General features: G+C 64.7%; 48 protein-coding genes, 1 tRNA gene and 10 pseudogenes (1 of these 59 running past the window's edge). 33 read left to right on the top strand and 26 right to left on the bottom strand.

The genetic code is table 11. The features are described from left to right. Nucleotides 1–73: 73 nt before the first annotated feature. From G6N41_RS01070 to G6N41_RS01035, 8 genes and pseudogenes are all read right to left on the bottom strand, one after another. On the bottom strand, nucleotides 74–772 hold the full coding sequence (locus G6N41_RS01070; RefSeq protein WP_269469326.1) for an aspartate/glutamate racemase family protein: 699 nt from the start codon (nucleotides 770–772) through the stop codon (nucleotides 74–76). Nucleotides 773–854: 82 nt separating this feature from the next. Beyond that, nucleotides 855–2396 (bottom strand): sensor histidine kinase, encoded by a 1542-nt coding sequence (locus G6N41_RS01065; protein WP_198966334.1) that lies wholly within the window; start codon nucleotides 2394–2396, stop codon nucleotides 855–857. 7 nt (nucleotides 2397–2403) lie between these two features. Next, a complete protein-coding gene (locus G6N41_RS01060) occupies nucleotides 2404–3168 on the bottom strand; it encodes a response regulator transcription factor (protein WP_407663765.1) in 765 nt (254 codons plus the stop codon). A gap of 269 nt (nucleotides 3169–3437) precedes the next feature. Further along, entirely contained in the window at nucleotides 3438–3722 is a 285-nt protein-coding gene (locus G6N41_RS01055) for a WXG100 family type VII secretion target (RefSeq protein ID WP_011740938.1), read from the bottom strand. Nucleotides 3723–3760: 38 nt separating this feature from the next. Further along, nucleotides 3761–4057, bottom strand: a complete 297-nt coding sequence (gene esxM, locus G6N41_RS01050) for a type VII secretion system effector EsxM (RefSeq protein ID WP_139589385.1) — start codon at nucleotides 4055–4057, stop codon at nucleotides 3761–3763. Nucleotides 4058–4204: 147 nt separating this feature from the next. Continuing rightward, nucleotides 4205–5376 (bottom strand): annotated as a pseudogene (locus tag G6N41_RS01045) (PPE family protein). Nucleotides 5377–5466: 90 nt separating this feature from the next. Next, a pseudogene (locus G6N41_RS01040) lies at nucleotides 5467–6340 on the bottom strand (IS5 family transposase). Between the two features lie 46 nt (nucleotides 6341–6386). Continuing rightward, nucleotides 6387–7211, bottom strand: coding sequence for a PPE family protein, SVP subgroup (locus tag G6N41_RS01035; RefSeq protein WP_198966332.1), 825 nt, complete (start codon nucleotides 7209–7211; stop codon nucleotides 6387–6389). 359 nt (nucleotides 7212–7570) lie between these two features. Here G6N41_RS01035 and G6N41_RS01030 point away from each other — a divergent pair. Both G6N41_RS01030 and G6N41_RS01025 read left to right on the top strand, forming a co-directional pair. Next, a tRNA-Leu gene (locus G6N41_RS01030) sits at nucleotides 7571–7644 on the top strand. A gap of 373 nt (nucleotides 7645–8017) precedes the next feature. Then, on the top strand, nucleotides 8018–9550 hold the full coding sequence (locus G6N41_RS01025) for an adenylate/guanylate cyclase domain-containing protein (protein WP_198966331.1): 1533 nt from the start codon (nucleotides 8018–8020) through the stop codon (nucleotides 9548–9550). A gap of 138 nt (nucleotides 9551–9688) precedes the next feature. Here the strand turns inward: G6N41_RS01025 and G6N41_RS01020 are convergent, their stop codons facing one another. After that, nucleotides 9689–10339 (bottom strand): hypothetical protein, encoded by a 651-nt coding sequence (locus G6N41_RS01020; protein WP_231608764.1) that lies wholly within the window; start codon nucleotides 10337–10339, stop codon nucleotides 9689–9691. A 219-nt stretch (nucleotides 10340–10558) separates the two neighbouring features. Then, nucleotides 10559–11062 carry a hypothetical protein gene (locus G6N41_RS01015; RefSeq protein ID WP_231608763.1) on the bottom strand — a complete coding sequence of 168 codons (504 nt, stop codon included), beginning with the start codon at nucleotides 11060–11062 and terminating at the stop codon, nucleotides 10559–10561. A gap of 325 nt (nucleotides 11063–11387) precedes the next feature. Between G6N41_RS01015 and G6N41_RS29860 the strand changes: the two genes are divergently transcribed. Then, nucleotides 11388–11660 carry a hypothetical protein gene (locus tag G6N41_RS29860; protein WP_407663764.1) on the top strand — a complete coding sequence of 91 codons (273 nt, stop codon included), beginning with the start codon at nucleotides 11388–11390 and terminating at the stop codon, nucleotides 11658–11660. 153 nt (nucleotides 11661–11813) lie between these two features. On the opposite strand, the pseudogene G6N41_RS01010 reads toward G6N41_RS29860, so the two are convergent. Next, a pseudogene (locus G6N41_RS01010) lies at nucleotides 11814–12065 on the bottom strand (IS1380 family transposase); the annotation flags it as partial. A 249-nt stretch (nucleotides 12066–12314) separates the two neighbouring features. Next, entirely contained in the window at nucleotides 12315–12722 is a 408-nt protein-coding gene (locus G6N41_RS27695; protein WP_231395655.1) for a hypothetical protein, read from the bottom strand. Between the two features lie 619 nt (nucleotides 12723–13341). Between G6N41_RS27695 and G6N41_RS01000 the strand changes: the two genes are divergently transcribed. From G6N41_RS01000 to G6N41_RS00975, 10 genes and pseudogenes are all read left to right on the top strand, one after another. Then, complete coding sequence (locus tag G6N41_RS01000) at nucleotides 13342–14247, top strand: DUF3419 family protein (RefSeq protein ID WP_231608762.1); 906 nt, start codon at nucleotides 13342–13344, stop codon at nucleotides 14245–14247. 48 nt (nucleotides 14248–14295) lie between these two features. Beyond that, nucleotides 14296–14994, top strand: coding sequence for a TenA family transcriptional regulator (locus G6N41_RS00995; protein ID WP_086085663.1), 699 nt, complete (start codon nucleotides 14296–14298; stop codon nucleotides 14992–14994). Between the two features lie 61 nt (nucleotides 14995–15055). Further along, nucleotides 15056–15625: a GNAT family N-acetyltransferase gene (locus G6N41_RS27690; protein WP_231608761.1), complete on the top strand. Its 570-nt coding sequence runs from the start codon at nucleotides 15056–15058 to the stop codon at nucleotides 15623–15625. Next, complete coding sequence (locus tag G6N41_RS27685) at nucleotides 15589–15966, top strand: hypothetical protein (protein ID WP_231608760.1); 378 nt, start codon at nucleotides 15589–15591, stop codon at nucleotides 15964–15966. Before G6N41_RS27690 ends, G6N41_RS27685 begins: the two co-directional genes overlap by 37 nt. A gap of 33 nt (nucleotides 15967–15999) precedes the next feature. After that, nucleotides 16000–16404: a cytochrome P450 gene (locus G6N41_RS27680; protein ID WP_231608759.1), complete on the top strand. Its 405-nt coding sequence runs from the start codon at nucleotides 16000–16002 to the stop codon at nucleotides 16402–16404. A gap of 51 nt (nucleotides 16405–16455) precedes the next feature. Then, nucleotides 16456–17115, top strand: a complete 660-nt coding sequence (locus tag G6N41_RS27675; RefSeq protein WP_231608758.1) for a cytochrome P450 — start codon at nucleotides 16456–16458, stop codon at nucleotides 17113–17115. A gap of 50 nt (nucleotides 17116–17165) precedes the next feature. Further along, nucleotides 17166–17369 (top strand): hypothetical protein, encoded by a 204-nt coding sequence (locus G6N41_RS29390; protein WP_321573803.1) that lies wholly within the window; start codon nucleotides 17166–17168, stop codon nucleotides 17367–17369. Between the two features lie 286 nt (nucleotides 17370–17655). After that, a pseudogene (locus tag G6N41_RS27670) lies at nucleotides 17656–17814 on the top strand (siderophore-interacting protein); the annotation flags it as partial. A 111-nt stretch (nucleotides 17815–17925) separates the two neighbouring features. Continuing rightward, nucleotides 17926–20754: an MMPL/RND family transporter gene (locus G6N41_RS00980; RefSeq protein WP_198966330.1), complete on the top strand. Its 2829-nt coding sequence runs from the start codon at nucleotides 17926–17928 to the stop codon at nucleotides 20752–20754. A gap of 413 nt (nucleotides 20755–21167) precedes the next feature. Next, a complete protein-coding gene (locus tag G6N41_RS00975) occupies nucleotides 21168–22046 on the top strand; it encodes an alpha/beta fold hydrolase (protein WP_198966329.1) in 879 nt (292 codons plus the stop codon). A gap of 1 nt (nucleotide 22047) precedes the next feature. Here the strand turns inward: G6N41_RS00975 and G6N41_RS00970 are convergent, their stop codons facing one another. The 4 genes from G6N41_RS00970 to G6N41_RS27655 form a co-directional block, all read right to left on the bottom strand. Beyond that, entirely contained in the window at nucleotides 22048–23604 is a 1557-nt protein-coding gene (locus G6N41_RS00970) for a GMC family oxidoreductase (protein ID WP_198966328.1), read from the bottom strand. Nucleotides 23605–24193: 589 nt separating this feature from the next. After that, nucleotides 24194–24937, bottom strand: a complete 744-nt coding sequence (locus G6N41_RS27665; RefSeq protein ID WP_231608757.1) for a hypothetical protein — start codon at nucleotides 24935–24937, stop codon at nucleotides 24194–24196. Then, entirely contained in the window at nucleotides 24913–25194 is a 282-nt protein-coding gene (locus G6N41_RS27660) for a hypothetical protein (protein ID WP_198965176.1), read from the bottom strand. The genes G6N41_RS27665 and G6N41_RS27660 overlap by 25 nt, the downstream gene beginning before the upstream one ends. Next, entirely contained in the window at nucleotides 25170–25481 is a 312-nt protein-coding gene (locus G6N41_RS27655) for a hypothetical protein (protein WP_231608756.1), read from the bottom strand. Before G6N41_RS27655 ends, G6N41_RS27660 begins: the two co-directional genes overlap by 25 nt. 16 nt (nucleotides 25482–25497) lie before the next feature. On the opposite strand from G6N41_RS27655, the gene G6N41_RS00955 reads away from it, so the two are divergent. After that, a complete protein-coding gene (locus tag G6N41_RS00955) occupies nucleotides 25498–26388 on the top strand; it encodes an AraC-like ligand-binding domain-containing protein (protein WP_265338851.1) in 891 nt (296 codons plus the stop codon). A gap of 60 nt (nucleotides 26389–26448) precedes the next feature. Continuing rightward, complete coding sequence (locus G6N41_RS00950) at nucleotides 26449–27192, top strand: class I SAM-dependent methyltransferase (RefSeq protein ID WP_198966327.1); 744 nt, start codon at nucleotides 26449–26451, stop codon at nucleotides 27190–27192. 96 nt (nucleotides 27193–27288) lie between these two features. Here G6N41_RS00950 and G6N41_RS00945 read toward each other — a convergent pair whose 3' ends face one another. From G6N41_RS00945 to G6N41_RS00920, 6 genes and pseudogenes are all read right to left on the bottom strand, one after another. Next, nucleotides 27289–28005, bottom strand: coding sequence for a C39 family peptidase (locus G6N41_RS00945; protein ID WP_198966326.1), 717 nt, complete (start codon nucleotides 28003–28005; stop codon nucleotides 27289–27291). Between the two features lie 165 nt (nucleotides 28006–28170). Next, nucleotides 28171–29001 (bottom strand): IclR family transcriptional regulator, encoded by an 831-nt coding sequence (locus tag G6N41_RS00940; protein WP_231608755.1) that lies wholly within the window; start codon nucleotides 28999–29001, stop codon nucleotides 28171–28173. Between the two features lie 11 nt (nucleotides 29002–29012). Continuing rightward, a complete protein-coding gene (locus tag G6N41_RS00935; protein WP_198966325.1) occupies nucleotides 29013–30161 on the bottom strand; it encodes an aromatic ring-hydroxylating oxygenase subunit alpha in 1149 nt (382 codons plus the stop codon). Continuing rightward, nucleotides 30158–31300, bottom strand: a pseudogene (gene solA, locus G6N41_RS00930) (N-methyl-L-tryptophan oxidase). Before solA ends, G6N41_RS00935 begins: the two are co-directional and overlap by 4 nt. 6 nt (nucleotides 31301–31306) lie before the next feature. Next, a complete protein-coding gene (locus G6N41_RS00925; RefSeq protein ID WP_198966324.1) occupies nucleotides 31307–33751 on the bottom strand; it encodes a GcvT family protein in 2445 nt (814 codons plus the stop codon). A 196-nt stretch (nucleotides 33752–33947) separates the two neighbouring features. Next, nucleotides 33948–34715 (bottom strand): Coq4 family protein, encoded by a 768-nt coding sequence (locus tag G6N41_RS00920; RefSeq protein ID WP_198966323.1) that lies wholly within the window; start codon nucleotides 34713–34715, stop codon nucleotides 33948–33950. Between the two features lie 64 nt (nucleotides 34716–34779). On the opposite strand from G6N41_RS00920, the gene G6N41_RS00915 reads away from it, so the two are divergent. The 3 genes from G6N41_RS00915 (at nucleotide 34780) to G6N41_RS00905 (ending at nucleotide 37941) form a co-directional block, all read left to right on the top strand. Further along, nucleotides 34780–35436, top strand: coding sequence for a TetR/AcrR family transcriptional regulator (locus G6N41_RS00915; RefSeq protein ID WP_231608754.1), 657 nt, complete (start codon nucleotides 34780–34782; stop codon nucleotides 35434–35436). Between the two features lie 76 nt (nucleotides 35437–35512). Beyond that, nucleotides 35513–36295, top strand: a complete 783-nt coding sequence (locus G6N41_RS00910; RefSeq protein ID WP_198966322.1) for a hypothetical protein — start codon at nucleotides 35513–35515, stop codon at nucleotides 36293–36295. A 44-nt stretch (nucleotides 36296–36339) separates the two neighbouring features. Next, the gene (locus G6N41_RS00905) at nucleotides 36340–37941 is read left to right on the top strand and encodes an esterase-like activity of phytase family protein (RefSeq protein ID WP_198966321.1); all 1602 of its coding nucleotides are present in this window, start codon (nucleotides 36340–36342) and stop codon (nucleotides 37939–37941) included. A 19-nt stretch (nucleotides 37942–37960) separates the two neighbouring features. Here G6N41_RS00905 and G6N41_RS00900 read toward each other — a convergent pair whose 3' ends face one another. Then, nucleotides 37961–38473, bottom strand: a complete 513-nt coding sequence (locus G6N41_RS00900) for a nitroreductase family deazaflavin-dependent oxidoreductase (RefSeq protein ID WP_231608752.1) — start codon at nucleotides 38471–38473, stop codon at nucleotides 37961–37963. Nucleotides 38474–38626: 153 nt separating this feature from the next. On the opposite strand from G6N41_RS00900, the pseudogene G6N41_RS00895 reads away from it, so the two are divergent. The 9 genes and pseudogenes from G6N41_RS00895 to G6N41_RS27645 form a co-directional block, all read left to right on the top strand. Further along, nucleotides 38627–39400: pseudogene (locus G6N41_RS00895) on the top strand (DUF427 domain-containing protein). 394 nt (nucleotides 39401–39794) lie between these two features. Further along, on the top strand, nucleotides 39795–40994 hold the full coding sequence (locus tag G6N41_RS00890) for a YncE family protein (protein ID WP_198966320.1): 1200 nt from the start codon (nucleotides 39795–39797) through the stop codon (nucleotides 40992–40994). 121 nt (nucleotides 40995–41115) lie between these two features. Beyond that, complete coding sequence (locus tag G6N41_RS00885; protein ID WP_198966319.1) at nucleotides 41116–42747, top strand: fatty acid--CoA ligase; 1632 nt, start codon at nucleotides 41116–41118, stop codon at nucleotides 42745–42747. Nucleotides 42748–42854: 107 nt separating this feature from the next. After that, nucleotides 42855–43913 (top strand): NAD(P)H-dependent amine dehydrogenase family protein, encoded by a 1059-nt coding sequence (locus G6N41_RS00880; protein ID WP_198966318.1) that lies wholly within the window; start codon nucleotides 42855–42857, stop codon nucleotides 43911–43913. Nucleotides 43914–44024: 111 nt separating this feature from the next. Then, a pseudogene (locus tag G6N41_RS00875) lies at nucleotides 44025–45582 on the top strand (arylsulfatase). After that, nucleotides 45583–46479, top strand: a complete 897-nt coding sequence (locus G6N41_RS00870) for an HAD family hydrolase (protein ID WP_198966317.1) — start codon at nucleotides 45583–45585, stop codon at nucleotides 46477–46479. Beyond that, a complete protein-coding gene (locus G6N41_RS00865) occupies nucleotides 46472–47353 on the top strand; it encodes a formylglycine-generating enzyme family protein (protein ID WP_198966316.1) in 882 nt (293 codons plus the stop codon). Before G6N41_RS00870 ends, G6N41_RS00865 begins: the two co-directional genes overlap by 8 nt. 708 nt (nucleotides 47354–48061) lie before the next feature. Further along, complete coding sequence (locus G6N41_RS27650; protein WP_321573800.1) at nucleotides 48062–48433, top strand: PE family protein; 372 nt, start codon at nucleotides 48062–48064, stop codon at nucleotides 48431–48433. Further along, a pseudogene (locus tag G6N41_RS27645) lies at nucleotides 48384–48593 on the top strand (PGRS repeat-containing protein); the annotation flags it as partial. The gene G6N41_RS27650 and the pseudogene G6N41_RS27645, both read left to right, overlap by 50 nt. Before the next feature lie 20 nt (nucleotides 48594–48613). Here G6N41_RS27645 and G6N41_RS00855 read toward each other — a convergent pair. Then, nucleotides 48614–49487: pseudogene (locus tag G6N41_RS00855) on the bottom strand (IS5 family transposase). Between the two features lie 97 nt (nucleotides 49488–49584). On the opposite strand from G6N41_RS00855, the gene G6N41_RS27640 reads away from it, so the two are divergent. The 5 genes and pseudogenes from G6N41_RS27640 to G6N41_RS00830 all read left to right on the top strand — a co-directional run bounded on the left by G6N41_RS27640 (nucleotide 49585) and on the right by G6N41_RS00830 (nucleotide 55623). Continuing rightward, complete coding sequence (locus G6N41_RS27640) at nucleotides 49585–50487, top strand: SUMF1/EgtB/PvdO family nonheme iron enzyme (protein ID WP_231608751.1); 903 nt, start codon at nucleotides 49585–49587, stop codon at nucleotides 50485–50487. 560 nt (nucleotides 50488–51047) lie between these two features. Further along, nucleotides 51048–53208, top strand: a pseudogene (locus G6N41_RS29385) (PE family protein). A gap of 149 nt (nucleotides 53209–53357) precedes the next feature. After that, nucleotides 53358–53831, top strand: coding sequence for an SRPBCC family protein (locus G6N41_RS00840; RefSeq protein WP_198966315.1), 474 nt, complete (start codon nucleotides 53358–53360; stop codon nucleotides 53829–53831). A 32-nt stretch (nucleotides 53832–53863) separates the two neighbouring features. Next, complete coding sequence (locus G6N41_RS00835; protein ID WP_198966314.1) at nucleotides 53864–54736, top strand: class II glutamine amidotransferase; 873 nt, start codon at nucleotides 53864–53866, stop codon at nucleotides 54734–54736. A gap of 23 nt (nucleotides 54737–54759) precedes the next feature. After that, on the top strand, nucleotides 54760–55623 hold the full coding sequence (locus G6N41_RS00830) for a patatin-like phospholipase family protein (protein ID WP_198966313.1): 864 nt from the start codon (nucleotides 54760–54762) through the stop codon (nucleotides 55621–55623). Here the strand turns inward: G6N41_RS00830 and G6N41_RS00825 are convergent, their stop codons facing one another. After that, nucleotides 55624–56688 (bottom strand): patatin-like phospholipase family protein, encoded by a 1065-nt coding sequence (locus tag G6N41_RS00825; RefSeq protein WP_198966312.1) that lies wholly within the window; start codon nucleotides 56686–56688, stop codon nucleotides 55624–55626. Between the two features lie 102 nt (nucleotides 56689–56790). Next, a complete protein-coding gene (locus G6N41_RS00820) occupies nucleotides 56791–57258 on the bottom strand; it encodes a lipoprotein LpqV (RefSeq protein WP_198966311.1) in 468 nt (155 codons plus the stop codon). Between the two features lie 124 nt (nucleotides 57259–57382). On the opposite strand from G6N41_RS00820, the gene G6N41_RS00815 reads away from it, so the two are divergent. Next, on the top strand, nucleotides 57383–57671 hold the 5' portion of the coding sequence (locus G6N41_RS00815; protein WP_011738590.1) for a cysteine dioxygenase. The gene runs 287 nt beyond the window's last position; the window shows 289 of its 576 coding nt (coding positions 1–289); it begins with the start codon at nucleotides 57383–57385; its stop codon lies beyond the right edge, outside the window.

Below are 57671 nucleotides of genomic sequence, written 5' to 3'. Positions count from 1 at the left end.
TGTGTTGCCTCAAGCGGTGACTCCTGTGGCAGAAGTGGCGTACGCCTGCAGGCGGTAGCCACGCCGGCTCCGGTTATTTCTTTGGCGGGCTTGCGTATTCACCGTGCTTGGCCGTACGCAAACCCAATGTCACGAGTGACTGCACCAGCACCGTGGCGGCGCTGACCCCGTCCACCACGGGAACGCCGATCTCCTCGGAGATCGAGTGGCACATGTCGGCCATTCCCGCGCAGCCCAGCACGATGCTGTCGGAGCGATCCACCTTGATGGCGGTGCGACACGCGTCGGTGACGATCGCGCGCGCCCGTGAGTCCGTCTCGAGGTCGAGCACCGGGATTTCGCAGGCGTGGACGCCCAGGCAGAACCGGTCCATGCCGTAGCGCTCGGCGAGCTCCGCGGCGCGTCCCGTGGTGCGAGCCAGGGTGGTGACCACCGAGAATCCCCGGCCGAGATGGCTGGCGGTATGCATGGCCGCTTCGGCGATCCCAATCACAGGCCCCCGAGCCAGCTCCCGAGCGGCCTCGACGCCGGGGTCGCCGAAGCAGGCGATCACGTAGCCCTCAGCTCCCGAATGCTCACCTTGCTCGATGGCCTGCAGTAGGCCGGGGACGCTCATGGCCTCGTCGTAGTGACTTTCAATCGACGGCGGACCAATCGGGGAGGTCACCGCCGTGATTTCGGTGCCGGGGCCGGCCACCGCCCGCGCGCAGCGGCCGATCGCGGTGGTCATTGATTCGGTGGTGTTCGGGTTGATCACCCAGATACGGAGCACAGCCAATCTTGCACCAAGGCACCGGATAGGGGTGATGCGCATCCCGGACCTATCGGGGCGAGCCGCCCTAGCTGTGTGTTCATTAGTCGCTCGGCTGCCTCGGCCGGCCGGGGGCGGATGCATTGAGCGGCGCGTCGATCAGCGGCAGCCTGATCCGGAATACGGTTTGGCCAGCGGCGGATTCGGCGGTCACCGAGCCGTCATGAGCTTTCACGATCGAATTGACGATGGCCAGGCCCAATCCGTGGCCCGGCGCGCTGGATCGCGACTTGCTGGAACGGACAAACCGCTCGAACAAATGAGGCAAGACCTCGGGGTCGATGTCGGGGCCGTCGTTGCTGACCGTTAGCTCGGTGTAGGGACCGTTGGGGTCGTCGGGGTAGTTGGTGATCCCGGTCTTCACCGTGACGCCGGGCGGCGTGTGCACCCAGGCATTGGTGAGCAGGTTGCTGACCAGCTGGTGCAGACGGGCGTGGTCACCGTTGACCCACACCGGTTCGTCGGGCAAGTCCTTGATCCAACGGTGGGTGGGCGCTGCCACGGCGGCGTCGTTCACGGCGTTCATCACCAGGTCGGTCAAGTCGAGGTGTTCGGTCTCCAGGTCCTCGCCTTCACCCAGGCGTGACAGCAGCAACAATTCGTCAACCAGGGAGGCCATCCGCCGCGCTTCTGACTCGATGCGGGCGAGCGCGTATTCGGTAGTCGGCGGTAGGTCCGAGCTGTCCTGGCGGGTGAGTTCGGCATACCCCTGAATGGCCGCAAGCGGGGTGCGCAGCTCATGGCTGGCGTCGGTGATGAATTGCCGCATCCGCAGATCGGAAGCCACCCGATGTTGCAGCGCGCTGTCGACGTTGTCCAGCAACCGGTTTAGCGTGTGCCCCACGATGCCGACTTCGTTGTCGGGGTCGGTGTCCTCGGGGCGAACCCGCACGCTGATCTGCTGGTCGTCGCCGGCGAGTGGCATCGCGGCGACGGTCGCGGCGGTTGCGGCGACCCGCCGCAGCGGGCGCAGGGTAATACCGACCACCCACACGGTCAGGGCCGCCGTGATCACCAGTGCGGTCGCGACAAGCACGCTGGTCGTGATTTGTTTTCGGGTGATGATGCGGTCCGCGATGCTCAGCGAAACCCCGACGATCAGGCGGTCGGATCCGGCGGCGCGGCTGTCGACTTGATAGGAACCCAGGCTGCCCAGCGTTTCGACACGTGACGGTTCGTCGGTCCAGTGTTGGGTCTCGATGGCGTGGATGACATCCGGTGGTGCCGGGCGGGGCGCGTCTTCGGAAAAGACCGCCGAGCCGATGACGACACCATCGCGCATCACCGCGATGAGGTTCCCGGGCGTCTGGCCGGTGAACTCGAGCAGAGCTTGGGATACCGGGGGAGTGCCGGTGTGGATCGAGGTGTGTTCGCCGTTGCGGTAGCGGGCATAGGCGTGGCTGAACGCATGCATGGACTCGACGACTTCGGCGTCGTTCATCGCGGTCACGTAGCCGCGCAGGCTGAGCACCGAGACCCCGCCCACCGCGACCAGCACGATCGTCACCACGGCCAGCACGCCAAGCAGCAGCTGGCAGCGCAACGAACGAGGAAGCCAGCGAGGCGTGTTCCGGTGGCCCGTCATTTCGGGCTCATTCCGCTGTTCGTAGCATGTATCCAATCCCGCGGACCGTGTGAATCATCGGCTCTCGGTCCGCGTCGATTTTCTTTCTCAAGTACGAGATGTAGAGGTCGACGATGCTGGTGCGCCCGGCGAAGTCGTAGTTCCAGACCCGGTCGAGGATCTCGGTGCGGCTCAGCGCGCGGCGCGGGTTGCGCATCAGGAATCGAAGTAGCTCGAACTCGGTCGAGGAAAGCGAGATCGGGGTGCCGCCGCGATTGACTTCCCGGCTGGCCGCGTCGAGCTTGAGGTCACCAACCTTCAGGGACTCGTCGGCGGGCGGCGCCAGATGACTGGAGCGGCGCAACAGTCCGCGCAGCCGCGCCACCAGCTCTTCGAGGCTGAACGGCTTGGTCATGTAGTCGTCGGCGCCGGCCGTCAGTCCGGTGACACGGTCCATCACCGAATCGCGTGCGGTGAGGAACAGCGTGGGTGTGTATGCGTCGGAGTCGCGCACCCGCTGCAGGATCTGCAGGCCGTCGACGTCGGGCAGCATGATGTCGAGGACCAACACGTCAGGACTGATCTTGTCGAACTTGGATATGGCCTCGCGCCCGTTGTGGGCGATCTCGACGTCCCAGCCTTCGTAGTGCAGGGCCATTTTGACCAGATTGGTCAGCGCAGGTTCGTCGTCGACAAGGAGCACCCGAATGGGTGATCCGTCGGCACGGTGGATTCGGGGCAGCTGCCCCAAAATCGCCTGCCGTGGACGTTGAGTGCGCGTGGATCCGGTCATTGCTTTCAATGGTCCTACACACCTCCCGGCGCATATGCAGTCGTCAGGGACCTCATATCAACCTCAAATGTAACCGTGAAGTGCGGCCCCGGCTATGACCGCTTGTTGCTAGGGGCTGTGGGCCGACCGCGCACGATTGAGTTGTTTTGGTCCGCAAGCGATTAGGGGGCAGAGGTCGCCGCCCCGCTATTGGTGCACAGCACGGACCGGCGCAAAGCGCAGTGGCCGCGCACCTTGCGGTGCGTGGCCACTGTTGTCCTGCTCTTGTATCAGGCCCAGCTGGAGCCGACGGCGCTGTCGGTCTGCGCCATGTTGTTGCCGGCGGCCTGAACCTTCTGGCCGTGCGAGTTGGCCTGCTCGTAGATCACCTGGAAGTTGCGACCCAACTGGGTGATGAACTCCTGGCAAGCCACCGAACCGGCGCCGCCCCAGAAGTCACCGGCGGCCAGCACATCGCGAACGATGGCCTGGTGCTCGGCCTCCAAGGAGGCGGCCTGGGCGCGGATGAGCGCGCCGTGGGCGTCGACATCGCCGAACTGGTAATTGATGGTCATTGGTTTTGTCCTCCTGAATCGAAGCTGTCGGGCCGGTACTAGCTGCTGAGGATCTGCTGGGAGGCCTGCTCTTGCTGCTCGTAGTTGTTCGCGTCGCGAACCAGCCCGTCACGCACCCCGTGCAGCATGTTGACGATGTTGCGGAAAGCGGTGTTCATCTGGCCCATGGTGTCCAGCGAGGTTGCCGAAGCCATACCGCTCCAGCCCGCGCCGGCGATGTTCTGCGAGGACGCCCACATCCGGCGGGCCTCGTCCTCGACGGTCTGAGCGTGCATTTCGAAACGGCCCGCCATGTCCCGCATCGCGTGCGGGTCGGTCATAAAGCGTGTGGCCATGATTCCTGTATCCTTATGTTGAAGTCCGCATTTGTATGATTTCTAGCACCTGGACTGCTTCGGTGGTAGCCGAATCGCGGATAGATTACGACCCGCCGGTTAATTGCTGGCCTCAAACGAGTGACATGTTCCCCCTTTTTTCCGGCGTCACACGACGACCTGTTTGGGCATGACGATCGGCTTGAAGCCGTAACGCGGTCCCGAATGCGCACCGGCGCCCTTGGCGGCTGCGGCCATGCCCGGCCCCCGGCCACTCCGGAAACCGGGGCAGCTTCCTCGGGAACCGTCCAGCCGCTTCCGCCCAGCGCACCAGTGGTCGCAGCTGTCTCCGGAAGGGCGCTCGACCAGCTGGTGGGTACGGCCAGCTTGCCGACCAGGGTCGCCTCGCCCAAAGCCGCGCCAACGCCGGTGGGCGTCACCGTGTTCGCCAGCCCTGCGGTGGCGGCAGCCGCACCTTCGGCGGCCTCGATGGCGCCTTCGGCAGCAACTACCGGTGCACCGGTATCGAGAGCGTTTGCCAGGAAAATCGCGGTAGGAATAGTGGCCGTGGTGTACCAAGCCGCGGTGTTAACCCCGCCGTTGATGACGTTCGCAACAAACCCAATGCCGAGGAAGTCCTCGATGTCCTGAATGATTCCGCCCAGTCCCGTCGCGTCGATAGCCGAAGTTATCGGCGAGGCGAGTCCCATGATGGTGTTGGGCAGGTTGCTCAGCAGGCTGGTGATGCCGTCGGTTGCCGCGGCGGATGCGGCGGCCTGACTAACCGCCGCCGACTGTGCGGCGAGCCCGCTCGGGTTGGTGGTCTGCTGCGGTGTGCTCAGCGGCTGCAGGGATCCCGAGGTCGAGGAAGCGGCCGCGTAGCCGTACATCGCCCCGGCGTCCTGTGCCCACATCTCGGCGTAGAGCGCCTCGGTTGCCATGATCGCCGGGGTGTTGATGCCCAGGAAGTTCGTCGCAACCAGTGCCGCCAGCAGCGATCGGTTGGCGGCGACCACCGGCGGCGGCACCGTCCTCGCGAACGCTGCCTCGTAGGCGGCCGCCGATGCCGCGGCTTGCGCCCCGGCGTGCATCGCCGCTTCCGAGGTGTAGGTCAGCCACGCCAGATACGGCTGAGCGGCGGCGATCATCGCCATCGACGCCGGGCCCATCCAAGACTCGGTGGTCAATCGGGTGATCACCGATTCGTAGGAGGCGGCGGTTGTGCCCAACTCGACGGCTAGGCCATTCAATGCGGCGGAGGCGGCCATCATGGGGCCTGCCCCGGCACCGGCGTACATGCGTGCGGAGTTGATTTCAGGAGGTAAGGCGCCAAAATCCATTGTTGTATCCCTCTTTTAGCTTTTAGTGAAAGTTGTGGTGTTTTATGGATATGGGAGACGTGTTGCCCAATGGCGCCTAGGTCCTGTCTGCTAATTGCGGACGCGGTGGTAGGTGATGATGGCGGCCAGGGTGGCACCGCTGAGGTAGGTCAGGGCGTATTTGTCGTAGCAGGTGGCGACCGCGCGCCAGTGTTTGAGCCGGTTGAAGCTTCGCTCGACGGTGTTGCGGTGCTTGTAGATTCGGCCTGAGAACCCCGGAGGCCGTCCTCTGTTGCGGCCTTTGGCTTTGCGGCGGGTGATCTGGTCGCTGCGCTCGGGGATGGTATGGGCGATCTTGAGCCGGCGCAGCTGTGCCCGCGTCGAGTCATGGGAGTACGCCTTGTCCGCCAGCAGGCGATACGGGGCGTATGAGTTGCTGCACCGGGCGGCCAGCAGTGGCCAAAGCATCGGATTATCACCGGCTTGACCGGCCGACAGTGCCAGGGTGACCGGACTGCACAGCTGGTCGGTCAAGGCGTGGATCTTGGTAGTCAGCCCGCCGCGGGAACGCCCAATGGCGTGGTCATCGGGCTCATCGAGATATTTCTTGTAATTCGACAGATCCCCCTGTGCGGCGCCCGGAGCGCGCTCCGGCTGCGTGTCGGTGGGCGCGCACACTGGTCGAATCGACCGACAACAGTGCGCCCAGGTCGGCGTCCTCGGCGTCGAGGTCAGAGGCGATCGCCGCGAAGATCCGCGCGTAGATGCCATCGACCGACCAGCGTAGATGCCTCTCGGCCACCGATTGCCAGGGACCGAAGTGCTCGGGCAGGTCACACCACGGAGATCACGTACGGTAACGCCAGATAATGCCCTCCAGAGTACGTCGATGATCGTTCCACGGCCGGCCACGCCGCCGCCCCGCAGGCAACACCGCCACGATCAGCGACCACAAATCATCAGAAATCGCATGCGTCCGCATCACCCAAACAGCATCAGCCAAAACACCATTCACATTAAGCAGACACGCCCTAGACCGCGGCCGGCTTTGGCATGACGATTGGCTTGATGCCGTAGCGTGGCGCACCAAATCCGGCGCTGTTGCGTGCGGCCGAACCCAACCCGGCCGGCACGCCCATGAACGTTCCCGGGGCGGCCGTCGGCGCGGCGGCTGTCCAGCCGGCGCCGGCCAGCGGGGTCGTGCTCGATACCAAGGTGGCCGATCCGGCCCAGGTCGGGGGCACCGAGAGCATGCCGACCGCGGATGCCCCGCCAATGCCAGCGGCGATGGGCGCACCCAGGGCGGCCTCGGCTCCTCCGAGCTCACTGAGCGCACCCAGCCCGGCTTCTGCTCCCAGGCTGACGTCGGCTTCGGCGGCTTCCTCGGCGGGAAGCAGACCGCCACCCGCCAGACCGATCAGAGTGGATGAGGCCGAGGCCCAGTTCCCAACGCCGATGTTGGTGAGGTTGCCGATGTTGCTCGACCAGGAGTCGGGAATAATCGAGCCGGCGTTTTGGATGAAGCCGCTGATTCCCGAGGTAATGCCGTCTAGAGGTGAAGCGGCCGCTGCGGAGTTGAGGTTTTCGGTTGCGCCGTATGTCCCGGCGCTGGCCCCCAGGGTGTTCACGAACATGTCGTGCATGGCCTGTGCATCCGCGCTGACCTGCTGGTAGTAGGTGCCATACGCGGTGAAGAGTGCGGCCTGCAGTGCCGATACTTCATCGAGGGCGGCCGGAGCTATCACGGTGGTCGGAGCTGCCGCGGCGGCATTTTGCGCCGACATAGAGCTACCGATGGTCCCCAGCTGCGCGGCCGCGGCCGTCAACTCTTGGGGCACTGTTTTAAGGAATGACATCCAATGCTCCTTGCTTATGAGCTCCCCGCCCCTGGCCACCCGAGCTGAATCTGTGGGTAGGCATAAGGGCCCCTGTGTGTTGGCGTAACGCTAGCCACCCACGTGTCCACATTCGCGATTGAATGACGTAGGGTGATAACTCGTTTACGGCTTTTTAACGAAGGCGCCGACAGTTTTTACAAGCTCTTGTCGGCCGACATAGTTGTGTCATCTGGCCTCAGACGGGTGACACAGTAGTCTGGCGCGCGGCGCGCGGATGTTACGCGCATCACGGCCGGGGCGCACGTCGGTGTTGGGGGCGATTTCCACAGGGGAGGGGCGTCTCGAGCCCGGCGGGTACGCGATAGATTCGCCAGCGGGCCCCCATAGCCCAATTGGCAGAGGCAGCGGACTTAAAATCCGTCAAGTGTCGGTTCGAGTCCGACTGGGGGCACGGCCTGGATAGCCAGTGGCGGCGATTTATGCGAATGACACCGCGTCGATCAAGATTGCGGGCAGGCGGACGGTAAACGCGACGGCGGTCCACGCGGGCGAGCCAGCGGCCAAGCCGACACAGAGCGCCCCAGGTACCGGCGGGGTGATTGACTTGTGGAGAACAATGATGGGATACCGACGTAACTCGCAACGCGATTGCGCGTCGAGGTGGATGCCTGGGAGATAGGTCCGCAGTTGCCGACGGAAGCGGTCGCAGTGCGAGACCGGGTTGGCTTGACTAGCTGCCGCCGTCCCTGCCCTTTCCCGGAGGCGATGGCTCCGATCGGGCAAATATCCGCAGTTCGGGTGGGCGTTGCGTCTACTGTCCCGCTATGGAACGCGTTTGGCAGTGGGCCTGGGATCGGTGCGGGGCACGATACTCGTGGGCGATTTGTGTAGTCACGTTCGCCGTGGTGCTGCCGGTTTATCTTTTGCTGTCTTTTTGGGTCGTCGCCTTCGAGAACTCGGGTCACTACATTGAGGCGGCCGCGGTTACCGTTGCCTTCGTATCGCTCGGATTGTGGGTGATCTTTCTTCCCAGCGTCGTGCGGCGCCGCCTCCCCCAGAAGTGGGCCGCCGATCATGACGTCGATCGGCTCAGCGCTTTGGAAGCGACCTATGGGTACGGCCGGGGCGTCGTGGCCCGAGGGCTGGGCAGCAATGTTGTCTTGGGAGCATTCAACCTGGTCGCTGTTGGCGCCGTCGCCGGAGCAAGTGGGTCGCGGCTGGTTCAGTACGGGATCGTGCGCGCCGCCACCGGGATTGGAATCCAGCTGATCGCTATTCACAGCTTCGTAGAGGCGGCGCCGCGCCCCGCCCGGGTGGCGATCATCGGCGATACGGCGATCGGCGACTCGCTGCCTCGTTCTCGCCCCACTTTCGCGGCGTGGTCGAACCTGTCCGTGTTTGGATTCGCGTTCAATTTCGCCATTGTGGGCGCCATGTTGGCGGGTCTGATCAGCCAGGCGCATACGGTGCCGCTCGTTTCTCTGGTGATCGGTGCCGGTATGGCGGTTGTCTTTGGAGTGCCGGTCATCGTTGCTCCGTCGTTCTCACCGTCGATGCAACCGATTAGGGACCTTGCCGCCGGGACCGAACGTGTCGCGGCCGGTGACTACACCCGGCGCTTCCCGGTGGTTCAAGACGATGACCTCGGCGCGCTGGCCGCGTCGTTCAACCACATGCAGGCCGGTTTGGTTGAGCGGCAACGACTTCAGACAGCGTTCGGGACGTATGTCGATCCCGGTCTGGCGGCGCGGCTACTGGAGCAAGGCGACGATGTCTTCACCGGGGAGCGCCGCCAGGTCACCGTGATGTTCGTCGATGTGCGTGACTTCACCCCGTTCACCGAAGCCCACACCGCCGAGGACACCGTCTCGCGCCTCAACGAGTTGTTCGAGATCGTGGTGCCCACCGTCGTGGACGCTGGGGGGCACGTCAACAAGTTCCTCGGTGACGGGGCGCTGGCCGTCTTTGGCGCCCCCAACGACCTTGCAGACCACGCCGATGCCGCTGTCGCCGCCGCTGTTCTGATTCACCGCCGTGTCGTTGAGCGATTCGGCGAGGAGTTTCGCATCGGCATCGGAATCAATACCGGGGTTGTGATCGCCGGAACCATCGGCGGCGGCGGCAAACTCGAATTCACCCTCATCGGTGACACCGTCAACGTCGCAGCTCGGGTCGAGCAACTGACCAAGGCCACCGGTGACGCGATCCTTCTCACCCAGCAGTGCGTCGATGCGCAGGGGTTACGCCCCGCTGGACTCATCGACCGTGGACTGCATGTGCTGAAAGGAAAACCGGCCGCCATCCAGGTGTTCGGCCTTCACCAAGAGAGCGACATGCGGGCCGACCTCACCCACTAAGCAGCGGGCATACCAGGGTCTGCCGCCTCACCATCGCGGTCGGCCAATTCCGTTACTGCAGAACGCAGTATCGGCCACGACGAAACGGAAAGCGGATGTGTGCACAAGTCTCCGTAACTCGCACAATCGCACCAACGCTTACGCGCAGGAGCGGCTTGATGTTGCTGCCGGGGCCGACTGACTGCCGATGCCGCGGGGGGTGAGTAGTTCGTCCAGCCCGTACTGGCTCACCAGATCGATGTGCTCCGGCGCGGCTTCGGGCGATGAGCGCCGCTCGGACCGGGGGGCCTGTCCGAGGTAGAGCTCCGTGGCGGCCTTGGCTTGAAACATTCCGATGACGGCCTCGTTGTGTCGGTCCGTGCCGAACTGTGTCAACGCGGTGGTGAGCTTGGCGTCGACGTAATCCACCGTGTACTCGATCTGGTGTAGCGCTCTCGTCTCCTCGCGGGCATTTTCGCGCTGCGCCTGGGACTTGCGACGATCGGCCAGGAACCGCATGGTGGTGGCGCCGATCGCGGCCGACAGCATCGGGATGAACACCACTATGGACGCCACGCCGAGCGAGCCCTTGAAGGTCAGCGCGGCGACGATGCTCGATGCCAACAACACCGAGAGCAGCGCGAGCAGCAGCGTGGTGGGAGATGCTGCGGCCACCCGATCTCCGGCTCGGCGTACGACTGGGCTGAGCTTGGCCGACACCGTCGCCGCCTGCTGGGCCAGGGTGTGGCCCCACTGCTGTTTCGGGTGCGATGTCGCCGGTGTTGCCGCTGGCGCATCGGCCGCGGGCACCGACTCGGGGCGCGCTTCGTCAGCGGGTGGCGGGGTCTCGGAGGGTTGGGCTATGGGGCCATTGTGGCCTGAGTGGTCTGTGATTCGGGGGAGGTGATCCGGCCCGTCCAGATCTTCTTCCAGCCCCGTCCTGTTGAGCGAACACCACCAGCGCGAAGCTACGGCAGGCTGTCGCAGTGTGAACGCGACGCCAAGTCGGGCAGGGGTGGGTTCGCGCTTTCAGTGTCCGGCCAGAACGTTCTTCACCACCGCGATGGCGGTCGCGAGAATGAGCACCACCAGTCCGTAGACGGTTGCCCGGAGGTGGCCCGCGCCGCCCCGGCGCGCTACCGCGTAGCCGCTGACCGCAATGAACCCGGACAGGCCGAACTCGGCGGCGTGGTACTCCAGATGAGCTGGCAACACGAGGATGGTGACCGACGCCAAGGCGGCGACCACGGCGGCGCCGACCAATTGTGCGCCGGCCGCCTCGATGTCGCGAGCCTGGACTTTGCCGGCCCCGATGAGGCGCGCCGAGATTTTGAAGGCGAAGAAGTGGGCCGCAGCCAGCCCGATGGTGATGCCCCAGATGAGACCGATCAGGTGGTGGCGGGCGGCCTCGGGCAGCGCCAACAGCGCGGCAAGCAGGCAGACGGCCACATACAGGGCCATCGTGTAGCTCTCCTTGCGGAGTTCGGCGGCGTCCTCGCCGCTTTTCGCCCTCGCGGAAGCACCTTCGGCCATGCTGCTCATCGTGGCACAACGGCCGACGGTGGTCTTTGCCGAACAGCCCGGCCCGATGCCCTTCGATCCGCGGGGGCGATACCCGAGGCGGGTAGCGCCAAGCACTCTCTTTCGACGATGACGACACCGCGCATTCCTTTACCGAATCGAATGGTGCGGGACAGGAGCGGTTAAATCGCGAACGGCCTAGCGGGAATATCGGAGATTCCTACCAAACGTGCCATTTGAGGAGTACATCTTTTTACTACGCGATGTCTACCTGACGCGCGATTTGGTGCCGTGCTTGGAGTGGCTGGCGGTGTGCGAAGTGTTGTCTAACGCGGGCGTGGTTCAGTGTCGAGTGCTGGCAATTACATGTGCAAGGGGGCTTCTCTTCGCGCCAGCAGTAAACGCCGAACCGGGCGTTGCGCCGATCCCGCGACAACCAAGCTCATCGTGTGACCCGAACTACTCCGGTGCCTGCGTCCCGATCGCCAGTGATGTCGACTGCGCTGGCGGTAGCGGAAATGGTCCGGCCTATGTGGAGGGCCCGGTAATTGTCATCGGACGCGACATCTACGGCCTTGATCGAGACGGCAATGGAATTGGGTGCGAATAAAGCCCATGAACTGGCGGGCCAAGAGTCTGCGTCAGGCAGTTTGGGGAATACTTACTACCCTCGATTCTTCGTGCCGGTGGGGTTCGGTGGTGTTGGATCATGAAAATCGCTGAGTGATAGCGATTTTGGGTTTGGGGTGTGTTTGACTGTCCCGTGGAGCCGGGGTTGGGCGGGCTTTCCCAGGGCCGGTGGGCAGTCCGCTCCGTCGGCTACCGCCGCGGCCAGATCGGTGAACACCGCACCCGGGGCATACACTCACGGCCCCTTGTAGGTGTCGGCCAATGCCGCGGTGACCTGCTCAGACAACCCGGTCTGATCGGCGAGCTCGCGCAACAGCCCCATCCCGGAGTGCGACACCACACCATGGCCGTCCGCCGATACTTTCACCCGCGAGGCGTCTACCAGTCGAGATGGTTGAACCGTAGAGAAGTCCAATCATTCTTTACAGGACAGGCACTTTCGCGTTTCAACACCCAGATACATCGGCATCCCGCTAAGAATCGAGGCTAGTGCCTGAAGAGCCGTATTGGCCATGCCTGATCTCATTTCGGCCCCCGGCTGGGCCCCATTGAAGCATTGGCAACATCGGCAATGTAACCGCAATTAGGGCTGGTTGCTGACACTCCTAATACGTTGGTATGACGAAACATTCGGTTAGGTCGATACTTCGACACAGTTCTTCGAAGCGGGGTCATCCCCACGCGGGCGGCTAGTACCGTTGCGCCTGGCCTCGACGAACAATATGCGGCTGTAGGCGAAGTTGCTTGCGATGCCAATGATAAGACTCGGTGCGATTGTCACCAGGATATTCGATGTGCCCGCTATTAGGTGGCCGATGACTAGCCAGGATGCCGTGAGCATGGAATTCACCACCGCGGCCATCCAGAAGCCCCGTCGGGGGTTTGCTGGCCAGCGGAATAATCGTTCGAGCGTCAGTGCCAGCACGAGAGTCGCAGACAGGCTGAGTGCCGCTTGGGTCAAGCCGGCGTGCAGGGCGACGATCACGCCGGAGCGATAGTGGGTGACGGCAGCCCAACATCCGTAGCTCATGGCCGCCCACATTGCGAGCAATGCTGGCCGTGTATTGGACCGTAGCCACCGAAAGTCGGTGCTGTTGCGTATTGGTCTCATCGGAAGCATCCGCGGTAACTTATGGCAATGGGAAATCTAAGTGAATCCGATGGCTAGGGGACACCTCTTGTCCCCCAATCGGGGGACAAGAGATCTTCGTGACGGGACAGCGGACGTACGGATAGCGCTCCTGCAACGACGCAGCATGCAATCATAGATAAGGGTTATTGACCGTTAAAATTTCTTTATGATTCTAAATTTGCACAGCTCAAACTCGTTGTGGTAGACGATATGTTCGAACTCCACCCTCGGAGTCGAGGTGGTTTGGAGCCGACATGGGTATTACGTGCTAGCAAGAATTGAGATTGAGGAATCCATTATTTCTGAGATTTAGGAATTCATCATTTCTGAGGTGGCGGCGCCGCGGCTGGAATTGTTGGCGCAGGCGCACCATTTGTCGGTGGCATTTGCTCAGGTCCGTGAGGACGCGTTGCAGGACGTGTGGCTTGCGTCGCGGCAATACCGGACGCGGGGTAGGCCGTTGCGCGTCGCGTTGACGGCCTCCGGTGGGTGTACCGCCGCTGCCTTGGCGGCGACTGCGGGTGTGGGTTTGCTGCATCTGATCGACGCCAATCCGGCGCAACTGGCGTTGACGCGGCTCAAGTTGCACCTGCTGGAGACGGTCGGTAGCCCAGAGCGGATGTGTTTGCTGGGACACGAGTGGATGCCTGCGTCGGAACGTCACGCCGCATTGGAGCCGGTCTTTGCGGCATTGAACATCGCACCGGACGCGGTGGGCCCGGTACCGGAGGTTGCTACCTGGGGCCCGGATTTCTGCGGTCGCTACGAGTGGCTGTTCGCCGCGTTGCGTCATGAGCTTGCGGACTGGCAATACGAATTGAATGGTGTTCTAGGACTGCGGAATCCGGCAGAGCAGTCGCGAAGGGTTGCTCGTGGCACGGCTCTCGGTGCGGCGTTGGATCGCGCCTTCGATGCGGCCTTCGACCTGGACATCCTGGTGAATTTGTTCGGTGAGGGGGCGACGGCCAACCGTGTCGAACCGTTCGCCCGGCACTTCGCCCGCCGGACCCGACACGTGCTCGCGACCCAACCCGCGGCCGACAATCCCTACCTGTGGCAACTATTGGCCGGGCGATACCCCGGCGTCACGGTGCCTTGGCTTGCCCACAAGGCGCCAGTAGTCGACTTACCGGAGATCACATTCACGCAAAACACAATGGACGCGGCCCTCGGAGTCCTGCCGCGCGGCGGGTTCGACATCGTTCACCTGTCGAACATCCTTGATTGGCTCACTCCCGAGGAGGCTCTTATCACGCTGGCGCGTGCTTACCACGCCCTGCGGCCGGACGGCATTGTCGTTGTGCGCCAGCTGAACTCAACGTTGGATGTGCGCGGCTGCGGCCCGGATTTCCGATGGGATCCGGCTGCGGACGAACTACATAGCCGGGACCGCAGCTTCTTCTATCGGGCCTTGCACGTCGGTGTCAAGCCCTGATCGCTACCGAATCAACTTCTCTTCATCCACCACCCCGATTGGAGCACGATGTCTACTACCGTATGCCTCACCAAGGCCGCGCGTGTCACGAAAAGGGCCGAGCAGATTCTTGACGGCATCGGGATCATGGCTAACCCGTACCTCACCACACTGACCGACGGCAGCATGCCGCTGGAGCGCTTCCGCGCCAGCCAGGAGCAGTTCGGCTTCGCCGTCACCTACTTCGCCCGGCCGATGGCCTCACTGATTTCCCGGATGGATCTACCCGGCCAGCGGCTCGGCATCTTGAGCAACATCGTCGAGGAGCATGGCGACTTCAAACCTCATTTCTTCCACCACGCGACCTTCCGGCAGTTCCTAGCCAGCATCGGCAGCGATGCCGAGCGACTGGACGCCCTGGCGCCAGCCCCCCAGGTGGATGCCTTCAACAGCGTTCTGACCTCCGTCTGCACGATGGAGGACATGGCGGTGGGGATCAGTTGTCTGGGCATCATCGAGCATGCTTTCGCCGGCATCTCGGCAACGATCGGTTCCGCGGTGGTGGAGCGGGGTTGGGTCGCCCAAGACGATCTGGTGCACTACGCGTTGCATGCCGAGATCGACGAGCAACACGCTGAGGACTTCTTCGTCCTCGTCGAGGACACCTGCGACGACTCCCGCACCAGCTGTGCGGTAGACCGCGGCCTGCGACTCGGCGGATACGTGTTTAACCGCCTGTACACCGACCTGTATCAGCTCGGCGGCTGAGCCAGGAGTGACAACCGTCCACATGCTTCAGGGCCCGCCGCCTTCCGGCCTGGCGCGAGCCTTGGAGACTTTCGAGAAGCAGTTCACCTACCCGCTGGGGCCCGGCCGTAGCTTCCGCATCTCCCATGGCGCCGACTACACGCGGTTCTACCGGGCGATGGGCGAAGTGGCCAGGGTGTTCGTGGCCGAGCGCGACGGCCAGGTGATGGGCACAGTGGCGGCTGCAGTGCGACCACTGCGGACCCCCGAGGGGCGCGAGCAGCACAGCGCCTACATCGGGGACTTGAAGATCCTGCCGGCCGAGCAGGGCGGACGGACCATTTTGAGGCTCGGCATCGCCTTTCTGAAAGAAGCAAGAAAGCACAGCCACGCCGAGAGCAGAGGGTTCGGCGTGGTGATGGATGGCACCGCCAAAACGCCGTCGGAGTATTCCGAGAGGCTGGGATTTCCCAACGGTACCGAGGTCGGCCACATCAGCGTGCTGCGCATCCCCACCTGCCAAGGCTCCGATGCCACCGCGGCACACACCGCCTACCTGGTGCCCCCAGCGGCGGCCGCGCAGGCCTACCGCGCTGGACGCAGGGCCACTACGCGGTGCCCGCGGGCGACGCGACGTTACGCTCCGAGCTAACCCCAACCACACTCCTGCTGCCCGACGACTCGGCGTGCGGGCTGCTGGAAGACACCCGCCAGGCCAAACGCTTGCTCACTGAGGACGGTGAGCTGCGCAGCGCGCATCTGTCCGACTTCGCCTACCGCAACCCGGCGTGCGGAGCCGCACTGCTGCAGTCCGCGCTGCCGTTGGCCGCTAAGCATGGCAACCCGGCGCTGTTTGTCGCCGTCCCGGCTTCCGATATCGACGCGTTCCTGGCGCATCTGGACATCCCGCAAACGGTGGTGGCCCCGGCGACGATCTGCGGCACGAGGCTCGCCGCCGCGCCGCGATGGACCGTCAACACCGCAGAGATCTGACATCTCTATCACCTGTCAAGAGAGGACATTGCAATGGCGGAAGCCACAACTGACCCGATTCAGCTGCCGCCGGGGCCGAATGCGTCGAAGCTGACTCAGACATTGGTATACGTTTTCGCCAAGGCGCGCGCCCGGACGCGGTTGACCAACCGGTATGGCTCCGGGTACTCCCTCAATCTACCAAAATACGGCCCCACGCTAGTCATCAGCGATCCGGCGATGTTGAAGGAACTTTTCACTTCCGGCAACGATTTAGTCACTCGGCCAACGACTCTCGGCAAGCTGCTGGGGCCGGGCTCGATACTCAGCATGATCGGCGTCGAGCATCGTCAGCGTCGAAAGCTGATGGTGCCACCATTTAACGGTAGGCGCATCGACGCGTACGTCAAGATCGTCGAAGAGGAGTTCCTACGTGAGGCTCAAACCTGGCCTGAATAAACAGAATTCGAATCCCTGCAAGAGTTGGTAAATATTACCGGCAGCATAGTCTTGCGCACGATCCTGGGTGCGCACGGGGCGATCTTCGAAGAGCTCCAGTACTTGGGGCCACGGACAATTGTGCTCGCCGCTAACATGATTGCCTTACCAGAGTGGTTGCGGCGTGATCTTGGCCCCTGGAGTCCATGGGGCAAGATTCAAGCGGCTCGAAGCCGATTTGACGAACTGGTCGCCCAGCTGATCGCTGAAGCACGGGCAGATCCGAACTTTGAGACACGGACCGACATGCTGGCGATGATGCTGCAGGCGCGCTATGACGACGGCTCACCCATCACCGACGCTCACATCAGCGATGAAATGCTGACGATGATCGTGGCCGGACACGAAACGACGGCCACCACGCTGGCATGGGCCATCGAGCGTTTACGTCGCAGCCCCAGTTTCGTGGCGCAACTCGTCGATGAGATCGACAACGGCGGAACCGCGCTGATGCAGGCTACGGTCTGGGAGGTGCAACGTACCCGGCCGGTATTGGATTTCATCGCTCGGCGAGTCGAAACGCAGCTACGACTGGGCCCACGGGTGCTTCCGAAGGGTCATATGATCGTTGGCGATGTTTGGGCTGATCAAGACGCGTCGAGCAGTTTCAAGGACCCAGAACGGTTTGACCCGACCCGTTTCGCCGATGGACCACCAGAGAGCTATGCGTGATACCTTTCGGCGGCGGCATACATCGGTGTATCGGCGCCGCCTTTGCGAACATGGAGATGACAACCGTCCTGCGAACCCTCCTGCGCAAGTTCGAACTTGTTCCGACCGATGCTCCCGCCGAGCCGATCCGTTCTCGCGGTATCACCAACGCGCCGGGCCATGGCGGGCGCATCGTGGTACGCAGCCGTCCGGCTGGTGCCCGCGCCGCATATGCGTCTGAGGATGGGCATTCTGCTGTAGCACAATCAGTTTGAACTCCGACCGGGAATTTTCACGCATGACCGACAACTCGATCGCATGGGTGGAGGGGGCGTTGGTAGCGGGTGACCAGCGTGCGCAGCCGCACGAGCCGCGCCAACTGCGGATTGCGACGGCCGACGAACTCATCGCGGCGATCGCGACTTCGCTTATCAGGGGGGCGCCTGCGATTGGCGTCACGGCGGCTTTTGGAGTGGCGTTGGCCGCGTCGTTGGCTGCCTCGGGTGACAACACCGACGAGCAGATCCGACGTCAGGCCGCGCGCATCGCGTCGGCGCGGCCAACCTGCGCCCGTATATCCGCAAAGAACGGGGCGTGGACGCGAAGTAAACGTCGTCGATCTCTGGGTACTGGCGGAGCGCACACACCGACAACACGTTGCGGCGGTGGAAGAAGGACCTCGCCACTGAGGAGGCGGGCTCAGATCGATGCCTCTGTTAGTGGCAGTAAACGCGCGGTCCGTCGTTGTATTTCGCTGTCGAAGCAACAATGGTCGACCGCGCCGCAATCACGTTCTAATAGCGCCTACAACTACTACCGGGTGAAGTCCGCATGACTGTCAATTGCGCGAACGACTCCGACACTCGCGTGTACGCCGAAAGGCCGCTGATCGCGAGGACGATTTATGCGTTCGCGGTGCCAATCGTCTTGGGCTGGCTGGCTATTTGCGTCGCACTCACCGTGTTCGTGCCATCGCTGGAAAAGGTCGAACAACAGCGTGCAGTTTCACTGAGTCCTCAGGATGCGCCGTCCTTCCAGGCGGTCAAGCGCATCGGCCAGGTGTTCCACGAAGGAAATTCCGACAGTTCAGCGATGATCGTGTTGGAGGGCGATCAACCGCTCGACGACGCGGTTCATAAGTATTACGCCGCTTTGTTGCGCAAGTTGAATGCCGATAAAAAGCACGTAGAGCACGTGCAAGACATCTGGGGCGATCCTCTCACGGCGGCGGGCGCGCAAAGCGACGACGGCAAAGCCGTGACTGTCCAATTGAGTTTGGGGGGCAATCGAGGTGAGTCGCTGGCCAATGAATCCGTCGAAGCCGTCCGCAAGATCGTTGCGGAGACGCCCGCTCCGCCCGGGATAAAAACGTACGTCACGGGGCCGTCGGCGCTCATGGTGGATATGCAGCGCAGCGGTGACAAGTCCATGCTGAAAATCACGCTGACGACTGTCACGGTCATTTTTTTCATGTTGCTACTCATCTATCGTTCGGTCAGCACCGTTATTGCCTTGCTGTCCATGGTCGGCGTTGCATTGACAGCGTCGAGGGGAATTGTCGCCCTGATCGGGCATAGCGGGGGTATCGGACTCACCACATTTGCGGTCACGTTGCTCACGTCGTTAACAATCGCGGCCGGCACGGACTACGGCATTTTCGTCTTTGGCCGGTACCACGAAGCGCGCCTGGTCGGTGAAGACGAAGAGACCGCCTTTTACACCATGTACCGCGGCACTACCCACGTCATTTTGGGCACTGGCTTGACTATCGCCGCCGCGACCCTCTGCCTCCTGTTCGCCCGGCTGCCTTCCTTCCAGACTCTGGCCATCCCCTGCGCGGTGGGGACGTTGGTTACTGTGGCGGTCGCGCTGACGCTGACGCCGGCCGTGCTGGTTATCGGCAGCCGCTACGGTCTGTTCAACCCCAAACGGCGGCTCGACGTCCGGCGCTGGAGACGCGTCGGCACGGTGTTAGTGCGATGGCCTGTGCCCGTCCTCACCGCAACACTGGCTATTGCCCTCGTCGGACTGCTGGCTCTGCCCGGACTTCGAATCAACTACAACGACCGGATCTATCTACCCACCGGCATCCCTGCGAACCAGGGGTACGCGGCGGCAGATCGCCATTTCGCCCCGGCCCGGATGAAGCCCGAGATCTTGATGATCGAGTCGGATCACGACATGCGAAATCCGGCCGACTTCTTGATTTTGGACAAACTGGCCAAGGGAATCTTCCGCGTTCCCGGAATCTCGCGGGTCCAGGCGATAACCAGGCCCGACGGAACTACGCTGGCGCACACGACTATACCGTATTTGATCAGCATGCAGAACGCCATTCAAGTGCCGACGCTCAAATTTCAGCGTGACCGGATGAAGGACATGCTCTCGCAAGCCGAAGAAATGGACCAAATGGCCGTCGCGATGCGTCGTATGTACGACGCCATGGCGAAGCTTTCCGACAATACCTACCGAATGGCTAATGACTTCGTCGAGATGGATCAAATCGCCAGCGAGGTGCGCGACCACATCACCGACTTCGATGACTTCTGGTGGCCGATCCGCAGCTATTTCTACTGGGAAAAGCACTGTTACGATATTCCGATCTGCTGGTCGTTCCGATCGGTTTTCGACGCGCTGGATGGTGTGGACGAGATAGACGAGAAAATCGGCGCGCTCGTGAGTGACGTCCAGACCCTGGACGCGCTGCTACCCCAGATGCTCGCGACATTCCCGCCGATGATCGAGACCATCGAAAGCATGCGCACCATGATGCTGACCATGCACAGCACCATGGTGGGCATTTTCGACCAGATGGATGAGATGAGCGAAAATGCGAACGCCATGGGCAAGGCGTTCGACACCGCCAAGAACGATGACTCTTTCTATTTGCCACCGGAGATTTTCCAAAACAAGCGTTTTCAGTGCGCCATGGACTCGTTTCTGTGGGCGGACGTACACGCGGCCCGCTTCATCATTTTGCACCGAGGCGACCCCCAGACGCCCGACGGCATGGCAAGTGTTAACGCCGTCCGGACGGCGGCGGAAGAGTCGCTCAAGGGGACCCCATTGGAGGACGCCAAGATATATCTGACTGGCGCGGCAGCTGTGGTCAAAGATATCGACGAGGGCGCCGGCTGGGACCTTCTGATTGTGGGAATTTCGGCCATGTGCCTGATTTTTATCATCGTGCTGATCCTCACCCGCGCCCTTATTGCTGCCGCTGTGATCGTGGGGACGGTAGTGCTGTCGCTGGGCGCTTCCTTTGGGCTATCCGTGCTGCTATGGCAGCATATTCTCGGCGTTCCCTTGCACTACATGGTGCTGACGATGTCTGTTATCGCCCTCTTGGCGGTGGGATCTGACTACAACCTGCTGTTGGTGGCCCGGTTCAAACAGGAATTGGGCGCCGGACTGAATACCGGAATCATCCGCTCGATGGGCGGTACCGGAAAGGTCGTGACGAACGCGGGCCTGGTATTTGCCGTCACCATGGCATCGATGGTCGTCAGCGACTTGCGAGTTATCGGCCAGGTGGGAACTACGATTGCCCTGGGCCTGCTGTTCGATACCTTGATTGTCCGGTCGTTCATGACGCCCGCAGTAGCCGCGCAGTTGGGCCGCTGGTTCTGGTGGCCGATGCGAACAGGCGCCATACGCTAGATGGCTAGATCCGGCGAAGCCGGATTTTTGAGTGAAGTTGTGTGGCGTGGGTCAGGTTCGCTGGTGTTCGATTTGGAGGGTGCGTCATTCCATCTGCGTAGGTCCGGGGTGGTCCATCAGCGGACCGCTGTTGGGGCGGACAGAAGGAGTTTCTTGTGACCAAGACCATGCAGGCGCCAGCCGGGGACAAGACTGCGGTGCGGCGGTTGGCCGAGACGTTCACAGCCGAGACGCTGGACTCGTCGATCAACCTGACTTAGGTCATTTTTCCGGTTCGCGTTTGTCGCGGGGCTTGGAACTGCTGTTTTCCGATCGTTGAGGCTAGAGCAAGCTCAGTGCGGCCGTGTGCAAGCATCCGCCGTCGTTTTCGGCCACCATGGTGTGGTGGAGCCATCGGTACGCGGGGCGGCGCCATGACTCGGGCGCAGGCCGCGCGCCTGCTCGAACAGCACCGGGCATCGGGGCGCCGATTCACCGCGGCCGGCATCGAGTCCTTCGTCTTGGATAGCGGCGCCCGAGACGCACCGCCGGTGATCTGCGTGCACGGCGTGCCAGCGTCGTCATTCCTCTACCGCAAGGTCGTGGCGGCCATGGCCCAGCGTGGTCTGCGGGGGATTGCGATCGATCTGCCCGGTCTCGGCCTTGCCGAACGCCCCGGCGACGCCGACTACACCTGGAGCGGTCTGGAACGTTGGCTGGGCGCGGCGATCGATGCGCTGGGTATCGGCCGCTTTCACCTGGTCGTCCACGACATCGGTGGACCGATCGGATTCGACGTCGCCAACGCGGCACCCGACCGTGTGCTGTCGATGACGCTGCTCAACACCATCATCGCGGTGGAGCGCTTTCACCGCCCCTGGCCGATGGAGCCGTTCGCTCATCGAGCGGTCGGCGAAATGTGGCTTGGCTTGTTGCGCGTTCCGGGCGCGTTCGAGTCGATAATGCGTCTGGTGGGCGTGAGCAGTCGGGTCCCGAGCGCCGAGATCGCTTGTTGGAAGCCGCTTTTGTTCGGGGATGACGGAGGCCGGGCATTCCTCGAGATCATGCGCGGCTTCGAACTGACACCAGAAAAACAGCACAACTACATCGCGGCGGTCCAGGACACGCGCTATCCGGTGCAAATCGTATGGGGTGTTCGAGACACGATGCTGAGTTGGCGCCGCTACGGCGCCGAGGCCCGGCAGCTGGCCGGGACGCAGCGGGTGACCACGCTACCGGCCAAGCACTTTCTTCAAGAGGATTTTCCAGAGGAGATCGCGGCCGCGGTTCAGCGGCTCGCCCAGTCGAGCTGAATCACAGGCCATGGTCTGCTTTGACGATCTCCGCGGCACGCTCACCGATCACGACGCAAGGAGCCATGGTGTTGCCGGTGGTGATCCGCGGCATGATCGAACTATCGGCAACCCGAAGATTTTCCATTCCATGGACTTTCAACTTGGCGTCAACCACCGACATGTCGTCTCGCCCCATCTTGGCGGTGCCGGACTGATGCCAATAGGTCGAAGCGCCATCGCGAACGAAACGTTCGAGCTCGGCACCCGCGAGACCGCCCGGCATCACCTCGCGCTTCGCGAAGGGGCGAAGTGGTGCCGAATTGCCGATCTCGCGGCAGAGTTGCACCCCGGCCGCGGCGGCCTTCATATCGTCAGGGTGGGCGAGCATCTCGGCCTCGATCAGCACAGGGGCGCCGGGGTGCGCCCCGGTGAGCCGCACCCGACCGCGACTTTGTGGTCTGACCACGCCCACACACATGGTCCAGCCGTGTGCCGGCAGCCCGTAGCGTGCTGCGTTCTCCGGGCTGGACAACGGAAACTCCGCCACACAGATCTGTAGGTCCGGGGTGGCCAGCTTCGGGTGGCTCTTCCAGAAGACCGTGACCTCCGCCCCGTTGTTGCGCGGTGCCAGCGCCTCATGCGATTCCCACACACAGTCAATCCGAGGGTGATCCTGATAGTTGTGTCCCACTCCGCGAAGATGCGTGACGACCGGAATGCCGAAGCCGCGCGGATCATTTGCATCCCCGATGCCAGACTGCATCAGCACTTTGGGGGTGTTGACCGCGCCGAGTGAGACGACCACCTCTTGGGTGGCGGAGACGGTGCGGATCGCGTTGGCATGCGAGAACTCCACGCCGGTGACACGACTCCCGCTGAACGTCAGCCGCCGGACCGTCGCACCGGTAAGGACGGTGAGGTTGCGTTGTTGCAGATAGGGGTGCACATAGCTGCGGAACACCGACTCGCGGAGTCCATTTCGCAGTTGCAGGTCCAATAGCGATGCGCCGCCAGGTCCCTCCATCATGATGCCGTTGTTGCTGTCATAAACGGGAATCCCGATTGCGCCCGCACCATCGACGACAGCCGTGGCAATCGGATTGGGGTCGGGCGCGGTTTGGACGAACACCGGGCCCCCGACTCCCCGCCGATCGCCGTCGCAGCGGCCGTGCCAGTCCTCGATGCGGCGGTAGACGTCCAGGACCGATTCATAGCCCCAGCTCGGGTCGCCGGCTTCCGCGGCGAAATGGGCCCAGTCGTTGCGGTGACCGCGCGCCCAAGCCATCACGTTGATGCTCGATCCTCCGCCGAGCACCTTGCCCATGGAGAGCGGTATGGATCGTCCGTTCAGGTGGGCGCTCGGAGCCGAGGCAAAGCCCCAATCGCGTGCGCTGCCCAGGTTGAGTGGCCATTGGGCAGGATCCATCACCTCCGCAACGTCGTCGGTGCCGCCGGCCTCCAGCAACAACACGGCGACGTTGCTGTTCTCGGATAGTCGCCGCGCCACCACCGACCCTGCCGAACCGGATCCGCAGACCACGAAGTCATACCGCGCCGCGATGGGATCGGAGCACATGTGTTTTCTCGATTCTGCATTGGGGCGGTTCGGTATTCGGTGGTCTTTTGGTTTGCGGTCGCGGGGATCAGTGGCGGCGCCGACCAGGATGACGCGATGTCTCACCCAGTGTTGGTCGGGCGGGACGGGGCGCGCTTGCACGCCGGCGCACGGATCTTGAGCTTGCGCGAATGCTTCGGGTGAACTCGCGGCGCAGTGCCGCTTCGGGCGCCGCGCCGGTACCTTCGAATGAGGTGCTCAGCATCCGTCACGGGGGCGGGCGCCGTACCGCGCGATGACGTCGGCTGAGCAGGTTGCGGCCAAACCCGGGATGGCTCGCCGACGAGTTGGAGGCACCATGGTGAATCCCAGCCGACCCGGCCAGCGCTGTGCCGCCACGTCCGCACGGCGAAACGAACGTTTTGAAGCCTTCCAGCACGCCATCTCCCAGACATTCGTGCCGCTTGCGTTGTGCGTCGATGACGTCGGAACTTTTCGTGGCCAAGTGCGCTCGGCGAGTCTGGGCACGGTCCAACTGTCCGATGTCCGGGTCGGAAATGACTTGCCGTGATGCATCAAGTCAAGATGCCTGCGAAACCTGGTTCATGCATCAGGTAAGGAATGCCCGCGAAATCGGGGTCAGGTGGTGGTCTTGCTTTTGATGCGGATGCCGGCTTTGAGGGCGGGTAGAGCGGCGGGTATGGCGGTGAGGTAGAGCTGTTCGGTCTTGTCTTTGGCGAGTCTGAGCAGGGCGGCTTGCAGGTCGGCGATCTGGTGGGCGATCGCGGCGGGGTTGAGGCTGTTGCGGTAGGTGAGCAGCTCTGTTTGTTGGGCCGCTGAGAGGACTCCGGCGGCCAGCAGCCGGTCCAGGGGTCTGGGGCTTGTCGTAGAGCCGGCGGCGGTGACCGTCGCGGCTGCAGCCGTAGCTGATGGGTTTGATGGTGGGGGTCAGGTAGTTGAGCCGGTCGTTGACCAGGTGCCACAGCCGGTTGAGCACGGCGCGTTCTTCGTCGGTGTCGTAGCGGTAGTAGAACCCGTAGCGACGCACGAGGTGGTTGTTTTTAGACTCGATGGTGGCCTGGTCGTTCTTCTTGTAGGGCCGTGAGCGGGTGAAGAAGATCTCCATGTCCGCGGCCCACTTGATGACCGCCTTATTGAGGAATTCGGTGCCGTTGTCGAAGTCCAAACCCGTTACCTTATAGGGGATTTTAGTAATTCCGGTTTTGAGGGCGCCCAGGATGTGGGGGTGGGCGTTGTTGCGCACCGTGCGGGTGAACACCCAGCCGATGTGCATGTCGGTGAGGTTGACCGTGCGGGCGAACTCACCTTTCAGTGTCGGGCCGCAGTGCGCCACGGTGTCGCCTTCGAAGAACCCCGGAGATTCTTCGGCCTCATCGCCTGCTTTGCAGATGGTGATCGAGGACCGCAGCAGCGGGAGGGTTTCGTCGTCGACACACCCGAGATCTGGTCGCGGGCCTTGGCGCCGCGCAGGTAGCGGTCGATCGTGGCGCTGCTCATCGCCAACAGCTCGGCACGCACCGCCGGGCCGTAACGGTCACGGCCGTCCACCAGTTCGCCGTGGCGTTCTAGAGCATCCAACTGAAGTGCCATGGAAGCGGCCAGATACCGGCCGCACTGCCCGCCTGAGGCCGCCCACACCTTCTGCAACACCTTGAGCGCATCCTAGAGTACTTCGGATTGCGTTGCCGGCGAGTCCGTTTGGCGACCTGCCGACCCGCTCCCGGCGGCGCGGCCGCCGCCCTCAACCGCCGCCTGGCGTTGTCACGCGACCAGCCGGTGACCGCCACCACCTGATCCAGAATCTGCCCCTTGTCCGCCTTCGGCGCCCCCACATACGCCCTGTCGAACTTCGCGGTGATCTCGGCCCGAGACGACATCGACAGCCCACTTCCCATGCCTGCTGAGGATCGACCGTTTCGCGGGCATTTTTACGTGATGCACCGAGGACGCTTCACGGGCATTTCTCGTGATGCTTGCCGCTTGCTGGTGCGCCGCACGGCCAAGCTGATAAACTACAGCGCCCCGGACTACCTCAAGGTCGCGATGCCGCTGAACGGTAAGTGCGTTGTGACCCAGGACGGCCACGAAGAGACGTTGGCCCCGCGAGATTTCGCGGTGTACGACACGACCCGGCCCTACAGCCTGGCTTTCAGCGGTGCCTACCGGGCGCTGGTCATCATGTTTCCGCGCGACCAGGTGCGGCTGTCCTCGGCCGAATTGACGCGGTTGACGGCTCGGCGACTGGACGGGCGCGATGGCTTGGGAGCGCCGGTGTCGGCTTTCCTGGCCGAGATGGGCAACCGGCTCGACGATGCGAACACCGCCGGCACCCTCTATTTGGCCGACGCGGTGCTGGACATGCTGGCGGCATCGTTTGCCGCGCAACTATCCGACGAGACCGGCGGCAATGCGGCTCGAGGTACGCGAGGCCTGGCGCTGCGGATTCGTGCCTTCATCGAAAGTCGGCTCGGTGACCCGGGTCTGGATGTTTCAACGATCGCTGCCGCGCATCATGTTTCGGTGCGGTACCTGCAAAAGCTGTTCGAGTCGCAGGGCCAGACAGTCACCGGCTGGATCCGAGACCGCCGCATCGAGCATTGCCGTCGCGACCTGGAAGATCACCGCCTTGCGGAAGTGCCGGTGAGCTCTATCGCCGCGCGTTGGGGGCTGGTCAACCCATCGCATTTCTCCCGCCTCTTCAAGGCCGTTCATGGGTCCTCACCCGCCGAATACCGCGCGCAGGTTTCGCTACGCTCGCCTTCCGCATCCACCGATCGGGGCTAGGTTGGAGGTAGAGCTGCGCGATAGCGGGATCGGGTTGCTGCTTGGGGAAAGGCGGCCGGTGTGGCAATCGACTACAACCAGGGGCACATCGCCGAGCAGTATCAACAGGCGAAGACGCAGCCTTGGCGAGAACGCATCGAGACCTACTCCTTTCTCGAGCACATCGGTGACGTCAGCGGCAAGAAGGTGCTGGACGTCGCATGCGGCGAAGGGCATTTCACCCGCTTGTTGCGCCGTGCCGGCGCCGGGCAGGTGGTCGGACTCGACATCTCCGAACGGATGATCGCCCTGGCCCGCGCGCAGGAAAAGCAGCAGCCGTTGGGCATCGACTACGTCGTGGCGGACGCCCGTTCGACCGTTGCGCAACAGGATTACGACGTGGTTGTGAGTGCGTGGCTGCTGGTGTACGCGCAAAACCGGGCGGAGCTCGCGCAGATGTGTCGCGGCCTCGCGTGCCGGGTCAAGCCGGGCGGCCGGTTCGTCACGGTGAACACCAATCCGGGGGTGTATTCGTTTCGGCCCGACTACCGTAAGTATGGATTCGAGCTGCAACTGGCCGATCACGTCTGCGACGGCGCGCCGATCGACATCACGGTCAATCTCGCCGATTCCAGACTGCAAGTCCGGAACTACTACCTACCGATCGAGGCCTATGCCCGCGCGTTCCGGCACGCCGGTTTCCACGACTTCGCCGTCCACATTCCCGATCTGGAGCCTGCCCCCGAAGCGGGTGAGGAGGGCGACTACTGGGACTACCTACTCGACAATCCTTTCCTGGTCATCATGGACTGCGTCAAAGACTAACGCGCGCGGCCGGCTCCTGGCTGGCCGCAACGGTGCCGTCAGAGCTGTTGGAGCTAAATCGATTTCGGTTTGGCGAGATCCTGTCACGACCACGTTCTAGTTGTCGTTGACCGTTACCACCATCTGGTAGTCGCTGGCCTGCCAGGCCTGCATGAAGGTGTCGATCGGCATCTGCTTGTCGGCGCCCGACGGATAGGCGGGGTCGTTGAGGTGCACGACGCCGGTGCGGGTGTCCACTCCGGTGATGACCAGGGAGTGGTCCGGGGCGCTGTGGTCGCCGTCCGGGTTGTTCCAGATGGTTTCGACATTGACGGTGGCGATCACCTTGTGGCCATCGCCGAGGTAGCGCTCGATCGCCGAAAGTCCGGTGGGAACACCGGTTTGCTCTTCGGTGGAGGCATTGGTGATGGCACCCTTGATGCCGAACTGGGCCAGCAGGACCACCACATCGCTGGGGTCGGTGCCCCAGGTTTGGGTGGGGGTGGGGCGGATGTAGATCGACCCGGGATGCATCGAACTCGGCGTGCTTTCGGCCAGGCTAACGATCTGCTCGTCGGACGGCAGCTTTCCAGTTACTTCGCCGACCACGTCGGCGACCGACATCAGCACGCAGTTGTCGGGCAGGTGCTGCATCTGCCAGTACTGAGCGGCCGTGTCAGGGTGGCCGTACAGCGCGCCGGTGGCTTCGGTCTGGGGAGCGGGGCTGGCCAGAGCGGGCGCGGCGAACGCTCCGGCCACGGCCGCGCCGATGAAGGCCGCCGCGGTGGCGGCGCGCGCTGCGGTGGCGACTCGGTTCATGAAGGTCTTCGACACGATGAGCTCCTTTTCTCATGGGCTTCTCGTCGGCCGCCTCGGCGGCGCGGTGGGTTCCGTGAGAAAAAGATCCACCCGGGGCCTTCCGGGATTCATGAAGAAACCTTGGAAGCCGCGAAAGCCCTGGAAGCTACCTGTCACCGCCCGTGAGCGGCGGCCTCGGTATCAGGAGATGCGGTCCGTCCAGCCCAGCCCTCGACTCACCGCGTCGGCCGCGGCAATGGTCTGTTGGGCGACCTCTTCGAAGTCGGCGGCCGGTAGCCGGTAGGCCGGTCCGGAGACGCTCAGCGCCGCGGCAACCCGTCCGGTGCTGTCGTAGACCGGCGCGGCGACCGCGTTGAGGCCGATTTCGAGCTCCTCACGTGCGCTGGCCCAGCCGGCCGCGCGGGTGGCCGCGAGTTGGGCCTCCAACGCGTCGATGGTGACGATGGTGTTCTCGGTGAAGCTGTCCAATGTCGCGCCGACCCGCTGGCGTACCTCATCTGCGTCCAGACCGGCCAGCAACACCTTGCCGGATGAGGTGGCGTGCACTGGGCAGCTCTGGCCCACCCAGGTTTGCAGTGCGATTTCGGCGGTGCTGACCGCCTCGACGATGTTGACGGCGCGGTTTTCGTCGAGGATTGCCAGGTTGGCCGTTTCACCCAAGTCCGCCGCCAGCTTGTCGCAGGCGTCCTGGCTCAGCTTCACCAGGTCCGAGTGACCGCTGCGGGCGCGGGCCAGTCGCGACACCCCGATTCCGAGCTGGTACTTGCCGCGATCGGAGAGCTGTTCGACGTAGCCGCGTGCTTCCAGCGCGGTGATCAGCCGCGACGCGGTTGATTTGTGTACCCCGAGCTCATCGGCGACCTCGGTCACCCCCGCTTTGCCCAGTTCCGCCAACAGTTCGAGCACCAGCAGGGCCCGGTCAACCGATTGAACGGTGGGGGCAGGGTCTGACTCGGAGGCACCGCCGTCGTTGCCTGTCCCCATGATCATCGACGATATACCGCTGCTCACGGGCACCTCGGTTACCCCGTCACCGCGGGGGTGCCGATGCGTGCGATGACCCACTGATGGAATTCGGCGATGTGGTGCTCGGCGGGAACCAGCACACCGCCGGTGCGGTAGGCGCGTGACGACATCGCGGGCTGAGTCCGCTGGCAGGCGTCGAAGTCCTGCTCGTTGACGCGATGGAACAGTTCGACCGAGTGCGCAATGTCACCGGCCGCGGCCACCTCGGGGGCATAGAGCCAGTCACATTCCACGATGGTTCGGTCGGCGGCGATCGGGAACATCCGGTGGATGATCGCGTGGTCGGGGACCAGGTTGATGAACACCGTCGGTTTGACGGTGATGGCGAAGTAGCGTCGGTCCTGCTCCGGCCTGATTCCGGGTAGGGCGGTGAATCCTGCCCGGCCGTTCACGGTGAAACCTGCTACCGCCGAGCCGAATTCGGCGCCGCGTCCCACCGATCGCTGAGCCGCCTGGCCGCGTGCGAATTCCGGTATCACTCTGGTCAGCTCGGGGTGGATGGTGGCGCAGTGGTAGCACTCCATGAAGTTCTCGACGATCAACTTCCAGTTCGCCGCGACGTCATAGCCGACACGCCGCCCGACCTGCAACGCCTCGATCCGGTAGGTGTCTATGGCGCTCACGTCGCCGAGTCGCGCCGTGACCGACCCGACGACGTCGTCTTCGAACGACGGCGGATCCTCGGCCAGGCAGACCCACGCATAGCCCAGCCACTCCCGCAATGCCACCGCGACCAGGCCATAGCGGTGCCGGTCGATGCTCGCTCCGTCGGTGTCGGTCAGTTCCGCGATATTGGGGGCGGCGATCAGGGTGCCGTCCAATCCGTAGGTCCAGGAGTGGTAGGGGCAGCGCAGATTCCGGCGCACCTGTCCCTCGGGCTCGGTGCACAGCAGCGCACCTCGATGCCGGCAGATGTTGAGAAAGGCGCGCAGCCGTCGATCCCGCCCCCGCACCAGCAGCACGCTTTCGCGTCCCACCTGTACGACCTTGAATTGCCCCGGCTCGTTCAGGTCGGCCGCGCGCACGACGCAAAACCACATGCTTTCGAACACGTGCTGTTGCTCGGCGGCAAACACGGCGGCATTGGTGTAATAGGCCCCGCCCAGGGTGGGCAGCAAGGCCGAGGGTTGCCGGACAGCGGTCATACGGTCACCAGCCTCTGCGGGTCGAACAGCGAAATCGGTTGGCTGGTAGCGCCCTCGGTCACCAGGTCGGCAAGAATCTCGCCGACCACCGGCACGAACTTGAAGCCGTGCCCGGAGAATCCACAGGCCACGGTCACCGCTGGGCAGTACGGATGTCGTGCGATGACGAAATGCTGATCGGGTGTGTTGGAGTACATGCAGGTCGCCGCTTGCAGGCAGGTGCCGGCGAGCGCCGGCAATAACTCGCCGACCCGGGTGATCATCTCGTGGATCTCCTGCGGCCCTACCACCCGGTCGATGGTGTCCGGGGTGCAGGCGATCCCCTTGCGGAAGAACGCGACCTTGACCCCGCCGCGCGGTCCGTCGATGGCGGGGAGGCCGTAAATCTTTGCGCCGGAATCATTCTCGGCGATGAAGATCGGGTGATCCCGGAATCCGGCCGTGCCGCCAACCGGGTCCAGCCAGTACATCACCTGGCGTTGCACCGTGATCGGGATGCCCAATTGGCTCAGCAGCTCCGGTGCCCAGGCGCCGGGGCAGACCACCAGCTGTTCGGCGGTGTAGGTGTCGCGGCCGGTGGTGACCCGCACGCCGCTGGCGGTCGTGGTTCAGTTCAGCACCGGCTCCTCGAACTGCAGTGTTGCCCCCGATCGCTTTGCCAGCTCCAGGTGTGCACGCACCGTCAGTTCAGGGCGAGCCAAACCCGCCTTGGCTTCGTAGAGCGCGATGTCTGTGGGCTGCGGGGTGAAATTCGGGAAGCGGGCCGCGATCTGCGGGGCGTCGAGCACCTCGTGCGGCAGATCCCACTCGCGGCTGGCCCGCAGGCTGCCGGCTACGGTCGCGCAGTCCGGCGGTCCGATGAACAGGCCGCCGGTGAGTCAGTAGATGTCGCTCTGGGCATCGATGGCCAGCCTCTCCCACAGCTCATAGGACCGCAGCAGCAGTGGCACGTAACCGGGATCCTCGAAGTAGGACTGGCGGATGATCCGGGAGCCGCCGTGGCTGGATCCCTTGTCGTGGGCCGGTTGATGACGCTCCAGGCCGAGCACTCGGCGGCCCCGGGCGGCCAGATGATAGGCGGCCGCGCTTCCCATGCCGCCCAGTCCGATCACAATGACGTCGTAACCCGTTGTCGCCATGGTGAGTTACCTCCGTATCCGGGTGGACTCTGGATCGACCACCGGTTGCTGGCGGACGCTCGCCGGGTAGCGCCGACCGCGGTGGTCGACGGTGACGGTGTCGCCAATCGACGATTCGGCCGGCAGCCAGGCGTAGGCGATGGTGCGGCCAATCGTGGGCGAATACCCGGCACTGGTCACGAATCCAATGCAGACATCGCCGGCCAACACCGGCTCCTTGCCCAGTGCCGCCGCGGCGGGATCGTCGAAGACAAGGCACTGCAGTACCTTTCGCGCAGCGGCGTCCACCAGCGCGGCCTTGCCGATGAAGTCTTTGGACATCCGAACCGCGAAGCCTAGGCCGGCCTCGTCCGGGCGGTGCTCGGAGGTCATGTCGGTGCCCCACGCGCGGTAGCCCTTCTCCATGCGCAGGCTGTTGAACGCGATGCGCCCGGCGGCAATGGCCTGGTGGCCGGCGCCGGCTGCCCACAACAGGTCCCACAGGGCGCCGCCGTAGCTGGCTTCGGTATAGATCTCCCAGCCCAGCTCGCCGACATAGGACACCCGCAGCATGGTGACCGGGATGGCCTCCAGATGGGTCTGCAGCAACCGGAAGTACGGGAACGCTTGGTGTGACAGATCGTCTCGGCACAACGGCTGCACAAGGTCCCGCGCGGCCGGCCCCCACACCCCGATACAGCAGGTGGCTCCGGTGATATCGCGCAGCGTGACGCTGCCGTCTTGGGGCAGATGACGACTCAGCCAGTCGAAGTCCTGGGGCCCATTGGCGCCGACCTGAAAACGGGCCGTGCCGAGTCGGGCGACGGTGAGATCGCTGCGGATGCCCCCCGTCTCATCGAGCATCAAGGTGTAGGTGACCGATCCGACGCCCTTGTCGATGTCGTTGGTAGTCAGCCGCTGCAGCAGGTCGACCGCACCGGCACCGCTGACTTCGTAGCGGGTCAGCGGTGTGATGTCGTAGAGGGCGACGCGTTCACGCGTCCACTGCGCCTCGGCGATCGCGATGGGCGACCAGTAGCGTGCCGCCCAGTCGTCACGCTCGGGAAACGCCACATTGCGCTCGGCGAGCTCCCGAACAAGCTCGGCATTGGCTTGGAACCATGCGTGTCGCTCCCAGCTGCCGCCCTCGTAGAAGTAGGCGCCCAGTTCGCGCTGGCGGTGGTGGAATGGGCTGGTGCGCAGGCCGCGCAGCGCGCTGCGGTACTGGTGGGGATGAACGATGTCGTAGACCTCGACGAAGGCCTGCGCGCAGGTCTCGTCGATGAATCGTGGGCTGCGCGCAAAGTCCTCGAACCGGTACAGGTCGCATTCGTGCACGTCGATCGACGGGGTGCCGTCGACGATCCACTCCGCGACCGCTTTGGCCACCCCGGCCGAATGGGTCACCCACACCGCCTCGGCAACCCAGAATCCGCCCAACTCCCGGTGCTCGCCGAGCAGCGAATCCCCGTCGGGCGTGAACGAGAAGATGCCGTTGAAGCCCTCGTCAACCTTGGTGTCCCCGAGCGCAGGCAGCAGTCGCACGCATTCACGCCAGGCCGGTTCGAAGTCCTCCTCGGTGAAGGGGAGCATCGAGGGCATCGGTTCACCGGCGGTGTCGGCCAGCAACGTGGACATGTCCACGGGCATCGGCTGGTGCCCGTAGGAGCCGATGCCAAGGCGGTCGACGTGTTCGCGAAAATACAGGTCGCCGTCTTGGTGGCGCAGGATCGGCAGGCTCGCCGGGGCGTCTTCGGTGTTGCGCCCGACCAGCGGTGCGACCTGGCCGGTCTTGGCGTATTGGTGCGCCATCGGCACCAGCGGCAGCACCAGGCCCACCTGTTTGGCCAGCTGTGCGCCCCAGAATCCCGCCGCGCAGACCACGATGTCGGCCTCGATGACACCGCGACTGGTGTGGACTCCGGTGACCCGGCCGTTGTGGTCGGCCACCTGCTGCACCTCAGTCTCGGCCAGGAAGACCGCGCCCCGCGCGATCGCGCGCCGAGCCTGCGCTTCGACCGCGCGTACCGCCGAGGCCAGGCCGTCGCTCGGGGTGTGAAAGCCGCCCAGGATTCCCGCGCGGTCCAACAGCGGGTGCAGCTCGACGCACTGGTCCGGGCCGACCAGCCGCCCCGGCACTCCCCAGGCCTGCGCCCAACCCGCCTTGCGATGCAGGTCCGCCCAGCGCTCGGCGGTGGTGGCGACCTCGAGCCCGCTCACCCGGTTGAACACCGCCCTATCGCGATGGTGCAGTCCGGAGAATTTGTCCACGGTGTAGCGAGCGAATGCGCTCATGGTTTTCGACGGGTTGGTCGCAAACACCAGGCCGGGGGCATGCGACGTGGATCCGCCGGTGGTGAACAAGGGCCCGCGGTCGACCACCGTGACATCGATGACCCCCCGGGCGGTCAGCTCGTCGGCCAGCGAAGCCCCAACGATGCCGGCACCCACGATGACGATCTTCGGTCCCATAGCGCCACCCACTTGCACTGTGTTCCGTAATGCGAAACAAGTTTTGTAATGCGCAACATGGTGAGGTCTGGCGCGGCCGCTGTCAAGCGGACACGAAGGGACCCGGAAACGGCGCGGGCGGGGCCGCGGCATTGGCTGGCCCCAGCCGTCTCCCGGTGCGGCTATCGGAGGCTTACCGGTTGGGGTTGCGAATCGATCAATGGCGCGCGGCGCCGACCGCCGCGGTCTGATAGTCCCAGGGCTCGAAGGGGGCGGAGGCGGTGCCGGTAGGTAGCTGCCATCTGGTGAAGAAGTGGCCGGCCGGATGTGCGCTCTTCGATGCCGCGATGCCCAGCGCCGCGCGGACCTCGGCCAGCGGTCGGTCCAGGAGCTCTTCGTAGGGGGCCGCCATCAGGTTCTGCGCGGCCCGCCCGCGTGCTACCGCCTGGCGCCAGAACTCGCGTTTGCGCCGCCATGAGCCGCCGCGTACCACCGCGCACGCGATGAATCCGAAAATCGCTGTGGTTCGGCACTTTCCAAGCTGGCCGTGATGCAGGCCCAGGTTGCCGATCTCGCCGCCCAGGTCGGGTCCGTAGCCGCCCAGCACGTGGAACATGTCATGCAAGACGGTGCCCCGCTTGATCATGTAGCCGAAGTCGGGGTCCCAGCCATTGCGTTCGATGACCGGCTCGATGACGTCGCGGGCATCGAATACCCCCGCATCGAGGCGGTGTTGACGCAGGAAATCGCGATAGGCGGCACCGAGTGAGCCCGGCGGCAACGTAGCCAGGTAGTCGTCGTCACCGAGTCGCGCCATCAGGTGGGGCTTTGTCTCGAGCAGCCGGCGTCCCTGCGGGAGTCGGGCGAGTTTGTCGAACTCGCGCTGCAGGGCCGGGTAGCCGAAGGCGATCACGGCTTCAAATACCTGGTCATGATTGAACCGAAGGCCGAACACGTGGCCCAGTGCGCGAACACCGGTCCGCATCTGCCCGTACCGTGCCGTTGTGGACGGGATAGCCATCTACCAAATAATAGACATACTGTAATCGATGTCAACTAAAATTCCAGCCGGAGAATCCGGCGTGCGGCGACGCGGCCGGCCCGCGGGGGGCGGCAATACCCCGGAGCAGGCGCGTCGTCTGCTGGTGCAAACGGCCGAGCGTTGCTTTGCCGGAAATGGTCTGGATATCACCATGGCGGAGGTTGCCAAGCGGGCGGGCGTCTCACGCGCTGTGCTCTATCGGCATTTCGGTGGGCGTGATGAGTTGGTGGTCGCGGTTGCGGTTCAGGTGATGGATCGCTATGTCGCACGAGTGGTTGATGACCTGATGCCCACGGACGACGTTGCCGCCCTGATCACCGAGTCATTGGTTTTTGTGACCACGGTGGTCAGTCGTGATCCCCTGCTCGAGTTGCTGTCCATGGGAGCCGAGCACGGCGTCGCCAGTTTGCTGGCCAACTCCCCGGTGTTGTGTGGGAAGGTGGCCGGCCTCTACGAGCAGGTGTTCGTCCTATTCCGGGACCGGTTGCGAGTGGGCTTGGAACCCGGTGATGTCGGGCGATACATCCTCGGGGTAGCACTGTCGCTGCTGATGAACGTGATACCGGGGTCGGATGACCCCGCGACGGTCCGTCGCTATGTCCGGACCTTCGTGCTGCCCGCGATTGTCGCGTCCCCGCCCGACGCGGTGTCGGTGTTTGTCTGAGCCGAGGCAACTTCCCCGTGTCGCGCGCGGCGGCGCATCGCTGCGGTGCGCCCGTGCGGCCATACACTGGGCCATCGTGGGTATGCTCTTCGGGTTTTCGCCGTGGCTGGTTTACTGGGTGTTGGTCGGCAATGTCCCTTTCGAGACGGCGGTCGCGGTCACGCTGTTGATTGCCCTGGCGGTGCTCGCGGTAGGGCGCTCCGCTCAAAAGCCCGGGCGCACCGTCGAAATAGGTTCTGTCGCAACATTTTCAGTGCTGACCGTGCTGACATTCGCACTCAGCGAGGCGTTTCTGGCGCGATGGATCGTGGCGGTGAGTAACTTCGGCATCTTCCTGGTCGCTGTTCTCGGAGTACTGATGGGCAAACCGCTTGTGCGCGAATACGCGGCCGCCGAATTGCCCTCCGACGTGGTCAACACCGAGTTGTTCAAGCGAATGACGATGATCCTGACCTGGATCTGGGTTGCCGCGTTCGCCGGTATGACGCTCTCATCACTGGTTCCGCCGATCGTGGAAAGTGACGCCACCATCCTTGACACCAAGACCCCGGTGTCGTTCATGTGCTACTGGGTCATTCCGGTGTCGCTGCTGGGTTTGGCGGCGCTGGCTTCTCAGTTGCTGCCCACCCGGATGCTTGCCGGCATCGACGATGTTGTCCGGGAGACCTCATTCGTCGCTTACGACGAAGCGACCATCGACGAGCTTTACTACCTTGCCCAAGAACACGCCAACCGGGAAGTCGGTCCGGGTAAGGAGGCCTACAACATGAAGGTCGGCGGGATGGGGACACCCCTGACCGGCGACGAGGCGCGCAAATCCTGGCCCTCAACCTATAAAGTGCGTGACAAGCGGCGCTAGCGCCGGCCTCCGTACACCCGCACTACAACTTTTCCTGCTAAATCATGCGTATGGCATTTATGGCGAGACGATGGGTAGCGACGGTTGGGTTGTCGATTGCGCTGGCAGCCTGCTCGTCGAGCACCTCAGATCCCACCGCCGCGTATGCGGGCAACATGGACTTGAGTACCGCAACCGGCACAGCGTTGGCGATCTCACCGGGCCGGATGTTGGCGGCCACCCACGGCGTGACACCGGTGGCGTTCGGCAAACCCGCGCACGGCCGCATCGCCTACGGCGAAAACGGTGCCATGATCTACACCCCCGACCCGGGCTTCACCGGTACCGATGAACTCGCCGTCACGGTTAGCCACGCGGTCAAGCTCTTCGCCGAGGACCAACTGCCGCTGGCCACCGTCAGCGGCGTCGCGATCAAGGCCAGTGCACACGGATCGGGAATCGCCGCGGTGCCGGGCAGTGCCGATGAAATCTATGGCATCACCGACCGCGGTCCCAACGTCGACGGGCGTACCCCGAATGAAAAGGTGCTCCCGGTACCCGAATTCCACTCGCACATCGCCAAGCTCAAACTCGCCGATGGCGTGGCAACGGTGGAGCGAATCATCACGCTGCACGGTCCGGCCGGACGTCCGATGCTCGGACTGGTTTCCCCGCAGGCGAATACCGGGGAGGCCCTGGTAGACCTCAACGCAACGCCGCTGCCGCCTTCCGATTACGGCGTGGACCCCGAGGGGCTGGTCGCCATGTACGACGGCAGCTTCTGGGTATCCGACGAGTACGGTCCCTACCTCATCCACTTCGACGACAACGGCAAAGAGCTGGAACGCTTTTCACCGTTTGACGGGACGCTGCCCCGGGAGCTGTCACTGCGCAGCCCCAACCGCGGCATCGAGGGTCTGACCATCACCCCGGACGGTTCCACGCTGGTGGGGATCATGCAGTCGGCCATCCAGACGCCCGAGCTGGCCGGCCCGGCCAAGTCGGTCCCGATCGTGCGCATCGTGACCGTCAACCTCATTGACCCCAGAAACGTCCACGAATACCTGTATCCGCTGGACAATCCCCAGCAGACGAAGGTCGCTGTCTCCGATATCACCGCGCTGAGCGCCACCACGTTCCTGGTCGACGAGCGCGACAACGAGCCGGCGCCCAAGGGAAACAAGAAGATCTACCTGGTGGATACGTCCGACGCCACCGACGTCGGACCCCGCTCGACGGTGCCCGGTGCGGTGTATCAGGCGGACGCCGGCGGCTTGCTCATCGACGGTGTTCCGATCGAAACCGCGGTGGGCGTCAGTACCGACGCCGACGCCGTCGCCAAGCTCAAGGCCGCCGGCATCACGGTGGCGTCGAAGACCCTCAAACTCGATCTCGCATCCCTGGTGCGCACGCTGAGTCCCAACGGTGACTTCTTCGGGCACGACAAGATCGAAGGCCTGATCACCCCGGACGGCGGCAAGACGCTGATCATGGCAAATGACAGCGATTTCGGGCTGGCCGGGTTGGCCTCGGACACGCCACCCATGCGGCTCGAGCCCAAGATGTTGCCCAACGGTTCCCAAGACAATGGCGAGATTCTCATCGTCGACACGACCCAGCTGCCGGCGAAGACCGAATCGGTGACGGTCTCTATCAGGGTCGGTTGAGCGCGGTGGACCGGAGCGCTCAGCCCGCCACCGGGCGAAGGCGAAAAACCCGGATCTCGCGGGGCGCGCAGCTGCTGCGATAACCCTCGTAGCCGGCGTAGAAGTCCGTGGCGCTGGCCCACGCCGCCGCGCGCGCATCGCCGGTGAGCAGTTCGGCCCGGTACGGCCCGGGCGGCCCTTTGAACTGCACCGTGCACTCGGGGTGTGCCAGCAAGTTGGCACTCCACGCGGGATGGTTGGGACGCCCGTAGTTGGACCGGATGGCCAACAGTCCGTAGGAGTCCTCGATCAATGCCAGGGGATGCACCCGGGGCTGGCCGGACTTGGCGCCCGTCGAGGTGAGCAGGCCTACTTTGTTCCAGCCCCCGAAGCTCAGCCGGCCGCCGGTCCGTGGGATCAGCGCCTTGTCGATGGGTGGGGCAACGCGGAGCATGACGACGTAGCCCACCCGGGTCATCAGGACGCGCTCCAGCAGCGCCTCATCGAGTCGCAACCGTCGCCCACGCCGCGGGCTGTACCTGCGAAACGCCACGAGTAGCACAGTAATCGATCGGAGCGGAGCCCACATTGGGGTTTGTGGGGGTTCGCGGGGGTTATGGCGTCGTAGGTTGAATGGGTCGGATGCGTCGAGTCCTCCGCAGGCAAGGAGCGTTGCGATGATCAAGGACAACTCATGACAAGCGACATGGGAGACCGCGACTATCCCCAGATGGCGGCCGCCCGCGGACGGATCGAGCCGGCGCCGCGCCGGGTGCGCGGCTATCTGGGCCACGAATTGGTCTTCGACACCACACAGGCTCGCTACGTGTGGGAAGTGCCGTACTACCCCGCGTACTACGTGCCATTGGCCGACGTCCGAGCGGAGTTCCTCAGGGACGAGAACCATGCGCAGCGGGTCCAGTTGGGTGCCTCGCATCTGTACTCCGTCGTCGGCTCCGCGGCAACGCAGACCCATCCGTCGGCCGCGCGGGTGTTCGACGCCGACGGTGCGAGTCCGGTGGCGGGCACCGTGCGGTTCGACTGGGATGTGCTGCGGTGGTTCGAGGAAGACGAACAGATCTATGGCCATCCGCGCAATCCCTACTCGCGTGTCGACGCGCTGCGCTCGCAACGACATGTCCGGGTCGAACTCGACGGTGTCGTGCTTGCCGATACCGGCTGTCCCGTGCTGCTGTTCTAGACCGGACTGCCCACCAGGTACTACATCGATCCAACCGACGTCGCCTTCGAGCATCTGGAACCGAGCGCGACCCAGACGTTGTGCCCCTAGAAGGGGACGACCACCGGCTATTGGTCGGTGCGGGTGGGCGACAGCGTGCATCCGGACCTGGCGTGGACCTACCACTACCCGTTGCCCGCCGTTGCCGCAATCGCCGGGTTGGTGGCGTTTTACAACGAAAAACTTGACATTAGTGTCGACGGTGTCAACCTATCCCGGCCCCGTACACACTTTGGCTAGGTTTGAGCATAAGCACGGTGTGAGATTTGCCTCTCCCGGTGTTGGAATATAAGAGATTCTTATTTGACGTCCGCGATCAGGGCATTTGGACTGTTGGCGACACGTGACAAAATAGCTGATCAAGCTATCCTTGGAAGTTTGCTGCGAATTCCCTGTGTAAATGATTCAGAATTGCATTCTGAGCGCTGGCTGAGGCGGCCGAGTGACATAGGTAACAGCAATAAAATTGAAATCTATTTACCCAGAATTAAGGAGCTAGACTCGGGCGAAAGCAGTCGATCAGCGCCTTTTTGGTGCTGAAATCCGGTTTGGATCGGCCGCCGAGGATCGCACAGGGTTGTCGCGATATACGGCGCTCGCATGGAGTTTTCAAAACAGCAAAGGCGGTGCCAGCGTGAGCGACGTGAACGGCCAGCAGACCGGCTGGAATGATCGCGATGGCGGGGATGTCCAGGTCTTCGAGTTGGGTACCGCACCCGATTTCCCGACCTCCTTCGAGATTGCGGTGGCCAACGGGCCCATCGGTGACATCGGCATCAGTCCCGACGGCAGTCGCCTGATGGTGACCAACTACGGCGACAACAGCGTGTCGGTGATCGACACCGACACCTGCCGGGTGGTGGAGACCATCACCGGCATCGATGAGGCTTTCGCGGTCACCACGGGCGGCCCAGCCGCCAACCGCGCCTACGTGAGCACCGTTTCGACTGCGTATGACGCCATTGCCGTGATCGATGTCGCCACCAACGCCGTCGTCTCCACCCACCCGCTGGCGCTCAGCGTCAGTGACCTGGCGGCCAGCTCGGATGGAAAGTACGTCTACGCCAGCCGCAACGGCGCTCGCGGTGCCGACATCGCTGTTCTTGACACCGCAACGGGCCGTGTCGATCTGGTCGACATCGCTACCAAGTCCGGCCTCACCACCGAATGTGTCCGCGTCAGCGCCGACGGCCAACGCGTTTACGTCGGCGCCAACGGACCGTCCGGCGGCCAGCTCATGGTCGTGGCAACCCACGCGGAGTCCGAACTCAATCCGGTCCGCGGCGGACGCGCGCGCTCGCGGGGCAGGAATGGCAAGGGCGTGGCCGGATCTGTCGTGCAGCAGTTCCCGCGCGATCTGCGCATCATCGACACGATTGAGATCGGCTCTTCGGTTCGTGATGTCGCGATCAGCCCCGACGGCACCACCGCCTACGTCGCCAGTTGCGGCGCCGACTTCGGCGCGGTGATCGACGTTGTCGACACCCGCACCCGCAAGATCACCGGCACCCGCAAGATCGAGGAGATCGGCGGTCTGATCACCCGGCTTTCCATCGGCGGCAACGGCGAGCGTGCCTACCTGGTGAGCGAGGACCGTGTCACCGTGCTCAGCGCGCGCTCGCAGGATGTCATCGGCACTGTGCGGGTCAACCAGCCGTCCGCCGCGATCGAAAGCCCGGGCGGCGACCGCCTGTACGTCGCTGACTATTCCGGAACGGTCACCATGACGTTGGTTGATCTGGGCGTGTCAGCCATCGACAACGCCCTGTGCCAGGGTTTGTCGGCCGATTGGGTCATGCCTGAGCTGCTGCAGTTCGAGGCGGCGCTGGCCTAACGGCCCCTGCTGGGCGCGGTTCTGCGGGGGAGCCCGTTTCTTATGGTGGCGGGCGGCGATAGCATTCGCCGGAGGCCGACACGAGGCGGTGCTGCGCCGGGACCCGTAAGGCGGTACATCGATGTACAGCACGATGCAGGATTTTCCTCTGACGATCACCGCGATCATGCGCCACGGCTGTGGCGTTCACGGGTCGCGACAGGTGATCACCGCGACAGGTGACGCCTACCGTCAGACCACCTATCGCGAAGTCGGACAGCGTGCCGCCCAACTGGCAAACGCGCTGCGCGGACTGGCCATTTCCGGTGACCAGCGGGTGGCCACGTTCATGTGGAACAACGCCGAACACCTGGTGGCCTACCTGGCGGTGCCGTCGATGGGGGCGGTGCTGCACACCCTCAATATCCGGCTGTTCGCCGAGCAGATCGCCTACGTCGCCAACGAGGCCGAAGACCAGGTGGTCCTGGTCGACCTGTCCTTGACCAACCTGCTGGCCCCGGTGCTGCCCAACCTCGGCACCGTGCACACGGTAATCGCGGTCGGGGAGGGAGACACCGCGGCGCTGGAAGAGTCGGGCAAGACCGTGCTGCGCTACGACGAGCTGCTCGACGGCCAATCGACCGAGTTCGATTGGCCGCACATCGACGAGAACTCCGCCGCCGCCATGTGTTACACCAGCGGTACCACCGGACACCCGAAAGGCGTTGTCTACAGCCATCGTTCAAGCTTTTTACACTCGATGGCGACCTGTACCGCAAACGGTATCGGCGTGGGATCCAACGATCGGGTGCTGCCGATCGTGCCGATGTTTCATGCCAACGCCTGGGGGCTGCCCTACGCCGCGCTGATGGCCGGCGCGGATCTGGTGCTACCCGACCGCCATCTCGACGCCAGGTCGCTAGTTCACATGGTGGAGAACCTGCGCCCTACCCGGGCCGGCGCGGTGCCGACCATCTGGAACGACGTCATGCACTACCTGGAGAAAAATCCCGGCCACGACGCGTCCTCGTTGGGGCTGGTGGCCTGCGGTGGCTCGGCGGTTCCGGAATCGCTGATGCGGACGTTCGAAGAAAAGTACGGCGTCCAAATCCGGCAGTTGTGGGGGATGACGGAAACGTCGCCGTTGGCCACCATGGCCTGGCCGCCGCCGGGAACCCCGCCGGACCGGCACTGGGCGATCCGGTCCACGCAGGGCCAGCCGGTGTGCGGCGTGGAAACCAGGATCGTCGACGACAACGGCGAGGCGCTGCCCAACGACGGCCAGGCCGTGGGCGAGGTAGAGGTCCGCGGCCCGTGGGTCACCGGCGCCTACTACCTGGGCTATGACCAGTCCAAGTTCGATTCCGGCTGGCTGCGCACCGGCGATGTCGGGCGCATCGATGAGCTGGGCTTCATCACGTTGACCGACCGGGCCAAGGATGTCATCAAGTCCGGCGGGGAATGGATCTCCTCGGTGGAGTTGGAGAACTGTCTGATCGCTCATCCCGATGTGGTCGAGGCCGCGGTGGTGGGCGTCCCCGATGAGCGCTGGCAGGAGCGGCCGCTGGCCGTCGTGGTTCGCCGCGAGGGGGCCACGGTCAGCGCCGCGGAACTGCGAAAGTTCCTTGCGGACCGGGTGGTTCGATGGTGGCTGCCCGAACGGTGGGCATTTGCCGATCAGGTTCCGCGCACCAGTGTGGGTAAGTACGACAAGAAGACCATCAGGGCCGGTTATGCGGAGGGCGTCTACCAGGTCACCGAGGTACACAACTGAGCGCGAGCAGACACAGACTCGCATAGCCTCGGCGCCAAACGTGCGATTCTGTGTCTGCTCGCCAGAGGCAGCGAGCCAACGCAACGAAGTGCGAGGAAGGTGGGGTCATGGGCCTGCGAGTCGTGCAGTGGGCAACCGGGTCGGTCGGTGTTGCCGCAATCAAAGGTGTTCTCGAGCATCCCGAACTCGAACTCGTCGGCTGCTGGGTGTACTCGGAGGCCAAGAGCGGCGTCGACGTCGGTGAGATCATCGGGACGCCGCCGTTGGGCGTGATCACGACCAACAGCGTCGACGAGATTCTCGCACTCGACGCCGACGCGGTGATCTATGCGCCGCTGATGCCCAGCGTCGATGAGGTTGCGGCTCTGCTGCATTCGGGCAAGAGCGTGGTCACGCCGCTGGGCTGGTTCTACCCGACCGAAAAGGAAGCTGCCCCAATCGAAGTCGCTGCGCAGTCCGGCAACGCCACGCTGCACGGTGCCGGTATCGGCCCGGGCGCGGCCACCGAACTGTTCCCGCTGTTGCTGTCGGTGATGTCCACCGGCGTGACTTTCGTTCGCTCCGGGGAGTTTTCCGACCTACGCACCTACGGTGCGCCGGATGTGCTGCGCTATGTGATGGGTTTCGGGGGTACCCCGGACAGTGCGCTGACCGGGCCGATGCAAAAGCTGCTCGACGGCGGCTTCATGCAGTCGGTCCGGCTCTGCGTGGACCGCCTCGGCTTTGCCGCCGACCCGCAGATCCGCACCTCGCAGGAGGTGGCGGTGGCGACCGCGCCGATCGAATCGCCGATCGGAGTGATCGAGCCGGGCCAGGTGGCGGGGCGCCGCTTCCACTGGGAGGCCGTGGTTGGCGACACGGCGGTCGTCGAGATCGCCGTGAACTGGCTGATGGGTGAGGAAAACCTAGACCCACCATGGTCTTTCGTCCCCGCCGGGGAGCGCTACGAGATCGAGGTGCGCGGACATCCCGACGCCTTTGTCACCATCAAGGGATGGCAGCCCGACAGTGTGGCCGCGGGTTTGCAGAGCAACCCGGGAATCGTCGCCACGGCGGCGCACTGCGTCAACGCCGTCCCGGCGACCTGCGCGGCACCGGCGGGCATCCAGAGCTTCTTCGACTTGCCGCTGATCACCGGCCGGGCCGCACCCGAGCTGTCTAACTGATCGTTCGCCGCGGGGGCGCTCGCCGGCCGCGGGCACGACGGGCGAGCCGACCCGTGTCGACACGCCCGCGAGGGGTGCCATTGCGCCACGGATTTACGTAGGCTGCGATTCATGCCCAACGGAAAACCCAACATCCTTGTCATTTGGGGCGACGACATCGGCATCACCAATCTCAGCTGCTACAGCGACTGTTTGATGGGATATCGCACGCCGCACATCGATCGGATCGCCAACGAAGGCATGCGTTTCACCGACGCCTACGGGGAGCAGAGCTGCACCGCAGGGCATGCGGCGTTTATCAGCGGGCAGAGCGTGTACCGCACGGGCATGAGCAAGGTCGGGATGCCGGGCTCCGACATCGGCTGGTCGGCCGAGGACCCGACCATCGCGGAATTGCTCAAACCCCTTGGCTACGCCACCGGGCAGTTCGGCAAGAATCACTTCGGCGACCGCAACAAGCACCTACCGACCGTGCACGGGTTCGACGAGTTCTTCGGAAACCTCTACCACCTCAATGCCGAGGAAGAACCAGAGCTGCCGGACTACCCGAAAAGCGATCGTTTTCCGGTGCTAGCCGAGCTGAACCGGCCGCGCGGCGTCCTCCGATGCTGGGCCACCGACGAGGTTTCCGATGAGCCCGACGACCCCAAGTATGGACCGGTCGGCAGGCAACGCATCGAAGACACCGGCCCGCTAACCAAGAAGCGGATGGAGACCATCGACGACGAAACCACCGGCGCTTGCTTGGATTTCATGAAGCGGCAGGTTGAGGCCGATACCCCGTTCTTCGTGTGGATGAATATGACCCACATGCATTTGCGCACTCACACCAAGCCGGAAAGCGTGGGCCAGGCAGGAGTGTGGCAGTCGCCCTACCACGACACCATGATCGACCACGACGGCCATGTTGGACGGATCCTGGATGCGGTGGACGAGCTGGGTATTGCCGAGGACACGATCGTCATCTACAGCACCGACAACGGCCCGCACGCCAACACCTGGCCAGACGGCGCAACCACCCCGTTCCGCAGTGAGAAGAACACCAACTGGGAAGGCGCATTCCGCATTCCGCATTCCGGAGATGATTCGCTGGCCGGGCAAGATCTCCGCGGGCGTGGTCTCCAACGAGATCATCCAGCATCACGACTGGTTGCCTACCTTCTTGGCGGCCGCCGGCGAGCCCGACATCATCGAAAAGTTGAAGAAGGGCCACAAGATCAGCGTCAGGGGAGACGACAAGGAGTTCAAGGTCCACCTCGATGCCTTCAACCTGCTGCCGTATCTGACCGGTGAGGTCGAAGAGAGTCCGCGCCAGGGGTTCATCTACTTCTCCGACGACTGCGATGTGCTGGGTATCCGTTTCCACAACTGGAAGATCGTCTTCCAAGAACAGCGCTGCCAGGGGACGCTGCAGGTCTGGGCCGAACCATTCGTTCCGCTGCGGGTGCCCAAGATCTTCAATCTTCGCACCGATCCTTTTGAGCGGGCTGACATTACATCCAACACCTACTACGACTGGTTCCTCGACCACGATTTCATCGCCTTCTACGGCACCGCGATATGCACGCAGTTCCTCGAGACGTTCAAGGAGTTTCCGCCACGGCATCCACCGGCCAGCTTCACGATCGATCAGGCCGTGGAGAAGCTGCAGGCGATCGTAAAGGACTAGATGCTCGAGCATTGGAACGACGGCCCCACCAAGGCGGCGATCGTCGATTTTGTCGATCAGACCGTCGCTGAGGTGGAGCCCGAGGCACGTATCGCGGTGTTCGACAACGACGGGACACTGTGGTGTGAGAAGCCGATGTATATCCAGCTGGACTTCCTGGTCCGCCGGTTCGCCGAGCAGGTTGCGGCTGACCCTTCGTTGCGGGAGCGCCAGCCCTACAAAGCGGTGTACGAGGATGACCTGCGCTGGATCGGTGACGCCGTCACCAAGCACTATGAAGGTGACGATACGGACCTGAAACCTCTTGTTGGGGCAATACTTTCCGCGCATGAGGCGATTACTGTCGAGGAACACGCCAGCCGGGTGCGGGCATTCTTCGCCGAGGCGACACACCCGACTCTGGGCCGTCCCTATCGGGAATGCGGGTATCTGCCGATGGTGGAGTTACTGCAGTACCTGGCCGGCAACGGATTCACCAACTACATCGTCTCCGGAGGTGGCCGGGACTTCATGCGCCCGATCACCGGTGCGCTCTACGACATTCCGCCGGAGCGGGTGGTGGGCAGCTCGGTGGGGCTGATCTATCGCGACGGCAGCCTGTTCACCACCGCGCAGCCGGAATTCCTCGACGACCGTCCGATGAAACCGGTGCGGTTATGGAGCCGAATCGGGCGCCGTCCGATTTTCGCTGCCGGCAACTCCAACGGGGATATCGAAATGCTCGAATTTGCCGACACACCTGGCGGATCCGCGCTGCGGCTGCTGGTTCGCCACGATGAAGCGGAGCGCGAATTCGATTACACCGCAGGGGCCGAACGGGCACTCGACCAGGCCGCCGCGTCGGGCTGGGTGGTGTCCAGAATCAAAAATGACTGGGCGACCGTCTTCGGTGACTGACGATCTGATCCGGATCCCCGCCCAGACCGCTGTGCTGGGGTCCGAGGTGCACTACCCCGAGGAGAGCCCGCTGCGACAGGTCGACGTCAACGCCTTCCGGATCCAAGCGCACCAGGTGACCAATACTCAATTCGCCGAATTCGTCGACGCGACAGGCTATCTCACCGTCGCCGAGCGACCGCTGGACCCGGCGGACTACCCGGGCGCGCCGCCGGAGAACCTGCAACCGGGCTCCATGGTGTTCACCCGCACCACGGGCCCCGTCGACCTGCGCCACCTCAGCTTGTGGTGGACGTGGACTCCCGGCGCGTCTTGGCGCCATCCCGCGGGCCCGCATTCGTCGATCGCCCGGCGCGCCGATCATCCGGTGGTACATGTGGCCTACGAGGATGCGGAAGCGTACGCGGTGTGGGCCGGGTTGACGCTGCCGACCGAGGCACAGTGGGAGGTCGCAGCGCGGGGCGGCCTTTCCGGCGCGACCTACACCTGGGGCGATGAACCGGAGGCGCCGGAACAGCGGTTGGCCAACTATTGGCATGGCGATTTTCCATGGCGCCCCGAACCCGGCTACGGCCGTACCATGCCGGTGGGCAGCTTTGGGCCCAATGGGTACGGCTTGTTCGATATGGCCGGCAACGTGTGGGAATGGACCGTCGACTTCTACGCCGATACGCGTATCGGTGACCCGCCCAGCGAAGCCGGCAGCTATGACCCGCAACAGCCCCAGTTTCGGGTGCCGCGCAAGGTCGTCAAGGGTGGGTCATTTCTGTGCGCCGACAGCTACTGCCTGCGCTATCGACCTGCCGCGCGGCGTCCGCAGCCGGTCGATACGGGCATGAGCCATATCGGCTTTCGATGTGTAGCATATGACTGACGTGGCGTTCCCGGTCGTATGGAGCCGATCGGGCGGTCAGGTCGGGACGGGGTGCGGCCTCCCGGGTCGGGGGTAGCAACTTGAACCGGGCCTCGAATGATCGCGGCTCCGGATATTGCGACGGCCCACAGACGTCGTTTCCGTAATGGCGGCTCCCAAGCCCTCAGCTCCGTACATGACGGTCATTTCAGCTTTAGCGGTGGAAATGATGGAATCCTAAATTTTCGTGGCGGTAACGACGGTAGCAACCTCGGCGGCCTTCTGCTTGGAGCTTGGGTACGGGGACCACAACAGCAACGACTTTAGGTTGGGGCCTGGCCTGAAATGGCCGACGTAGTCGCGATGCGTCGATGCGCGGAGTATAGATGGATCATGTTGTCCCACTATAGCTACAGTTCAACACCGATGGCGGCCCAGATTTTTCATGGTGGTTACGTGATTGCGTTGCAGTGCTGTCTTGCAGCGATCCGTTGTGGGTCTCGATTGGCTCAAAAATTTATCGTAGAGTTAATTATTAATTAATCCGACACTGAATTTAGTTGGCTTGACGCCGCTGGTATTTTGTTGTGTAGTTGGCGAGCAATAATGCGATTAAATTCGTGGCGTTAAAGCGATTTGGGTTGCAATTCCTGCGGTTGCAGACCATTGCCCGCGCGCGGTACCGCGTGACCCAAGCTCGCAAACCTTGGGCCCGTAGGAGGTTCACAGATGTCATATGTGTTTGCCGCGCACGAGCTGATGGCGGCGGCCGCCGGGAACTTGAACGACATCGGAACGACGGTGCGGGCGGCCAACACGGCAGCGGCGGCCTCGACGACGGATCTGATAGCGGCGGCCGGTGACGAGGTCTCGTTGGCGATTGCGCGGGCTTTTGGTGCTTATGGCCGCGACTATCAGGCGATTGGCGTGCAGGCGGCCGAGTTTCATGGGCGGTTTGTGGAGACGTTGCGTGCGGGGGCGGGTAGCCTATGGGGCTGCCGAGGCCGCCAGTGCGTCGTCTTTGCAGGACCTGGAGCGCGATCTGCTGGGCCTGATCAACGCGCCCACCATGGCAGTGCTGGGGCGACCGCTGATCGGTAATGGCGCCGATGGGGCGGCGGGGACCGGGGCGGCCGGCGGGGACGGCGGGATCTTGTTCGGTAACGGCGGCAGCGGTGGGTCGGGTGCGCCCGGTGGCGCGGGCGGTGCCGGCGGTTCGGCGGGCCTGTTGGGTAACGGTGGTGGGGGTGGAACGGGCGGCGACGGGCTAGGTCCTGTCTGCTAATTGCGGACGCGGTGGTAGGTGATGATGGCGGCCAGGGTGGCACCGCCGAGGTAGGTCAGGGCGTATTTGTCGTAGCGGGTGGCGACCGCGCGCCAGTGTTTGAGCCGGTTGAAGCTTCGCTCGACGGTGTTGCGGTGCTTGTAGATTCGGCCTGAGAACCCCGGAGGCCGTCCTCTGTTGCGGCCTTTGGCTTTGCGGCGGGTGATCTGGTCGCTGCGCTCGGGGATGGTATGGGCGATCTTGAGCCGGCGCAGCTGTGCCCGCGTCGAGTCATGGGAGTACGCCTTGTCCGCCAGCAGGTGAAACGGGGCGTATGAGTTGCTGCACCGGGCGGCCAGCAGTGGCCAAAGCATCGGATTATCACCGGCTTGACCGGCCGACAGTGCCAGGGTGACCGGACTGCACAGCTGGTCGGTCAAGGCGTGGATCTTGGTAGTCAGCCCGCCGCGGGAATGCCCAATGGCGTGGTCATCGGGCTCATCGAGATATTTCTTGTAATTCGACAGATCCCCCTGTGCGGCGCCCGGAGCGCGCTCCGGCTGCGTGTTGGTGGGCGCGCACACTGGTCGAATCGACCGACAACAGTGCGCCCAGGTCGGCGTCCTCGGCGTCGAGGTCAGAGGCGATCGCCGCGAAGATCCGCGCGTAGATACCATCGACCGACCAGCGTAGATGCCTCTCGGCCACCGATTGCCAGGGACCGAAGTGCTCGGGCAGGTCACACCACGGAGATCCCGTACGGTAACGCCAGATAATGCCCTCCAGAGTACGTCGATGATCGTTCCACGGCCGGCCACGCCGCCGCCCCGCAGGCAACACCGCCACGATCAGCGACCACAAATCATCAGAAATCGCATGCGTCCGCATCACCCAAACAGCATCAGCCAAAACACCATTCACATTAAGCAGACACGCCCTAGCCTGCGGGGCGGGCGGTCACGGCGGAGCCGGCGGTAGCGGCGGGTGGTTGTTCGGGGCAGGCGGGGCCGGCGGCGACGGCGGTTGCGGCGGGGCCGGTGGTGGCGCTGGAGGGATCGGCGGCAACGGGGGCAGCGCTACGGGTCTGTGGTCAGCGCCCGGCGCCGGTGGTGCCGGCGGCGACGGGGGTACGGGCGTGGGCTTTGACTCTGCCGGGGGTGACGGCGGAGCTGGTGGTGCGGGCGGCGTGAGCAACTCTTTGTTCGGTGGGACTGGCGGGGCGGGGGGCGCCGGCGGTGCGGGCGGAGCGGGTGAAACCGGCGCGGCCGATGAGGTTGGTTTCGCCGGTGGTGTTGGCGGGGCGGGCGGTGCTGGGGGCGCTCATCAGTTCCTGTTCGGCGCGGGCGGGGCCGGTGGAGATGGCGGCGCTGGCGGCGCGGGTGGCGCTGGCGGCGAGGCGGGTCTTTTGGGCACGGCTGGCCAGGCGGGCGCCGGTGGTAACGGTGGGGGCGAGGGCGAATGGGAAGTCGCCGCCCGCGGCGGGCTGACCGGTGCGGACTATACCTGGGGTGAAGAATCGGAGCGGCCGGGGCAGCGGTTGGCGAACTTCTGGCATGGCGACTTCCCGTGGCGACCGGAACCCGGCTACGGGCGCACCAGCCCAGTGGGCAGTTTCGAGCCCAACGGCTATGGCCTATTCGATATGGCCGGCAACGTCTGGGAATGGATCGTGGACTGGTACACCGACACCCCCTCGGCCCGGCCCGCCGCCGAGGCCGATAGCTATGACCCCCAACAACCCCAGTTCCGGGTGCCGCGCAAGGTCGTCAAGGGCGGCTCGTTCCTGTGTGCCGACAGCTCCTGCCGTCGCTACCGGCCGGCCGCTCGCCGCCCACAGCCGATCGATACGGGCATGAGCCACATTGGATTTCGCTGCGTAGTACGCGACTGAGCGACACCGTCTTTTGGGAATGGTGTCCGGTCGTGGTTCAAAAATGGCAAGAATCCGGCTCTGAAAAGTGGAAATGATGCCTGCAAAGTGGCGGCAGAAAGAATGGCCGCCCCGGTTGGCATAGGTTGGAATTCGGATCCAAATATGACAATGCGACTTTGCCGCTTTGTGGGCCGGGGCGAGGCGCTGCCGCCGAGGTGTAACGATGCTGGTGCTCGGGCGAATATCGTTGTTGCGCTATAAAAATGACAACGCTACGGTGGCGGCTTAGCGGGCTGGTTTCGCAACGTGATGGTGATGGAGTGTGCCTTGCGCTGCAGCGACGGACCGGGGTAAACAATTCACCGAAAACTGAATTCCTAATTAATCCGAAAATGAATTCTTGGAGGCTTGACACTGCCTTTGAATTCCGGTGTAGTTGGCGGGAAAGGCGCGATGTTAAAACGTCGCGTTCAGGCGTTTTGTGATTGCAATTGCCGCGGTTGCAGAGCATCGCCCGCACGGCACCTGCCGCACCACGGGACCCATGTCGCAGGCATGGGCCGTTTGGAGGTTCACCGATGTCGTACGTATTTGCCGCGCACGAGTTGATGGCGGCGGCCGCCGGGGAGTTGAACGACATCGGGGCGCTGATCGGGTCGGCCAACACCGCGGCGGCGGCCTCGACAACGGATCTGATGGCGGCAGCGGGAGATGAGGTGTCGCTGGCCATCGCGCGCGTTTTCGGTGCTTATGGCCGCGACTACCAGGCGTTCGGCGTGCAGGCGGCGGAATTTCACGAGCGGTTTGTCCAGGCATTGCGTGCGGGAGCGGGCGCCTACGGCGCCGCCGAGGCCGCCGGTGCGTCATCGTTGCAGTCCTTGGAAACAGATCTGCTGGGTCTGATCAACGCGCCCACAATGGCGTTGTTCGGGCGGGCACTGATCGGCAACGGCGCCAACGGGGCGGCGGGGACCGGGGCGGCCGGCGGGGACGGCGGGATCCTGATCGGCAACGGCGGCAATGGTGGGTCGGGTGCGGTCGGGGGTACGGGCGGGGCCGGGGGGTCGGCGGGTCTGTTCGGTAGCGGTGGTGCCGGTGGAGCCGGTGGTGCGGGGGCGGCCGGTGGCGTGGGGGGCAACGGCGGGCCGGCGGTAGCGGCGGGTGGTTGTTTGGTGCGGGCGGGGTGGGCGGCGCCGGCGGTGTCGGCGGTGCAGGTGGGGGCGCTGGGGGGATCGGCGGCAACGGTGGCAGTTCAACGGGCTGGTGGTTTGGGCCCGGGGCCGGTGGTGCGGGCGGCGAGGGTGGCACCGGCGTGGGCTTCGGTACGGACGGTGGCGCTGGCGGGGCCGGCGGTGTCGGCGGGGCCAACAACTCCTTGTTCGGTGGGGTCGGTGGAAGGGGTGGTGCCGGCGGGGGCGGCGGCACCGGTGACACCGGCGCGGCCGGTGAGGTTGGTTTCACCGGCGGTGTTGGTGGGGTCGGTGGTGCCGGCGGAGCTCATCACTTCCTGCTCGGCGCGGGCGGAGCCGGTGGGGATGGTGGCACCGGTGGGGCCGGTGGTGTCGGCGGCGTGGGTGCGAATAGCGCTGGTGGGGCCGGCGGTGTGGGCGGTAACGGGGGCGCTTCGGGGGCTGGTGGCGCGGCCGGTTTGCTGGGTACGGCCGGTCACGCGGGCGCCGGTGGTGGTGGTGGCGTCGGGGGTAGCGGTGGGGGCGGGGACGTCGATTCGACGGGCAGCGGCGTCGGCTACGGCGGAGGCGGAGGAGGTACCGGCGGCATCGGCGGCGCTGCCGGCGGGGCGGGCGGCATTGCCGGAGCGGGTGGTGCCGGCGGCAGGGGCGGTGCTGGTGGTGCTGGCGTAGCTGGCACCGACTCGGCTACCCCCACCGACGGTTGCAAGGGTGGCGATGGCGGCGCCGGCGGCCAGGGCGGCGCCGGCGGTGCTGGCATCGGCGGTGTGGGCGGCGGCCAAGGCGGCAACGGTGGCACAGGCGGCGTCGGCGGAGTGGGTGGGGCAGGCGGGCACAACACCGGCGCCGGCGGCGACGGTGCCGCCGGCGGGGCCGGGGGCACCGGCGGACACGCGGGCGCTGCTGGCGCCGGAACCGACGGCGGCGCGGCGGGCAGCAACGGACTTGGTGGTGCGGGCGGACAAGGCGGCGCCGGTGGTGACGGCAACGTCGGCAGTATCGGCAAGGTGGGCAGCCCCACCGAACCGGCCATCGCGGCCCAGCAGGGTGGCACCGGCGGCGACGGCGGCGCCGGCGGCAACGGTGGCGGCGGCGGAACGGGCGGTGCCGGTGCTGAAGACGGGGATTCCGGCACCGGGGGTGCCGGCGCCCAAGGCGGCACTGGTGGCAAGGGCGGTGTCGGCGGGGTCGGCGGCGACGGTGGCGGCGTGGGCGGTACCGGGGGTGCTGGTGGTGCCGCTGGCACGGGCGGGGCCGGCGGCAATGTTGGCGATGGTGGTGCGGCGGTGTCGGCGGCCAGGGCGGTGCCGGTGGTGACGGTGGGCACGGCGGTGAAGGCGGCTTCTTCGGCACCGGCGGCGGCGACGGTGGCACCGGTGGTGACGGCGGCAACGGTGGGGAAGGCGCCGGGGACGGCGGATCCAACGGGGGTGGTGGCGGCGGCGGTCAGGGCGGTGGCGGCGGCGCCCCCAGCGCCTCCGGCGGCAGCCCAGGTGAGCACGGGGCCGAAGGCAAGGCCGGAGGCTCCGGCGCCAGCAGCGCGCTGTAGCCGGGCAGGGACAGCGGCGCCGCGGGATCGGCGGTGCAGCGCCGCCCTGCGTAGAGTCGGAAGTTCACCGATCACGTCACGGCCGACCCGACGCAGCGAAGGGGGGGCAGGGGCAAGCGGGCCATCGGGCCCGGTGACCCCGACTACCAATGGCAGCACCTATCGTCGTCGAGCAATCGCTGGTCATCCCGGTCCCCGGCGACCAAGCGTTCCGCGGCACGCTTCCGGCGCCGCTGCCGGAAGTCTTCAACCACTGGTATAGGCCCATCCCGCCGATCAAGGAGGTCCGCGACCAAACCGGTGCTTGGGACGCGGCGGGCCAGACCCGCAAACTCTTCCTGGTCGGCGGCGGCAGTGTGCACGAGGAGTTGACCAGCCTCGACTCGCCCCGATCATTCGGCTACCGGCTCTCCGACATCAAAGGCCCGATGTCGTTGCTGGTCGGCCAGGTGGTGGGTGCATGGATCTTCACTCCGGCGGACGGCGGTACCCAGATCACCTGGCGCTGGACCATTCATCCGAAGTCTGCGTTGGCCGCGCCGGCGCTACCGGTGTTCGGGATGTTGTGGAAGGGCTACGCCCGTCGGGGGCTACGTAACCTGTCCGCGCTGCTGACGCGCTGAGCACGCGTCTAGCTCCAGCTACCGTCGACGTCATGTGCCGACTCTATGGCCTGCACGCGGGACGGGACTGCGTCACCGCCACGTTTTGGTTGCTCAACGCCCCAGATAGCTTCGCCGCCCAAAGCAAGCGAAACCCCGACGGGACGGGTCTGGGCGTGTTCGACGACCGGGGCCGGCCCGAGCTGCACAAGCAGCCGATAGCCGCCTGGCAGGACGCCGACTTTGCCGCCGAGGCGCACGAGATGACGGGCACGACCTTCATCGCTCACGTTCGCTACGCGACCGCCGGATCGCACTCGGTGGTCAATACCCACCCGTTTCTGCAGGACGGCCGGATCTTCGCGCACAACGGGACGCTGGGGGATCTCGAATTGCTCGACACCCGGTTGCGGGAGGTGGGCACCGCCGGTCTGGTGCAGGGGCAGACCGACTCCGAGCGGGTTTTCGCGCTGACCACGGCCGCGATCCGCACCCATGACGGCGACGTGTCCGCCGGTCTGCTCGACGCGATGGGGTGGCTGGCCGCAAACGTGCCGATCTATGCGGTCAATGTCTTACTCAGCACCGCCACTGGGATGTGGGCGCTGCGTTACCCGGAGTCGCACAACCTCTACATCCTGGACCGGCGTAATGGTGCGCCGGCCCCCAGGTGCGAGTTCCACTTGCGCACCAAGCGGATTCGCGCGCGTTCCGAGCACCTGCGCACCCGGCCGTCGGTGGTGTTCGCCAGCCAGCCGATGGACGACGACCCACGCTGGCGCCTGCTGGAGCCGGGGGAGTTGGTACACGTCGATGCCGATCTGCGGATCACCCGAAGCCTGGCGCTGCCCGACCCGCCCCGGCATCGGCTGCGGCTCGCCGACCTGGGTCCGGAGGTCCAAGAGGCGCTGCACCCGCCGGCCTGAGTGGGCTGGCAGACTGACTGGGCGTGGCACCCAAACGCGCACTGGTATTGGCTGGCGGAGGACTAGCGGGAATCGCCTGGGAGACAGGTGTTCTGCTCGGCATCGCCGACGAGTCGCCGGCGGCGGCACGGTTGCTGTTGGATTCGGATGTGCTGGTGGGTACCTCGGCCGGTTCGGCGGTGGCCGCGCAGATCAGCAGCGGCACCAGCCTCGATGCGCTGTTCGACCGGCAGATCGCCGAGCAGTCGGCCGAGCTCGATCCGGGCGTCGACATCGACGTCATCACCGAACTTTTCCTGGACGCCCTGCGCAAGCCGCGAATCCCCGGCGTCGACAAGATCCGGCTGCGACTGCAGCGCATCGGGGCGGTGGCGCTGGCCACCGAAACCGTGCCCGAATCCGTCCGCCGCGAGGTGATCGCTGCGCGCCTGCCCTGCCACGATTGGCCGGACCGCGCGCTGCGGGTCACCGCGATCGACGTGTCCACCGGCGAGCTGGTGGCATTCGATCGTGACTCCGGGGTCGAACTCATCGATGCGGTGGCGGCCAGTTGCGCAGTCCCGGGGCCGCCGGTGACCATTGCGGGCCGGCGCTACATGGATGGCGGGGTGGCCAGTCTGGTCAACCTCGGTGTGGCCGACGATTGCGGCGTGGCGGTGGTGTTGGTGCCCACGGGTGTCGACGCGCCGTCGCCGTTCGGTGGCGGGTCCGCCGCGGAGGTGGCGGAATTCGCCGGGACGTCGCTGGGCGTCTTTGCTGACGACGACTCGCTGGCCGCCTTCGGGGCCAATCCGCTGGATCCGCGTTGCCGCAAAGCCTCGGCGCTGGCCGGACGTGCGCAGGGCCGGCGCGAGGCGTCCGCCGTCGCGGCATTTCTGGGGCTGTGATCAGCCCTCGATGGCCGGCGCCGCGGGTTGGTCCGCGGACTCGAGTGCATGCAGGGCGCGGTTAGCCAGCGCGCGGCCCACCGCGATCACCTCGCTGGCCCGATGAAACTCCAAGCTGCGGCAGGTCGAGCGCGGCACCTCGATCAACAGATCGGCGGGGTAGGCCGCCAGCGTATGGCGCGCCAGTGCGGACTGGGCGATGTCGATGGTCCGGTTCATCACCTCAAAACTGCCCATTTTGGGCAGTCCGGGTGTGTAGCCGCCGTCATCGCGCTCCGGCACGGGGGCCTCGATCTGGGCGTCTTCCGGCCAGGAGTCCTGGTCCGGGGACCCGGCGCCGAAGCGGTTCAGCACCGCCCGCGTCGGCCGGTCCAGCAGCGACCGGGCGGCCGTGGCGTCGAATATCGAGGAGGTGGTGCGCACCATGCGGTTCAACCACTCGGTGGTGACACCGGGCTCGCTTTCTCGGCTGGGGCCGCCTTCGCTGCCGTTGAGGCTCACCGCGATGGTCAGGTCGGCATTGACCCCGGCGATCGGTGCCATGGGCAGCGGATCCAGGATGCCGCCGTCGGCGAGCAAACGGCCGTCGACTTCGTGGGGGGCGATGATTCCCGGGATGGCGATGGAAGCGCGAATGGCTTCGTCGAGCGGGCCGCGCTGAAACCAGACCGATTTGCCCGCCAGAATGTCGGTCGCCACCGCGGTGTAGGGGACCGGCAGTTGTTCGATGGTGACCGGCCCGAGGATGTCGCGTACGGCATCCAGAATTTTCTCGGCTCGCAGCACCCCCGCCGCGGTGATCGACGGATCGAGTAGCCGCAGAATGGTGCGCTGATTCAGGGACTTGGCCCAGTCGCTGAACTCCCCGAGGCGCCCGGCCGCCTGCAGTCCGCCGACCACGGCGCCCATCGACGAACCGGCGTTCCCGGCGATCTCATAGCCCCGCTCGCGCAACGCCTCGATCACCCCGATGCGCGCATAGCCGCGCGCGCCGCCGCTGCCGAGCGCCAAGGCCACCCGGGTCGGCGATGATCCGTGCGTGCGCACGGCGATTGGCCCGGTCATCCCTTCATTCTGCGCGGCTTACCCGAGGGGATCGAATCGGACGGGAGTTTCGTGCATCGCTGATCGCAATTGCGCAGCGCTTCGAATCGGCGGTAGCGGCCGCTATCCGCATTCGTTGTTGGCGGCCGCCGCCGCCGCGACGATCACCGCCGCCTGGCGCGGCAGGCTCAGATCCGCCCACCGCATATTCCAGGTGCCGGCAACGCCGGATTCGGATGCCTGAACCATGGCCAGGTAGGGCTCGAGCCGGGGCTGCTCGGTGGCCGGTTGGGCGTCCATCCACACCTTCGCGGCATGGCAGGCCTGGAAATATTCCTCTTCGGTCGACTCTGCGGGGACGTCGACGCGGGTCGTCAAGCCGGTCGGTGAGACGCCGACGGCGCCGGGCGCCAGCGAACTAACCGGCGGTGCGGTGGTCTTGGCGGACGGCCCGGATGAAGTGGTGGCGGTGCCGTTGCTGGCATCGGTGGAGCAGCCCGCGAGGGCCGAGACGCCCGCCGCGACGATGAGTGGTGCGCACACCTCCCAGCACTGGTGGCGCGGTCGGGAAAAGAGACGGTGTGGGCGCATGGTGCCAATTTATGCAACACTGTGCGGCGTGATGAAGTGCCTCGGATGTTTGGAGTGTTGTCGGCCCTGACGTGCCGCCGCTTGCCCGATCCACTTCACACTCTGGAGAACTCCTTCCGTGGCCATGCCTCTTCGCCAGTCTTCTGTCACGTCTTCGCGCCCCCAGACCGTCACGTCCCCGGCACCGGGACCCACGCGGCTTCGGGTGCCCGACCTGTTGCACGCGACTGACCAGGTCGCCGATGACGTGCTCAGCGGTCGCTGCGATCACCTGTTGCCGGAGGGGGGCGTGCCCGACGACGGGCGCTGGTTCACCCGCGTCCATGGCGACGACGAACTCGACGTTTGGCTGATCAGCTGGGTGCCCGGTCACGCGACGGAATTGCACGACCATGGCGGCTCGCTCGGGGCGC

The sequence above is a fragment of the Mycobacterium shottsii genome (assembly GCF_010728525.1).
GTDB classification, from domain to species: domain Bacteria; phylum Actinomycetota; class Actinomycetes; order Mycobacteriales; family Mycobacteriaceae; genus Mycobacterium; species Mycobacterium marinum.
The sequence above is the reverse complement of the archived record's forward strand: the minus strand, read 5'-3'. Positions and strand labels throughout refer to the sequence as shown.

What these genes read in the sequence shown, in the direction of transcription:
- G6N41_RS01065 (WP_198966334.1), bottom strand. Translation starts at nt 2,396, where the DNA reads ATGACGGGCCACCGGAACACGCCTCGCTGGCTTCCTCGTTCGTTGCGC.
- G6N41_RS01060 (WP_407663765.1), bottom strand. Translation starts at nt 3,168, where the DNA reads ATGACCGGATCCACGCGCACTCAACGTCCACGGCAGGCGATTTTGGGG.
- G6N41_RS01055 (WP_011740938.1), bottom strand. Translation starts at nt 3,722, where the DNA reads ATGACCATCAATTACCAGTTCGGCGATGTCGACGCCCACGGCGCGCTC.
- esxM (WP_139589385.1), bottom strand. Translation starts at nt 4,057, where the DNA reads ATGGCCACACGCTTTATGACCGACCCGCACGCGATGCGGGACATGGCG.
- G6N41_RS01035 (WP_198966332.1), bottom strand. Translation starts at nt 7,211, where the DNA reads ATGTCATTCCTTAAAACAGTGCCCCAAGAGTTGACGGCCGCGGCCGCG.
- G6N41_RS01025 (WP_198966331.1), top strand. Translation starts at nt 8,018, where the DNA reads ATGGAACGCGTTTGGCAGTGGGCCTGGGATCGGTGCGGGGCACGATAC.
- G6N41_RS01015 (WP_231608763.1), bottom strand. Translation starts at nt 11,062, where the DNA reads ATGGCCGAAGGTGCTTCCGCGAGGGCGAAAAGCGGCGAGGACGCCGCC.
- G6N41_RS27695 (WP_231395655.1), bottom strand. Translation starts at nt 12,722, where the DNA reads ATGTGGGCGGCCATGAGCTACGGATGTTGGGCTGCCGTCACCCACTAT.
- G6N41_RS00995 (WP_086085663.1), top strand. Translation starts at nt 14,296, where the DNA reads ATGTCTACTACCGTATGCCTCACCAAGGCCGCGCGTGTCACGAAAAGG.
- G6N41_RS27680 (WP_231608759.1), top strand. Translation starts at nt 16,000, where the DNA reads ATGGCGGAAGCCACAACTGACCCGATTCAGCTGCCGCCGGGGCCGAAT.
- G6N41_RS29390 (WP_321573803.1), top strand. Translation starts at nt 17,166, where the DNA reads ATGGAGATGACAACCGTCCTGCGAACCCTCCTGCGCAAGTTCGAACTT.
- G6N41_RS00980 (WP_198966330.1), top strand. Translation starts at nt 17,926, where the DNA reads ATGACTGTCAATTGCGCGAACGACTCCGACACTCGCGTGTACGCCGAA.
- G6N41_RS00975 (WP_198966329.1), top strand. Translation starts at nt 21,168, where the DNA reads ATGACTCGGGCGCAGGCCGCGCGCCTGCTCGAACAGCACCGGGCATCG.
- G6N41_RS00970 (WP_198966328.1), bottom strand. Translation starts at nt 23,604, where the DNA reads ATGTGCTCCGATCCCATCGCGGCGCGGTATGACTTCGTGGTCTGCGGA.
- G6N41_RS27660 (WP_198965176.1), bottom strand. Translation starts at nt 25,194, where the DNA reads ATGGCACTTCAGTTGGATGCTCTAGAACGCCACGGCGAACTGGTGGAC.
- G6N41_RS27655 (WP_231608756.1), bottom strand. Translation starts at nt 25,481, where the DNA reads ATGTCGTCTCGGGCCGAGATCACCGCGAAGTTCGACAGGGCGTATGTG.
- G6N41_RS00955 (WP_265338851.1), top strand. Translation starts at nt 25,498, where the DNA reads ATGCCTGCTGAGGATCGACCGTTTCGCGGGCATTTTTACGTGATGCAC.
- G6N41_RS00935 (WP_198966325.1), bottom strand. Translation starts at nt 30,161, where the DNA reads ATGACCGCTGTCCGGCAACCCTCGGCCTTGCTGCCCACCCTGGGCGGG.
- G6N41_RS00925 (WP_198966324.1), bottom strand. Translation starts at nt 33,751, where the DNA reads ATGGGACCGAAGATCGTCATCGTGGGTGCCGGCATCGTTGGGGCTTCG.
- G6N41_RS00920 (WP_198966323.1), bottom strand. Translation starts at nt 34,715, where the DNA reads ATGCGGACCGGTGTTCGCGCACTGGGCCACGTGTTCGGCCTTCGGTTC.
- G6N41_RS00915 (WP_231608754.1), top strand. Translation starts at nt 34,780, where the DNA reads ATGTCAACTAAAATTCCAGCCGGAGAATCCGGCGTGCGGCGACGCGGC.
- G6N41_RS00905 (WP_198966321.1), top strand. Translation starts at nt 36,340, where the DNA reads ATGCGTATGGCATTTATGGCGAGACGATGGGTAGCGACGGTTGGGTTG.
- G6N41_RS00885 (WP_198966319.1), top strand. Translation starts at nt 41,116, where the DNA reads ATGTACAGCACGATGCAGGATTTTCCTCTGACGATCACCGCGATCATG.
- G6N41_RS00880 (WP_198966318.1), top strand. Translation starts at nt 42,855, where the DNA reads ATGGGCCTGCGAGTCGTGCAGTGGGCAACCGGGTCGGTCGGTGTTGCC.
- G6N41_RS00870 (WP_198966317.1), top strand. Translation starts at nt 45,583, where the DNA reads ATGCTCGAGCATTGGAACGACGGCCCCACCAAGGCGGCGATCGTCGAT.
- G6N41_RS27650 (WP_321573800.1), top strand. Translation starts at nt 48,062, where the DNA reads ATGTCATATGTGTTTGCCGCGCACGAGCTGATGGCGGCGGCCGCCGGG.
- G6N41_RS00840 (WP_198966315.1), top strand. Translation starts at nt 53,358, where the DNA reads ATGGCAGCACCTATCGTCGTCGAGCAATCGCTGGTCATCCCGGTCCCC.
- G6N41_RS00835 (WP_198966314.1), top strand. Translation starts at nt 53,864, where the DNA reads ATGTGCCGACTCTATGGCCTGCACGCGGGACGGGACTGCGTCACCGCC.
- G6N41_RS00825 (WP_198966312.1), bottom strand. Translation starts at nt 56,688, where the DNA reads ATGACCGGGCCAATCGCCGTGCGCACGCACGGATCATCGCCGACCCGG.
- G6N41_RS00820 (WP_198966311.1), bottom strand. Translation starts at nt 57,258, where the DNA reads ATGCGCCCACACCGTCTCTTTTCCCGACCGCGCCACCAGTGCTGGGAG.